45 protein-coding genes (1 of these 45 running past the window's edge) are annotated in these 57,671 nt (G+C 45.2%); 15 read left to right on the top strand and 30 right to left on the bottom strand.

Going from position 1 to position 57,671, the window contains the following annotated elements; genetic code table 11:
- A protein-coding gene (locus tag WD077_15840) for an ELWxxDGT repeat protein (GenBank protein MEX0968704.1) crosses the window boundary here: on the bottom strand, positions 1 to 2 show a 2-nt sliver of it. The gene continues 3,664 nt to the left of window position 1, outside the view; just 2 of its 3,666 coding nucleotides fall inside the window; only part of the start codon is in view: it crosses the left edge, with 2 bases visible at positions 1 to 2; its stop codon lies off the left edge, out of view.
- A gap of 493 nt (positions 3 to 495) precedes the next feature.
- Complete coding sequence (locus WD077_15835) at positions 496 to 1,263, bottom strand: class I SAM-dependent methyltransferase (protein ID MEX0968703.1); 768 nt, start codon at positions 1,261 to 1,263, stop codon at positions 496 to 498.
- Between the two features lie 281 nt (positions 1,264 to 1,544).
- On the opposite strand from WD077_15835, the gene WD077_15830 reads away from it, so the two are divergent.
- The 3 genes from WD077_15830 (at position 1,545) to WD077_15820 (ending at position 7,006) form a co-directional block, all read left to right on the top strand.
- Positions 1,545 to 4,538 (top strand): tetratricopeptide repeat protein, encoded by a 2,994-nt coding sequence (locus tag WD077_15830; protein MEX0968702.1) that lies wholly within the window; start codon positions 1,545 to 1,547, stop codon positions 4,536 to 4,538.
- A gap of 10 nt (positions 4,539 to 4,548) precedes the next feature.
- Entirely contained in the window at positions 4,549 to 6,207 is a 1,659-nt protein-coding gene (locus WD077_15825) for a hypothetical protein (GenBank protein ID MEX0968701.1), read from the top strand.
- A gap of 235 nt (positions 6,208 to 6,442) precedes the next feature.
- Entirely contained in the window at positions 6,443 to 7,006 is a 564-nt protein-coding gene (locus WD077_15820; GenBank protein MEX0968700.1) for a DUF4294 domain-containing protein, read from the top strand.
- Positions 7,007 to 7,095: 89 nt separating this feature from the next.
- On the opposite strand, the gene WD077_15815 is transcribed toward WD077_15820, so the two are convergent.
- From WD077_15815 to aat, 3 genes are all read right to left on the bottom strand, one after another.
- Complete coding sequence (locus WD077_15815; protein ID MEX0968699.1) at positions 7,096 to 8,823, bottom strand: sodium:solute symporter; 1,728 nt, start codon at positions 8,821 to 8,823, stop codon at positions 7,096 to 7,098.
- Positions 8,820 to 8,978, bottom strand: coding sequence for a hypothetical protein (locus tag WD077_15810; GenBank protein MEX0968698.1), 159 nt, complete (start codon positions 8,976 to 8,978; stop codon positions 8,820 to 8,822). The genes WD077_15815 and WD077_15810 overlap by 4 nt, the downstream gene beginning before the upstream one ends.
- 253 nt (positions 8,979 to 9,231) lie before the next feature.
- Positions 9,232 to 9,924 carry a leucyl/phenylalanyl-tRNA--protein transferase gene (gene aat, locus WD077_15805; protein ID MEX0968697.1) on the bottom strand — a complete coding sequence of 231 codons (693 nt, stop codon included), beginning with the start codon at positions 9,922 to 9,924 and terminating at the stop codon, positions 9,232 to 9,234.
- A gap of 167 nt (positions 9,925 to 10,091) precedes the next feature.
- Between aat and WD077_15800 the strand changes: the two genes are divergently transcribed.
- Positions 10,092 to 11,105: a hypothetical protein gene (locus tag WD077_15800; GenBank protein MEX0968696.1), complete on the top strand. Its 1,014-nt coding sequence runs from the start codon at positions 10,092 to 10,094 to the stop codon at positions 11,103 to 11,105.
- A 151-nt stretch (positions 11,106 to 11,256) separates the two neighbouring features.
- Here the strand turns inward: WD077_15800 and WD077_15795 are convergent, their stop codons facing one another.
- The 4 genes from WD077_15795 to WD077_15780 form a co-directional block, all read right to left on the bottom strand.
- Positions 11,257 to 13,074 (bottom strand): hypothetical protein, encoded by a 1,818-nt coding sequence (locus WD077_15795; protein ID MEX0968695.1) that lies wholly within the window; start codon positions 13,072 to 13,074, stop codon positions 11,257 to 11,259.
- A 3-nt stretch (positions 13,075 to 13,077) separates the two neighbouring features.
- A complete protein-coding gene (locus WD077_15790; protein ID MEX0968694.1) occupies positions 13,078 to 13,623 on the bottom strand; it encodes a hypothetical protein in 546 nt (181 codons plus the stop codon).
- Positions 13,624 to 13,895: 272 nt separating this feature from the next.
- Positions 13,896 to 14,276 (bottom strand): DUF983 domain-containing protein, encoded by a 381-nt coding sequence (locus tag WD077_15785; protein MEX0968693.1) that lies wholly within the window; start codon positions 14,274 to 14,276, stop codon positions 13,896 to 13,898.
- Positions 14,277 to 14,376: 100 nt separating this feature from the next.
- Entirely contained in the window at positions 14,377 to 15,285 is a 909-nt protein-coding gene (locus WD077_15780; GenBank protein ID MEX0968692.1) for a universal stress protein, read from the bottom strand.
- Positions 15,286 to 15,689: 404 nt separating this feature from the next.
- On the opposite strand from WD077_15780, the gene WD077_15775 reads away from it, so the two are divergent.
- Positions 15,690 to 16,550: a hypothetical protein gene (locus WD077_15775; protein ID MEX0968691.1), complete on the top strand. Its 861-nt coding sequence runs from the start codon at positions 15,690 to 15,692 to the stop codon at positions 16,548 to 16,550.
- Positions 16,551 to 16,722: 172 nt separating this feature from the next.
- Here the strand turns inward: WD077_15775 and WD077_15770 are convergent, their stop codons facing one another.
- Positions 16,723 to 17,493, bottom strand: coding sequence for an AMP nucleosidase (locus WD077_15770; protein MEX0968690.1), 771 nt, complete (start codon positions 17,491 to 17,493; stop codon positions 16,723 to 16,725).
- A 243-nt stretch (positions 17,494 to 17,736) separates the two neighbouring features.
- Between WD077_15770 and WD077_15765 the strand changes: the two genes are divergently transcribed.
- From WD077_15765 to WD077_15755, 3 genes are all read left to right on the top strand, one after another.
- Complete coding sequence (locus WD077_15765) at positions 17,737 to 18,402, top strand: hypothetical protein (GenBank protein MEX0968689.1); 666 nt, start codon at positions 17,737 to 17,739, stop codon at positions 18,400 to 18,402.
- A gap of 29 nt (positions 18,403 to 18,431) precedes the next feature.
- A complete protein-coding gene (locus tag WD077_15760) occupies positions 18,432 to 18,908 on the top strand; it encodes a PRC-barrel domain-containing protein (protein MEX0968688.1) in 477 nt (158 codons plus the stop codon).
- Between the two features lie 71 nt (positions 18,909 to 18,979).
- Positions 18,980 to 20,479 carry a T9SS type A sorting domain-containing protein gene (locus tag WD077_15755; GenBank protein ID MEX0968687.1) on the top strand — a complete coding sequence of 500 codons (1,500 nt, stop codon included), beginning with the start codon at positions 18,980 to 18,982 and terminating at the stop codon, positions 20,477 to 20,479.
- A 117-nt stretch (positions 20,480 to 20,596) separates the two neighbouring features.
- On the opposite strand, the gene WD077_15750 is transcribed toward WD077_15755, so the two are convergent.
- A complete protein-coding gene (locus WD077_15750; GenBank protein MEX0968686.1) occupies positions 20,597 to 21,772 on the bottom strand; it encodes a hypothetical protein in 1,176 nt (391 codons plus the stop codon).
- Between the two features lie 340 nt (positions 21,773 to 22,112).
- On the opposite strand from WD077_15750, the gene WD077_15745 reads away from it, so the two are divergent.
- Positions 22,113 to 23,813, top strand: a complete 1,701-nt coding sequence (locus tag WD077_15745; GenBank protein MEX0968685.1) for a T9SS type A sorting domain-containing protein — start codon at positions 22,113 to 22,115, stop codon at positions 23,811 to 23,813.
- Positions 23,814 to 24,193: 380 nt separating this feature from the next.
- Here the strand turns inward: WD077_15745 and dinB are convergent, their stop codons facing one another.
- Positions 24,194 to 25,420, bottom strand: a complete 1,227-nt coding sequence (gene dinB / locus WD077_15740) for a DNA polymerase IV (protein ID MEX0968684.1) — start codon at positions 25,418 to 25,420, stop codon at positions 24,194 to 24,196.
- 141 nt (positions 25,421 to 25,561) lie between these two features.
- Between dinB and yidC the strand changes: the two genes are divergently transcribed.
- Both yidC and WD077_15730 read left to right on the top strand, forming a co-directional pair.
- Positions 25,562 to 27,388: a membrane protein insertase YidC gene (gene yidC / locus WD077_15735; GenBank protein ID MEX0968683.1), complete on the top strand. Its 1,827-nt coding sequence runs from the start codon at positions 25,562 to 25,564 to the stop codon at positions 27,386 to 27,388.
- Between the two features lie 70 nt (positions 27,389 to 27,458).
- A complete protein-coding gene (locus WD077_15730; GenBank protein ID MEX0968682.1) occupies positions 27,459 to 28,895 on the top strand; it encodes an HD domain-containing protein in 1,437 nt (478 codons plus the stop codon).
- A 41-nt stretch (positions 28,896 to 28,936) separates the two neighbouring features.
- Here the strand turns inward: WD077_15730 and WD077_15725 are convergent, their stop codons facing one another.
- The 16 genes from WD077_15725 to mazG form a co-directional block, all read right to left on the bottom strand.
- Positions 28,937 to 29,518 (bottom strand): molybdenum cofactor guanylyltransferase, encoded by a 582-nt coding sequence (locus WD077_15725; GenBank protein ID MEX0968681.1) that lies wholly within the window; start codon positions 29,516 to 29,518, stop codon positions 28,937 to 28,939.
- Positions 29,519 to 30,082: 564 nt separating this feature from the next.
- Positions 30,083 to 31,075: a C45 family peptidase gene (locus tag WD077_15720; GenBank protein MEX0968680.1), complete on the bottom strand. Its 993-nt coding sequence runs from the start codon at positions 31,073 to 31,075 to the stop codon at positions 30,083 to 30,085.
- A 2-nt stretch (positions 31,076 to 31,077) separates the two neighbouring features.
- The gene (locus WD077_15715) at positions 31,078 to 32,556 is read right to left on the bottom strand and encodes a biotin carboxylase (protein ID MEX0968679.1); all 1,479 of its coding nucleotides are present in this window, start codon (positions 32,554 to 32,556) and stop codon (positions 31,078 to 31,080) included.
- Positions 32,557 to 32,580: 24 nt separating this feature from the next.
- On the bottom strand, positions 32,581 to 35,307 hold the full coding sequence (locus WD077_15710; protein ID MEX0968678.1) for an ornithine decarboxylase: 2,727 nt from the start codon (positions 35,305 to 35,307) through the stop codon (positions 32,581 to 32,583).
- Between the two features lie 2 nt (positions 35,308 to 35,309).
- Positions 35,310 to 35,750: a VOC family protein gene (locus WD077_15705; protein ID MEX0968677.1), complete on the bottom strand. Its 441-nt coding sequence runs from the start codon at positions 35,748 to 35,750 to the stop codon at positions 35,310 to 35,312.
- A 24-nt stretch (positions 35,751 to 35,774) separates the two neighbouring features.
- Positions 35,775 to 36,716, bottom strand: coding sequence for a carbon-nitrogen hydrolase family protein (locus tag WD077_15700; protein ID MEX0968676.1), 942 nt, complete (start codon positions 36,714 to 36,716; stop codon positions 35,775 to 35,777).
- A gap of 57 nt (positions 36,717 to 36,773) precedes the next feature.
- Positions 36,774 to 38,081 (bottom strand): aspartate aminotransferase family protein, encoded by a 1,308-nt coding sequence (locus tag WD077_15695; protein ID MEX0968675.1) that lies wholly within the window; start codon positions 38,079 to 38,081, stop codon positions 36,774 to 36,776.
- A 250-nt stretch (positions 38,082 to 38,331) separates the two neighbouring features.
- Positions 38,332 to 38,964, bottom strand: coding sequence for a deoxynucleoside kinase (locus WD077_15690; protein MEX0968674.1), 633 nt, complete (start codon positions 38,962 to 38,964; stop codon positions 38,332 to 38,334).
- Positions 38,965 to 38,967: 3 nt separating this feature from the next.
- Positions 38,968 to 39,453 carry a 2-amino-4-hydroxy-6-hydroxymethyldihydropteridine diphosphokinase gene (gene folK, locus WD077_15685; protein MEX0968673.1) on the bottom strand — a complete coding sequence of 162 codons (486 nt, stop codon included), beginning with the start codon at positions 39,451 to 39,453 and terminating at the stop codon, positions 38,968 to 38,970.
- On the bottom strand, positions 39,453 to 40,817 hold the full coding sequence (locus WD077_15680) for an NAD-dependent succinate-semialdehyde dehydrogenase (protein ID MEX0968672.1): 1,365 nt from the start codon (positions 40,815 to 40,817) through the stop codon (positions 39,453 to 39,455). Before WD077_15680 ends, folK begins: the two co-directional genes overlap by 1 nt.
- Before the next feature lie 210 nt (positions 40,818 to 41,027).
- On the bottom strand, positions 41,028 to 42,113 hold the full coding sequence (locus tag WD077_15675) for a hypothetical protein (protein MEX0968671.1): 1,086 nt from the start codon (positions 42,111 to 42,113) through the stop codon (positions 41,028 to 41,030).
- A 55-nt stretch (positions 42,114 to 42,168) separates the two neighbouring features.
- Positions 42,169 to 42,750 carry a hypothetical protein gene (locus tag WD077_15670; GenBank protein ID MEX0968670.1) on the bottom strand — a complete coding sequence of 194 codons (582 nt, stop codon included), beginning with the start codon at positions 42,748 to 42,750 and terminating at the stop codon, positions 42,169 to 42,171.
- A gap of 439 nt (positions 42,751 to 43,189) precedes the next feature.
- Positions 43,190 to 49,015: a gliding motility-associated C-terminal domain-containing protein gene (locus tag WD077_15665; GenBank protein ID MEX0968669.1), complete on the bottom strand. Its 5,826-nt coding sequence runs from the start codon at positions 49,013 to 49,015 to the stop codon at positions 43,190 to 43,192.
- A gap of 283 nt (positions 49,016 to 49,298) precedes the next feature.
- Positions 49,299 to 49,520 carry a DUF433 domain-containing protein gene (locus WD077_15660; GenBank protein MEX0968668.1) on the bottom strand — a complete coding sequence of 74 codons (222 nt, stop codon included), beginning with the start codon at positions 49,518 to 49,520 and terminating at the stop codon, positions 49,299 to 49,301.
- Positions 49,521 to 49,765: 245 nt separating this feature from the next.
- Positions 49,766 to 51,511 (bottom strand): gliding motility-associated C-terminal domain-containing protein, encoded by a 1,746-nt coding sequence (locus WD077_15655; GenBank protein MEX0968667.1) that lies wholly within the window; start codon positions 51,509 to 51,511, stop codon positions 49,766 to 49,768.
- 236 nt (positions 51,512 to 51,747) lie between these two features.
- Positions 51,748 to 52,557 carry a nucleoside triphosphate pyrophosphohydrolase gene (gene mazG / locus WD077_15650; GenBank protein MEX0968666.1) on the bottom strand — a complete coding sequence of 270 codons (810 nt, stop codon included), beginning with the start codon at positions 52,555 to 52,557 and terminating at the stop codon, positions 51,748 to 51,750.
- 90 nt (positions 52,558 to 52,647) lie between these two features.
- Between mazG and WD077_15645 the strand changes: the two genes are divergently transcribed.
- Positions 52,648 to 52,851, top strand: coding sequence for a membrane or secreted protein (locus WD077_15645; GenBank protein MEX0968665.1), 204 nt, complete (start codon positions 52,648 to 52,650; stop codon positions 52,849 to 52,851).
- A gap of 166 nt (positions 52,852 to 53,017) precedes the next feature.
- Here the strand turns inward: WD077_15645 and WD077_15640 are convergent, their stop codons facing one another.
- Positions 53,018 to 54,022 (bottom strand): FAD:protein FMN transferase, encoded by a 1,005-nt coding sequence (locus WD077_15640; GenBank protein ID MEX0968664.1) that lies wholly within the window; start codon positions 54,020 to 54,022, stop codon positions 53,018 to 53,020.
- Positions 54,023 to 54,134: 112 nt separating this feature from the next.
- Positions 54,135 to 54,827 (bottom strand): phosphoribosylformylglycinamidine synthase subunit PurQ, encoded by a 693-nt coding sequence (gene purQ / locus WD077_15635; GenBank protein MEX0968663.1) that lies wholly within the window; start codon positions 54,825 to 54,827, stop codon positions 54,135 to 54,137.
- A 62-nt stretch (positions 54,828 to 54,889) separates the two neighbouring features.
- Here purQ and WD077_15630 point away from each other — a divergent pair, with 62 nt between their 5' ends.
- The 3 genes from WD077_15630 to WD077_15620 all read left to right on the top strand — a co-directional run.
- Positions 54,890 to 55,558 (top strand): thiamine diphosphokinase, encoded by a 669-nt coding sequence (locus WD077_15630; protein ID MEX0968662.1) that lies wholly within the window; start codon positions 54,890 to 54,892, stop codon positions 55,556 to 55,558.
- Positions 55,559 to 55,599: 41 nt separating this feature from the next.
- Positions 55,600 to 56,562 carry an L-threonylcarbamoyladenylate synthase gene (locus WD077_15625; protein MEX0968661.1) on the top strand — a complete coding sequence of 321 codons (963 nt, stop codon included), beginning with the start codon at positions 55,600 to 55,602 and terminating at the stop codon, positions 56,560 to 56,562.
- Positions 56,563 to 56,764: 202 nt separating this feature from the next.
- The coding region (locus WD077_15620) for a C45 family peptidase (protein ID MEX0968660.1) at positions 56,765 to 57,671 on the top strand (907 nt) is incomplete at its 3' end.

Here is a 57,671-nt window from a genome sequence, read left to right as displayed (position 1 = left end):
ATAACTGTGTATTATTTTATTTATGCAAAAATACACAGGAAACCCGAAAGCATTTACTACGCTGAAGTCCGGAATCAACCTGCTGATAAATAATCAAGCTGTGAATGACCCAAAGTAATCAACACCGCGATGATTTTCGTTTTTGTTGCCTTATATCTGTTATGTACTGATCATGACAGCACCAACTCAAACTTCTACCTCTAAATACAAGGATATGGATGAATACAGCAACCCATGTTATCCCGGTTCATTTTAATTTATAAATAAAAATCACTGCTCTGAAACTTAAAGGTAATTACAATATACTTTTGATTTTCTATAAGCTCTTAATGAGCCCTTTATCAAAATTCTATAAAAATCCATTTTACAGTAAAAATTATGTTATTAGTTTTAAAATGTTCAATAAAAAGTATTGTAGGTGCTAATGGTATTTTAATGAAAAAAATGTCTAATATTTATTCTGAAAATAAGAATTAAGCGAAACGGAATTCATCCTCACGCTTCCAACACTTTGATTTTTGCGGAGATCATCATCATCATTCTGTTGTAGGCCCATTGTTTTATTTCACAGTTGTTTTTGCGGGCATAGCTGGTGATGCGGCTCTTTGTAAATAGCGCGGCCCGTGGCGTCATCACCTGGTCCATGAACATGGTGCGGCCCGTTTTATCATCAATGAACTGGCCCATCACCAGATAGGAAATTGGCTGGAAAAACAGCTTGGCTACAGGATATACGATGTCCAGCGTTTTTTTGCTCCAGTTCCAGTACGCATATCGCAGCGGCCAGGTGGCGCGGTGAACCACATAAAAATAAGGATTCCAGGCATTGTATACGTTCAGGTAAATATACCCGCCCGGTTTAGTGATGCGAACCAATTCGGTAAAAGCCTTATAGGGATCGGGCGTATGATGGATCACCCCATTACAGATCGTTAGGCCGGAAACATTATCCGGCAGATCCAGCGCCAGCACATCGCCTGTTTGAGCATTAAATCCCTGCTCCTGGAGGCGGCTGATGTTTTGAGGCGTCAGGTCAATGCCATGAATATTTTCTTTCGGAATTCCGTGGCGCATGTACATTCCGAACCAATAACCGGTAGCGCAGCCAATATCGTAAACCTTGGTTCCCTGTGGCGTTTCAGTGAGCATTTGCCTGAGCAATGATTCATACTTTTCCCGTTTATCGCCATAGCTGAATTCACCATAGCCGTACTCGTTATACATCTCCCGGGCCTGATCCGTTACATAATCGCTTTTGCTCATCCCCCTTTTCAAATTTCTGGGCGAATCTAAGAGGCATTAATGAAAAGTGCTAACGGCACCGGTGAATTTTGAAAAATTTACTATAATCCGGGATCAAAATTAGAAAGCAGAATAAAGTAACCGGAAGAAGCCCCACCATACATATTCACACTTTGTTGATAAAACGTACGGTGCGATTCTTTATCGCGGCTGTTTTTCTGTAGAACTTGCCATGTTTTTTAGCTGTACTCTGAAATAGACGCTGAAAACAACCCGTTCAGGATAAAATACGAATCTTCAAAATGTACAAAATACGCTTTCTTCTGTTTCTCCTGCTGCTGCCAGGTGCTCTGTTTGCGCAGCGAAGCATGGTGGATACAGAACCCCTGGCGCTCTTTAAAATGGGAACCGAGCTTTTCCAGAGCCAAAAATATGCGGCTGCGCAAATGCAGTTTCAGCGATTTATTGATGTCAGCGACAACCATGCGCTGAAGGGCGATGCCAGCTATTATGCGGCCGTCAGTGCAATGGAACTTGAACAGGGCGATGCCGAAACGCTCCTGCTGAATTTTCTGCGAAAGTATCCGGAGCATCCTAAAGCGCGGCTGGTCTATTATCAGCTTGGGAAATTTTACTACCGCCAGAACCGGTTCAGAGATGCCGTTCCGTGGCTTGAAAAATTGGATGTCACAGCCCTTTCAGCCGCAGAAAGGGATGAAAGCGAATTCATGCTTGCCTATACTTATTATAAGCTTAATGAAAATCAAAAGGCAAAGGAAATATTTGGCCGCCTGCGCAATTCTGACAGTCAATACAGCGGAGTAGCACATTATTATTATGGCATCATGGCGAATGAAGATGGCGACTATGAAGATGCGTTGGCCAGCTTCAGGGCCATTGATACGGATCCGCGTTTTGAAGGCGTGGTGCCGCCCTACATTCTGCAGATCTACCTCCAGTTGGAGCGCTATGACGAGGCCATTAGTTATGGCGAGGAGGCCATGCAGCGCGAACGGATCCGGAACGGTGATGATATTTATCTCTACCTGGGCGAGGCCTACTTCCGCAAAGAAAATTATGCGATGGCGGCTGAAATGTTCAACAATTATGGCAATACGGCTTTGCTGGACCGTACACAGCAGTATGAACTCGGATACGCATACCTGCAAACGGGAGATTACGAAAAATCAATTGAAGCCTTTGAGCCGATCATTGTCAGGCGCGATTCTCTTGCGCAAAATGCTGCCTACCATCTGGGGGATGCTTACGTCAAAAGCGGAAATAAACTCAAAGCCCGGAATGCATTTTATGCCGCTTCCACTTTGGAATATGATGAAGATGTGATAGAGGCGGCTACCTTTCATTTTGGCAAGCTTTCTTATGACAATAACTTTCAGCGCGAGGCCATTAATGTGCTCAGGAAGTTCATTAAGGATTATCCCCGGAGCCGCTACGCTGATGAAGCTAAAACGGTACTCGGTGATATTCTTTACAGTACCCGTAACTACAAGGAAGCGCTGAACATCATTGAGGAAATTCCGCAGCGCAATGCAAAAATGAATGAGGCATATCAGAAAATCACATATTATTATGGTTTAGATCAATTTAAAAGCAGACGCTACGAACAGGCAAAAGCACTTTTTCAAAAGTCGCTTCAGGAAACGCTCGATGAGCGAGTAAGGGCGCTTGCTTACTTCTGGCTTGGAGAATCATTTTATAAATTAAATAATTATGAACAGGCATTTAAAGAATATAAAAACTTCCTGTTTATAGGGGCTTCTAAAGAAACGCCTTACCGGGCCATTGGCTATTATAATATGGGATATTGCACATTTCAGCTTGGGCGATATGAAGAGGCGCTGCCCTATTTTGAACGCTACCTGGGGCTTGAAGCGGAAATGATGGCAAATGAGCGCTATTATGATGCGCAACTAAGGCTGGCAGATTGCCTTTTTGCCGCACGAAATTATGACGGAGCCATTGCGAATTATGACAAGATCATCAATAAAAAGACACAGGATGCAGATTATGCTTTATATCAAAAAGCAATAATCCGGGGATTGCAGAATAAGGAAGAGGAAAAGGTGCAATTGCTTACCCAACTGATCAACAGCCACACAAATTCCCTTTACATTGATGATGCATATTTTGAAATAGCCAATACCAGATTTAATCAAGGTAATTTTAACCAGGCGCTGCAGGAATTCAGGAATTTGAATCGTGATTATCCAAAAAGTCCATTCTACCGGACTTCGTTGCTAAAGATCGGGTTGATCCTTTATAATGACCAAAAGGATGAGGAAGCCATGAAATACTTCAAGCAGATAGTTGCGAATTATCCTTACTCACCGGAACGGATGGAGGCATTAAATTCAATAAAAACGATTTATACTGAACGGGGAGAATCAGAGGAATTAATTGCTTATTTAAAGGAAGTTGGAGCAAATATCACCATTTCATCTGAAGATTCTTTGCGCTATAATGCTGCCTTCAGCCTGGTGAGAAATGCAAAGTGTGATCAGGCCATACCGGCATTCGAAGAATATTTGAAGAAATTCGATGAGCCCTATTTTGCCGTAAATGCGCGGTACTATCTTGCAGATTGCCTTCGCCAGTCGGGGCTGAAGGAAAGAGCGCTGGCCAACTATCAGTTCGTAATAGACCGAAGCCCGAATTATTTTCTTGAAAATGCTACAAGGCAGGCGGCTGAGCTACAGTTTGAAATGCAGCAATATGAACAGGCTTTGAAGAATTACCGGCTGCTGGAGGAAGTGGCATCGAATAAAGCCAATACGATAACGGCACTTACGGGGCAGATGCGCAGCCAATATTATCTCGCAGATTATCCCAATACCCTGCAGGTGGCGAACCGCGTGCTGGAGCTTTCCTACGCGGGTGATGAATTAAAAAGGGAAGCAAAGTTTTATTTAGGAAATGTTTACCTGGAGCAAAATAAACTGGACCTGGCACTCGGAAATTTCGAGGATGTATTTAATGCAGATGAAGGCGAAATGGGCGCAGAGGCGATGTATAAATCAGCCTACATTGCCTATCTCACTGAAGATTACGAACTATCACAGAACATGATCCTGAAGTTACGTGAAAACTACCCGAACTATGAAATATGGCTGGCCCGTGGATTTATTCTGCTGGCAGATGTATTCGTAAAGATTGGTGATGATTTCCAGGCGAAAGCAACATTGCAAAGTATTATCAATAATTATCCGGGTGATGAAATTAAGAAAACCGCCCGTGAAAAATTAGCAGCCATTGAAGCACGTGAAAAAAGAAAATAGAATTTTCAGAATGAAATTTTTAGCAGGTAAAAAATATTTGACAACGCTGATTTGCGTTTTAATTTCGGGAATTGTGCCGGTGGCAATCCATGCCCAGGATACGTCATTGAGCGAACAGATCACGGTGGAGCGGAGGCTAAGGGTGCAGTTTCCCGAGGTGAATAAGATTGAGGTAAATGTGCTTGAAGAGGAAGAAGAGGTGAGCCAACCTACCCTAACATACAACGTAGAACCAATGCTCCTGGAAATGCCGGTATTTACCACTCCCATCCGCCCGGTCCCGGTGCGGCACGACCGCCAGCCGCTCCTTTATCGCAATTATGCTAAATTAGGTTTTGGTAATTACGGTTCTATCTATGGTGAATTCTTTTATAATACCGTGCGCTCAAAGGAAAACCTTTTGGCTATACACCTGAAACATTTCAGCGGCAAAGGCCCGGTAGATTTTTCAAATTTCAGAGAAGACCTGCTGGAACTGTATGGAAAGAAGAATTTCAAAAATCATATTCTCTCAGGGAATTTAATTTATAGTAATAATCAAAATCATTTTTATGGAATCGGAGAGGGTGATACCCTGGATTATGATAAGAAAGAACTTCGACAGGTATTCAATAATTTTGAATTTAATACCGGATTTAATAACTCAAAATCAGATTCTGAAAATATTCACTATGAATTGAATGGCCGCTATTATTTTTTTAAAGACCGGTACGATGCCAGCGAGAATAATTTATTATTTAAAGCCCTGGCTTCTGATTATTTTAATGGGAATCTTGTGAGTGCTTATGGTGCCGTGGAGCACAACATATTTGGTTTTGAACAGACCGGATCACAGACAATGTTCAAAGCTGGAGCCTCTTATAATATCAGTCAGCCGCAATATTTTGTACGCCTGGGTTTTCATACGGCTACACCGGTAGATACGGGTGGTAATGGCGCATTCGGATTTTTTCCTGACGTAGAGGCTGAGATAAAGCTTGCTGATGAGCATTTCATCGCCTTTGCAGGAATGCGTGGCGATAAGGAACTGAATACTTTCCGCGGTTTTGCACGGGAAAATCCCTTTGTAGTCTCCGGTATTTCGTTGCAACCCACCAGCAGTTTGCTGGAGCTTTTCGGTGGAGTGAAAGGTTCGCTTACCAGCCGGCTATCATTTTATGGACGCCTGGGTTATCAGTCCATTGAAAACCTTCCTTACTACCTGAACGATTCCCTCAATCCGAAGCGGTTCACGGTGGTTTATGACAGCATCAATACCACGCTTATGGAAGGAAATATCCAGGTAATGTATGAGATAACCGATGTATGGAAACTTGGCCTGCTTGCTGATTTGCGCAACTTCAGCGCAGGCTCTGAAAGCCGGCCCTGGTACCGGCCCGGAACAGAGGTAACGTTCACTACCCGTTATAATCTGCAGAACAAGATCATTTTCACCGGAGATGTATTTGTGATTGGAAAACGGTACGCCAAAAATCTGGCAAGCGAAGAGATCACCAGGCTCAACGGGTTAATTGATCTCAATGCCGGAATTAATTACAGGTTCTCTCCCGTTTTCACTGCGTTTATTGATTTCAAGAATATCCTGGGAAACAGATACGAATTATTTCATCCCTACCCCGTCCGGGGGTTTCATCTTCTTGCAGGATTAACCGTTGATTTTGGAAGGTGAACCGGAACTCCGACTTGAGCTAAAGAATCAGGATATAAAGAAACCGCAGCAGCTGAGGTGTATACCTTCCCATCTATCCATTCAAAAAATATTGAACATAACCTGCCGCTCTGCTTTTTTAGAACAATTCCCTTCAAATCCTTACGTTACGCCATGTACAAGAACTATGGATAATATTCTTAATTTCCGCTGGCACATTAATTGACTTTTTGGATAATCCACTAAAGCTACTACCATGCGATACATACTGTTGATTTTTTTAGCGGTTTTTGCTTTTCAACCCGTTTCTTCTCAGGAGGTTATGGTAGCACGTATTGGAGTAGAGGGTGACACCACCATCATGAAGCAACTCAAAGTTGTGGAGGTTCGGGAGACGATGGGCCGCAAGGCGAGGCGTCAAATGAAAAAGTATGACCGCCTCATGCGGGATATTAAGATCACAATGCCTTACGCTAAGCTTGCCGCTCAGAAGATCAAAGATATGGATGAGCACATGATGACGCTGCCAACAGAGAAGCAGCGCCAGGCTTATCTTAAAGCTGAGGAAAAGAAGCTGATGGACGAGTTTACAGACCAATTGAAGAATCTGACTGTCAGACAGGGAAAACTCCTCATAAAGCTTATTGACAGGGAAACCGGAAATACTTCCTATCATCTTATTAAAGAATACAAAAGCGGCCTGACTGCCTTCTTCTGGCAGGGCCTGGCTAAAGTATTTGGTATGAATCTGAAGGACGCTTATAATGCAGAAGAAGAGCAGCAGATCGAAACGATCATTTTCATGCTCGGATATTCCTGACCCTTGTTAATTCTTTTTAAAATCTAAAACCTCATTAGTTATTGCTGATGAGGTTTTTTTTTGGGCGAAAACTGCGCGGCCGGGATTGGTTATGATTCCGTGGCTGGAGGTTTACCAGGCAGCAGTTCCTGCAATATCATAGATAAAATGATGACGAGCGCTGGCCCCAGCAAATTGTACCACAGATAGCCCAGTTCCATAATCTCCATTCTTCCCAGGACAAATATGACGATGATGCAGGTTTGCGTAAGAAGCGCTGCAATAAAAACCGCATTTCCCTGCACCCGCTTTACGAAAAAGGCCACCAGAAATATTCCGAGGATGGTTCCATAAAAAAGAGAACCAAGAATATTTACGGCCTGTATCAGGTTCTCGAAAAGTGAAGCAAGCGTGGCGAACACAATGGCCAGGATGCCAAAAAGCAAGGTGAAACTGCGGGAAGCCCAGACATAGTGCTGATCACCAGCGTTCTGCACAAATGCGCGCTTATAGAAATCAACTGTGGTAGTGGAGGCAAGTGAAGTGAGCTCTGAAGAAGTGGAGGACATAGCTCCCGAGAAAATGACGGCCAGCAAAAGCCCTACAAGGCCAGCCGGGAGAAAATGAGTGACCCACCAGATAAATACATAATCATGGTCTTTGGGCTTGCCATCGCTCACCGTTTTATCATTTGGATCTGTACGTGAAATCAGGCCCGCTACAGCGTTTCGTATCTGGTTGCCTTCTGCCTCAAGCCTGTTGACGGATGCCGTGGCCCTGTCAACCTGCCCGGAATTTCCTGATTCCATACCTGAAACCATTACTGCGATCTCCTTCTGTTTTTCATCAAAAATTTCATCATACTGCTGTTGCAATACCTGAAATGAATCCTGCTGTTCAACTTTGTTCAAAGAAGCCTGGTTGAAAAACACCGGAGGCTGGTGAAACTGGTAAAACAGAAAAACGAGGACGCCCGTGAGCAGAATGAAGAATTGCATGGGAATCTTCACCATTCCATTAAAAAGCAGGCCCAGCCGGCTTTCGCGGACGGAGCTTCCGGAGAGATAGCGCTGCACCTGACTCTGGTCTGTGCCAAAATAACTGAGCTGCAGAAACAACCCTCCGATAAGGCCACTCCATATATTGTATCGAGATTCAGCATTAAATTCCAGCTCGATAATCTCCATCTTTCCCATCTTTCCAGCTACACGCAAAGCATCCCTCAGGCCCACACTCTGCCCGATGTAGTAAACCAGGAATCCGAAGGCGATGAACATTCCCAGGAAAATCACCGCCATTTGCTGCTTATGGGTTTGGCTCACGGCCCGCGTGCCACCACTTACGGTATATATGATCACAAGAACGCCAATAAAAATATTGGTAAAGGTGAGGCTCCATCCTAATATCTGGGAAAGTATAATGGCCGGGGCATAAATGGTGATCCCGGCTGCCAGCCCCCGCGACATCAGAAACAGAAACGCAGTGAACATCCGCATCCTCAGGTTGAAACGCGATTCCAGAAACTCATAAGCAGTATAAACTTTGAGCCGGTAATAAAGAGGAATAAAGACCACCGAAATTATGATCATCGCGATCGGCAGCCCGAAATAGAACTGAACGAAACCCATCCCTTCATTATAAGCCTGCCCCGGAGTAGAAAGAAATGTGATGGCGCTGGCCTGCGTGGCCATAACAGAAAGTCCAATAGTCCACCACCTGTCATGTTTATCGCCCAGCAAATAATCACCAATATTGCGATTGCGCCATGTTTTCCAGGTTCCATACGCCACAATGAACAGCAGCGTAAATAGCATCACCCCCCAGTCCAGTCCCGTCATGCCAGCAGGATTGTAATGAGGTAGAAGAGAATGATCTGCACGACCAGCCAAACCACCACGATGGTATAGAAACCATTCCAGCTCATACCGAACGGCAGACCTGTCGGAGTTAACTCCTGTTTACTATTATTTTGATCCTGATGAGTTTCTTTCATGCTGGCCTGCGAAAAAACGAAAATTTAGCGGAATCTTGCAGAAATGCCCGAAATATTAATACGGTTGGAGCTCGCTTTGCAGTTCGAAATATCAGATTGCAGAACCATTTTTTATAAAACATTTCAATCAGGGTAATTTCGATTATATCCTCTTTGTTTTGAATGAAATAACTAATTCCGTATCCACTAAAATTTTTGGGGCTTCCCTTTAAGAAATCTGGATTTATTTTGAAAGCTCCCCGATGCAGACCTTTTATTCAGAGAGTTTGCTCCACGTGTCTTTTTTGGTGGGCATATTAATTCCGGCCTTTAATTCATAGAGAAAGCTGTTACGGGGAATTTCTTCAGCACCCATCCGTTCAAGATGCGGAGTATAAACCTGGCAGTCAATGAATCGAAAATCCCATCGCTTCAACTGTTCAGCGAGATAAAAGAGTGCGACTTTCGAGGCATCCGGCTGCAGGTGGAACATGCTTTCGCCAGAAAAGCAGGCACCCAGAGACACACCATAAAGGCCACCTGCCAATTCCTTTTCGTACCACACCTCCACGGAATGCGCAAATCCAGCCTCATGAAGCCGGATGTAAGCCTGCTGCATTTCTTTGGTGATCCATGTACCGTCCTGGCCTGGCCGCTCCGCCTTTTTACATAGCTTTATCACGGAAGAAAAATCCTGGTCAAACGTTACCGTAAATTTTTTCTGCCGCAAAACCTGCTTCAGGCTTCTTGAGATTTTTAGCTTTGACGGGTAGAGCACAAATCGCGGATCGGGACTCCACCAAAGCACTGGCTGCCCTTCAGAAAACCAGGGAAATATGCCGTGTGAATAAGCCAGGAGCAACCGCTCCGTAGAAAGATCTCCGCCCACCGCCAGCAATCCCTCATCATCCGCCAGCCGTGGATCCGGAAATCGCAACTCATTTTTGCTTATGGCAAATACAGGCATATTTTTTATTTTACAAATTATTTAATTACTACCACTTATTTTTTATAATTATTGATAACAATCAATAGCATTGTTTATTTCCATATTTTTAATAACCCTTCCAATTGGCTACTGAATATATGCCTTTAAAAATACCATTCAGAATTGCATATTTGCCAAAGAACCAGATGGAAAACTCAACTCTGCAATCAAGCAAAGCCGTAAACAGGATCACGGTACTCTGGGCCATAACAGAATGTGGCCTGGGAGGTTTTTTCCATGCGCTGAAAACACCCTTCACCGGACTAATTGTGGGCGGGCTTGCAGTTATCTATATCAGCCTTATCGCGTGGCACTCACAGCAAAAAATGCGCGATCTGGGCCGCGCGCTCCTATTCGTGCTCGTCATTAAATTCTCCGTCAGCCCGCATTCCCCACCGGGTGCCTATCTGGCTGTGAGTATGCAGGCCGGTTTCGGAATGCTCTTTTTCGGCATCCTGCCTTCTTACCGGGTGGCTGCGGTTTTTACTGCTCTTTTCAGCATGGTCAGTTCTGCCGCTCAAAAGATCATCATTCTCACCCTGCTTTACGGAATGTCAATATGGAAAGCCATAGACCAGTTCATGATCCAGGTTACTGAAAAAATGCACTTCGTAAAAATACCGGAAGAAGTGTCCGTTTCTTTTTGGCTGGTAGTGCTTTATACCGGCACTTATGCGCTGGGCGGCATTGCCATCGGGTTGTTGGCCGGCAGTCTTCCGACAATTTTGCAGCGGGAGCAGGAGAAGCTGGAAAGCATCAGCAATCGGTTTGTATTTACAATTCCTTTAAAAACAGGAGGGAAAAAGAAAAAAAAGAATTACGGGATAACTTTAGTATTCATTTTATTAACGGCATTTGTCGTGCTGTTTGAGTATATTTATTTTTCTGCGGAGGCTGCAATTTTCCAGTTACTGCGTACTTTGCTTATTATTTTCGCATGGTTTTATTTGCTCAATCCGCTCATCAAATATTTGTTACGTAATTTTTTTGAATCGAAAAAAGAAACCTACAACGAACAGGTATCCAATGTGCAGGATATGATACCTAAAATGAGTGCTTTCGCGCGTTTTGCCTGGAAGGAAAGCAAAAATATGAATAACAAATTCCGCCTCTTAAACTTCGTGCATCTGTTTATTTACTTCGGAATTTATAAAGCGTGAATTGAAGTGTTTCACGTTCCATGTTCCGTGTTCCGTGTTCCGCGTTCAATGTTCATTGCTTCATGTGCCTTGTTCACTATTCACTACTCACTACTCACTGCTCACTATTCACTATTCACTATTCACTACTCACTACTCACTGATTAACTGCTCACTGCTCACTTAAATCACTGATCCCCATTTGTCGCATTAAAAAGGTGGCATTTAAATTTTGGGAAATACCATCTTTTAATTTGTAATCAAAATTGAGTTTATCATTTTGAATTTCAACTTCGAACCGTTTATTTGCGAGATGCGGAAATTCTGCTGCCAGGGAGCCGAGCGCAAGGTCGTGGGTAGCAATAAGGCCGTAAGCGTCCAGTTTCACCAGTTGGCGGATCAGGGCTTCCGATCCCTGGTGCTGGTCCTGGCTGTTGGTTCCTTTCAGAATTTCATCAAGAATAATGAATAGCCTCGCTCCTGTTCGCAACTGCCGGATCAGTTGCTGCAATCGCTTTAACTCTGCAAAAAAATAACTTTCATGCTTCTGCAACGAATCGCGCGTGCGCATCCCGGTAAACAGGCGGATGGGCGCAAACCTGAAACTGCGGGCGCATACAGGCGTTCCGTTCATGGCCAGCACCAGATTTACGCCCACCGTGCGGAGAAAGGTGCTTTTGCCGGCCATGTTGGCGCCAGTCACCAAGTACAACCGCTCATTTTTTCCGAAGCTGATGTTGTTATCCACACGTTCTTTTTCATGCAAAAGCGGATGGCCCAATTCCAGCGTTTCCATCAAAAAATCATCGGTAGCAGCCAGCTCCGGCAAAGCAAAACGGGGATGGTTGAAAGCAAAAGTCGCGAGGCTGCTGAGTGCATCAAAAGTCGCGATGGCCGAAATCCAATGTTCCACATGCCCGCCATGCGCCTCCTGCCATTTCCGGATAGCGCGAACATAATGCAGGTCCCACAGCAGAAAACCGTTGAGCACCAATGCTGCGATCATGTTCAACCGATTGTCCAAAGATGAGGCAAGGCGGGCCAATTGCCGGATATGTTCGCCTGCCGTTCTGCCCGCCTCCCGGAGTTGTTCCTGCTCTTTTGTAGCCAGTGCGCTTTTCCAATGCTCGCCTTCTATCAGGAACAACAGGTGGCCATATTGCTGCAGCAGGTTTACCTTACCTGACAAAGTGCTGTGGATGCGATTAATACGCTTCACCCTAAACCCGGTGATACCGAAGGGCACAAGAATAAAATAGGCCAGAAAAACGAAGAAAGATACATAGCCTGCCAGCATCAAACCCATTAAAATAAAAGTAAGCACCGGAATTGCGAAAAGTGCTGTTTTCAGAAATACATTGTCCACAACCTGCACAGGATGATTTACCCAATGCAGCAATTCCTTTTGCCAGTCCGGTTTTTCATTTTCACGCAGCGTCCGCACTCTGAAGCTTTGCCGCCAGTCAGTTTTAGCCGCTAATTCCTGCACAGCTTCCTGCCGTAGTTTTATTTCATCTATTTCTTGCAGCGGATTAGCGAGCCACCATGCCAGGAGTTCCTTTCCCCGCATGGTTCCTGTGCGGTTTATGCTTTGAAAAAGTGACCCTTCTCCAAAAATGTCCAGATCGAGCGAATAGGAATGTTCATGGCTGCTGAATTCCTCTCCCGCAGCAAAAGCGGTAAGGTCGCCTTCCAGATACGCAATTTCCTCCTTGTTGATGCGCAGACGCAATTTCAGATCGGCTTCCTGTTCCTTTAGTTTTAAATGTTTTTTTACAAGAAATATAAAAGCAATGGATGCCACAATAAATATTGATGTGCTGATCAGAATGGAAATTCGGAAGGTCAGCGCAATAAGAATAATCGCAATAATAAAAACCATGAGCCTGGCGACCACGATCGTGTTCAGTTGGTTCTTTACCTTTCCGAGAGAAGAGGTGGCGGATAGCAGTTTCTGCTCGTATACTTCTTTGGGTAAATCAGTGGCCATCAGCTAGTGTTTTTCTCTGTTTCTTTTGGTTAAATCTTTAAATAACAAATTTTTACCGGGCAGAAGAATATAGCCCAGAATAGCGCCAATACCAAAGTTTATTATATAATCGGTTAACAGCGTTTTGGCTAAAATCTCCTTTTTATCCCAGGCAAGGTGCTCAAAAAAATACAGGCTTTTTTGAAACAGCGTAATTAAAAGAGCAGTTAGTGCCACATTTAAAATAAGATGCTGAAAGGCTATTTTGGATAAATTCTTTTTAATATAAACAGATACAAAAAATACTAACCCGGAAATAATAATTAAATAATTGAGAACCAGAGTAAATATCCAACCAGTAATATTATCAAAATTTAATTCATTATTTAAAAATTCAAAAAAGAGCAGGATAAGGCCAAGCCCGATACCAAAGCTTAACCATAATGGAATATTGAGCAACCTTTCGGCTTTGCTTTTAACAGGCATTAATGTCTCCGCTGAGGCCTTATTCTCATTCAGTTCCAGGCGCAGTTCACTGAGTTCACCTTCTTCTATCGCTTCTTCATTCACTGATTTAAAATGACGGTGAACCGGCTTATAGTGCTTTTTAAATCCCCACACCAAAAGGTTAAAAATTCCGAGTGGAAAGAGGAAATTCACGATCAGTTCATCAAGGCCTGAATAGACGACCCCAAAACCCAGGAGAATGAGCAAAATACCCGTGATGAGAACAATTCGCAGCTTCGTGCGGGAGCGGTCAAAAATGGTGATCACTGCGATAAGCGGCCCGCCCAAAACAACAGCAGCCAGCACGATACCGGTCAATATTATCAGCACCCAACTCATCGCTTACGGGTTGAGGGATCATACCCTACAAAAAAGTTGAGCCATATAGCCCGCGAAATGCGGAAGATGTAAGGCGTAACTATGATCTGCAAAACGACAAGAGATACCAGGATAGCCCAAAAGGAAAAGTCCCAGACGTAATAAACAACCCCCGCCAGCGGAAGCACAATGCCCACGTTCAGGCCATAACTCACGTACATTGCGCCCCAATAAAATCCAGGCTCCAGGTCATATTTCTGTCCGCATTCCGGGCAATTTTCCGGCATTTTGAAAAGGTCATTCAGCGCATAAGGATTTGGGTTCTTAAACATTTTCCCCTGGTGGCATCGCGGGCATTTACAAAAAAGGATGCTGTAAAGACGGGTGTGCTTGAGCATTATAATTTTATAAAGGCTGTGAAAACAGGCAGGGCCAAAAAATGTCTCCCGCCAATGGAACCGGTAAAAGCTGGCTTAATCCTTCGTAAAAACCTGTAACTTAAATATTCATAATTGCATCCAGCAAACCCATGCGGTCGCCTTTCTTTTTTACGATAAGCTTAGGTACTGACAGGTTGATGCGCAGCAACTTTTCGGTGGTGGAGCCGAGGAGCATGGCCGCCACATCAGTTTTTCCCCTGGCCCCCATCACGATCATATCTGCCGGTATTTCTTCAGCCAACTGGTTAATAAGCTCATTATTATTCTCGTCTTCCATCAGGGTATAATGGATCCGTGTATCCACACCGGCAGTATCCAGTTTGCTGAGGAATTTTGCATAGTCCTTTTCTGCGTGGCCTTTCATAATTGCTGCGAATTCTTCATAAGATTTTCCGCCATAATAGTATCCGGTAGGCACAGAATAAATGTGCTGGAAATGAATGACAACATTATGATTCAGATTGCGGGCAAGCAATAATGCTTCTTCAGTCGCTTCTAATGAATTGTCAGAGAAATCGGTTGGCACCAGGATGTGGTTGAGTTGCGGCCTGGCGGTATCCGGAATAAAAATAATAGAGCCGGGTACTTTGCGCGCCAGCCGCTGAGGCAACATCCCGCTGCCCCTTGTTTCGTGCTTGCGGCCCACCATCACCAGATCAATTTTCTTGTCCTTATAATATTTCAGCGTAGCAGTAAAAGGATTCCCTTCCCGCACCTCAAAGGACAATTCTATGTCCTTATCGGTAAACCTATGGGCATACTCCTTTTGCATGGTGGTTTCAATTTCTTCATCCACCGGCAGCAATTCATTACCAGCATCCTCCGAAATTTCAGGCTTTTCAAGAAGGTGAAGAAAATAGATTTTTTCGGGTTTGAGCAAGCCACTGATAAAGTTCACATAGTTCACCAGGGTCTCATCAAGTTCGGTTCTGTCAAGGGCTACAAGCCAGCGTTTGAGTTGGATCATCGTGTCACGTTTCTGTTTATGAGGCCAAAGATAATTGTGATTTGACATTTTGGAAACAGGAAAAATAATTTCACCCGTTTTCAGCGCTTTATTTACCAAATGTAAAACTGACTTTTAGCCGGATAATCCCGCACCAGAGAATAATGGAGTTCTGAAAATTCTCGCCTCTGCGGCTTTGCCTGAAATAATTTGTCTCGCCAAGACGCTAAGCATTCATTCTCTTTGCGCCTCTGCGGCTTTGCGTGAAATAATTTGTCTCGCCAAGTCGCTAAGACGCCAAGCATTCATTCTCTTTGCGCGGGGCGGAATCCCGGAGCTACAGGGCAAAAGCCAGCGCTACAAGTTAGTTATCCAAAATTTATAATAAAAGAATCGCTTGCTGCATTTAATCTTAAAAAAAAGTTATGAAAAAAGCAATGAGTTTTCTGAAAAATGCGGGCCTGGTCATTTGCCTGCTGTGTGTAACTATTGAATTATCTGCCACCAAACTTACCGATGCCCTGAAAAACGGTACAGTTACGCTTAAAGCCAATGCGCATGAAGGCAAAAACATCAACCTGATCCTGATGAACCTGCAGGCGGCCACCCAGGAAATAGAGATTGAGCCCGGAACTATCCTCACATCCGGAGATGCGGGCGTGCAACAGGCGATGCTGGTACAGAGAAAGGTAGTGGAACTGCCACCAAATGGCACTTTAGCAACCAGCGCTTATGGAATGTGCATTAACGCCAAACGAAGCGGTTTCTTTGGTCAGGACCTGAACTGGCATGCAGAAGCGGAGGATAAACTGAAGGAAGTCGCAACATTTGTCGCTGCTCACCAATTGTTCGATGAAACCGGCCAGAAGGCTGTTTGGGTAGTTTCAGACAACCATGATCTTTCCGGCATTCACCATGAAGATGCGGATGTCATGCTGAACACCCGCCAGTATCTTTCAGCACTTACAGGAAAGCCGGTGCCCTGGTATGTAAAGCATTATGCCTCCGCTGAATTTGAATCCTGTTCAGGTCCGGTATTCAGTGACGAAGTGGCAAGCATCGAAGGAAATATGGAATTTTACCTGCGTACCAATGGTGCCCTCACCTTTGGCATTTACAATGAGCGGGGCGATCTGGTACAGCTTTTCTTCAGTGGAAGGGGCACAAATCCTGGTGAATATAGCTGTGACTTTACCCTTGAAGCCACCAACCTCAAAAAAGGGAAATACTATGCCCGCGTCTGGAATGACGGAAACCTGGTAAAGCAGAGAGAAATTGAAATTTAGGTTTTAAATGGCAGGCCACAAATTCAGGTTTTAAATCCTGAATGAGAAGGACATTGAGCCACAAAGGATAATTGTTTTTTTAATTGGAAGTGCGTGGAAGTTGGCATTTCCGTTTAATCAAAAAATTCTGGTGCGCTGAGTGTCCTTCGTTTTATTAGTGCCACCTTATTTCCTAAAAACGCAGATGCCTCACGGTGGCGCCATTATTTATCAACTGCTTCAGCGAATCAATGCCGATTTTCAAGTGCTGCTCCGCGTAGAGTTGCGTCACCTTCAGGTCACTTTTTGCAGTTTTTACACCTTCCGGTTCCATCGGCTGGTCGCTTACCAGCAGCAGCGCACCGGTGGGAATTTTATTAAAGAATCCTACGATGAAGATGGTGGCGGTTTCCATATCTATGGCGTAGGCTCTGATCTTTCGAAGATAGTTCTTAAACTTGGTATCGTGCTCCCACACCCTGCGGTTGGTGGTGTATACAGTACCGGTCCAGTAGTCCACGCCATAATCGCGGATGGTGGTGGAGGTGGCTTTTTGGAGCGCAAAAGCAGGCAGCGCAGGCACCTCTGGCGGGAAGTAGTCGTTAGAAGTTCCTTCGCCCCGGATGGCGGCAATGGGCAGCAGCATATCACCAATTTTATTACGGCTTTTTAATCCGCCACATTTGCCCAGGAATAATACGGCTTTGGGTTTAATGGCAGACAGCAGATCCATGATGGTGGCGGCAGTAGGGCTCCCCATTCCAAAATTCATGATGGTAATTCCGCCCGCTGTAGCACTTTGGATAGGCTTATCCAGTCCAATCACTTCCGTTTGGTTCCATTCTGCAAACCTGCGAACGTATAGCGTAAAGTTTGTGAGCAAAATGTATTGGCCGAATGAGTCAAGGTCCTGCCCGGTATATCTTGGCAGCCAGTTTTTTACAATCTCTTCTTTTGTGTCCATAGGTCATATTTAATTTAATAACTGCAAACTAAAAGTGTAAACCAAGGATATGTTTAAAAACCAAGCTTTTCTCCCGGTAATGTAATCGCCCATATTTCCTCAAAATCGGGCCGTGAAAAGAATGTATTTACATTCAACCACTCAGCAAAAAGTTTTTCCATATTTGAGAACAATTATTTGATGATACTTATTTATAAGCTGAATAGTTCGCATTTTTAAAGATTAAATAAAAAAACAGAACTCATGGCAGAGATCAGCATTCAGGAAAAAGAACGTAAACCGATATGGCCCTGGTTTGTGGTGCTCATTATCTTAATTTTTGTAGCCCTTGCCATCTATTGGTTTTCTATGCATGACGAAGACAGAAATGAGGATGAGGGTGTAGCTGCTATTACTGAAGAACCAATGGTTGCTGATACCAGTTCTTTTCCACTGGTGCCGCTTCCCGTAAGTACATTTTTCTCGTTTGCTCACGACTCCGTTCCGGCAGAAAGTCACGATGAGGGTGATGGTGAAATGGGCGTTCATCATGAGTTTACGGGCAAAGGACTTCGTTATCTCGCCAACGCTATTGATGCAGTGATGCGATCTACGGATCTGCAGGATGTGGAAGCCATCAGGAAAATGCAGGAAATTAATGATGCGTCAGATCGCCTTCAGCAGGATTGGGAATCGCTGAATCATGCTGACACTTTGCAAGCAGCTTTCAAAAAAGCCAATGATGTGCTGCGGAAATTGCAACAAACCGAATTTTCATTTCTCGAAAGTCAGGTTACAGAACTGGAGCAAATCGTCTCAGAATTTAAACCGGGAAAAATGACGCTGGAGCAGCGAACACTGGTAAAACGATATTTCCGGACATCGTCAGAAATATTGCAGCAAATGGCCCGGTCAATAGATGAACAGTAAAAAGAATTAAATTAAAAACTCAGAATACTATGAAAGACTCAGAATTGCACGAACATAATCTTTTTCGCCTGCGTACGCTAACTGATTATGAAGTAGCGGAAAATGATCCGGATGTGCGTGACTGGCCCCTTATAGATGAGAATGGAAATGAATTCGGAAACATAGAGGAACTAATCGTAGATCCTAAATTAATGAAGGTGCGCTATCTGGATGTAAAAATTGATGAGGCACATGCCGGAGAATCATTTGGGAAAAACATGCTGATACCGGTGGGGCTTGCGGTAATCCATGAAGATGAGGATAAGGTGGAGGTACCGGAAATTTCACGGGAATTGCTGCTGCGCGCCCCCCGATATGGTGAACCGGGCGCAAAAATAAACCGTAACTATGAGCTTGAGATTAGACGCCACTTCGAGCCTGGAACCACCCAAGCCCCTGCCCAGACAACAGAATTCTACAGCCATCGCCATTTTGAAGAGGATCGCTTCTACAGGAACAGACGGTAGGTGGAGTAACCCACAAGGCAGGTTTCTTTGAAAGAAGCAGTAACTTTCAGCGATAAAAAAAAGACCACGCCATGAAACTGCGAAACCTGCTTTTTCTGATTCTGCTGCTACCAGCAATTACTTCAAAGGCCGACTGGTTCCCTTTTCCACTCTACCAGTATTCTTATTATAAGACTCCAGACTATTATAAATCTGATATTGCCCTATATGTAATAAATGTAGACACCATGATTGGTGACAGCGGCAATACTACCTATAAGTTCCGGCAGAATTTACCATTTCCAGGGGTATCGAATTGTAACACAATCTCCAAGCTTTCTTTGGATATAAGATTTTTTCACCCCTTTAGTTATATCAAATATCATTATTTGGATTCGATAATTGTACAGCAGGATACTTTTTGGCTACACCTCCACGATGAGTACGTATCAATGCTCTTTAAACCCTGGTCAGACTCAGGAGACTCCTGGATTTCTGAGATCAGGTATAGGGGCAGTCTCATCAGGAAAATAAGATTTACCTGCAAAGGCATCTTTCCTGAGTCAATTTTGTCAGTTCCGGACAGCGTAAAGGTTTTTGAAATAGAGGTGTTGAATGAGAATGATCAACCCATTTCTTCCCCGCTGAATGCTGCTACTTTTAAGCTCAGCAAAAGTTTTGGATTTAGCCAATTCATATCATATTCAAATCTTGTTGCAGACAAGGTTGAATACATGAATCTGGTTGGTTTTGAGAATGATAGCATACAAGCGGGTTTTACAGCGTTGGATTTTTCTGATTTTATTACATTGAAACCGGGGGACTTGCTTTTCTGGAGATACGAACGTCATATAGTAGATCCTACTCAGTATGAGCATAGCTTCACCTATTACAAGGATTCAATAACGCAAGTAACCAAAGATTCATTGGCAATCAAGGTATTTTTTAAAAGGATATATAATGATAAAGAATTTAAAATGGATTCAGTTATTTATAAAAGAAATACATACGAGCCACTTTTACAGGCACCTGATCACTGGTTTATAGACGATAGTTTTTACTGGCTATTACTTACTAAAACATATTGGTATTATGATACCAGCCAGATTAAAAATCAAATTATTGAATATAAGAAGGAAGGTTACATTATTTCATCTCCACCTTGTCATTTTGGACAGGTTACTGATACTGATGACTATTTTACGTTCAGTACGAATCTTGGTACCACAGAGACAATAATTTTCGGCCATGCCGCCAAATTTCACACAACCCTGATAGGGTCTGTGATTGATGGTAAACACAATGGACATACCGGGTTGTCTGAAAATTATCCTCCAGCCGCACCTAATCCACTGAGAATATACCCAAACCCGGCAACAGAACGGTTGACGCTCGAAAACCTGCCTGTACATGATGGGCCTTGCCATGTGGAATTATACAATACTCGGGGTCAACTGATATTGCAAAAAACGGTAAATTCAAATTCTGCGGAACTGGATTTATTGTTTTTAGAGAGGGGTGTTTATTTATTAAAAATAAACAGCGCGAACAATATTCACGTGGAAAAAGTAGTGGTGCAACGAAGTCGTTAAGATTTAATAGCAATAGTGTAACGCCATCTTTTTTGATGAGCGTATTTTATTGGTTGCATATTTTGCCAGGCGAAAGCCCAGCCGCTACAACTAATCCGTTGAAACGGTAGTCGGTCCTCACTGCGGCTGTACGTTTGTGTTTTTACTAAAAACATAACTGACACCTGCGCCAATTGCCAGATAAGGATTTTCATCGTATAAGATCATGCCTGCTTCCAGATTACCTTCTAATCGCCAAACGGACAATCCAGGACCGCCAGTAAAGCCAAAAATGGATTGGAAACGATTATCAGCCACGGCACCGCCACCATAAACGCCTGCCCGCAAAAAACCATATTTAAATAGCTGAAGATTTGCATCGAGACCGGTACTAAGGTTATAGCCGACTTCATCAGACGGGCCTAATATTGTACCCGCCTTGAAGTATGGAATTACAGAAAAGGTGGCGTAGCTCCTGCGATAATATTTTATTCCCGACATCAGAATCCCTACCTCATGATCAGTACCCAATCCTACGTATCCGCCCACTGCGTGATACTTCGGAAGCCGTGACGATTCAATTCGTTCCTTCACTGGTCTTGTTGGCTGCCATTTTCCAGGTAGCAGCGTATAATGTACCCCGGCTCCCACCTTGTAGTAGGAAGGCCAGGACAGATCAGTTCTGGGCATATAGTTCAGGACGTCCTGTGTGAGCACCAGCCGCCCCGCCATATACAGTTGCCAGCGTTCGATATTGTAGTTCAGGCTTGCGCCCAAATGCAGCGTTTGCTCCAGATGATGCGTAGTTTCACCGTCCTTCACCTCACCGGTAGTATGGCGGGCGGCATCGAAATGATAATAATGCGTGGATTTATAGTACAATGCTGAAATACCGGCTAAGGCATGTACGCCAAATTTTTGATTGCGGGTTTTCAACACCCGGTATCCTATCTCAAATGGAAGAGAAAACCCCATCGTGCGGCTATTCACCATAAGATCATATTGATCGGTTGAATAATCCACAAAGAGGGTATCCGAACTTTTCGTAATAATAGTGGATGCAAAGGTTTCAGGATGGGATTGAACATGGCGGGTATAGCTGCTGCTGCCATAATTGCTGCCAAGCTGCAGGCTGAGATTGCGCTGCGGATACCATTGTGCATGAATGCCCAATCCCATGGCAGGAGGCTCATGTCCAGGAAGGTCGTTGAAGTAAACCAGACTCCCCTCGCCCCCAACCCTCACCTGGCCCATGGCGGTGGTAGAGGACGCGAGGGAAAGCAATACACAAAAGAAGCAGGTTAAGAAATTCATAGTTTGATATCATTTAAGGATAATCAAAAATATAAATTAAAAATGAATTGAAAGCTTCAAATGGTTTTCACCGAAAATGGGTGTTCTGCTTTATCCCTTACCCCTTAGAATTGGTATCTCACTCACTCAGCCGGTAAAACCAGGAGACCATTTGTGACCCTGATTTAAGTACAACATATAAACTATATTGCTAAAATTGAACTTTTTGCGGGGGGAGGGGGGTTATGCTGATAACTTTTGTAAACCAATAACAAACTTCCGAGGATTAATAAAAGCTATTATTTTATAAGTAAAATAACTTATTTATTCCTCTTCGACAAATCTATAAATTTTAAATACCATGAGAATATTTACTTTTTCTTTAATTGTTTCCTCATTATTTATTGCAGGCTTTTTTCAAGCCAATGCAAAGGTTACTCAATACTTTTCCACAGGGGGAGAGGAGAATGTGCAAATGATAAGCACTGACGCTGATGGAAACCGATATTTGATTGTGAGATTTAAGGATACGCTATATGTAAGTAACCAGACAACACCCATTTTAAATCCTGAACCAGGATGGAATGCACTCGCTTTAATTAAGGAAAGCAAATCAGAACAGCTCCTGTGGAGTAAGGTTATCCCGTTTGAAGAAGTTCCATTATTTACGTCTCTTCAAATCGGCAGCAACAGCAATATTTATTTGACCTCTGGTCTCAGAAATCAAATGAAATTTGCAGGCAAGACATGGAGTAACCCTTTCTCTTCTTTTGCAGCTACCGTATTGCTGCGTTTTGATGCTAATGGAAATCTGGTTTGGGATCAGTTTTATTCATCGGATGGCGGAAACGCTTTCTTAAGGGCAGTTGTGGAAGATGACGATTTATACCTGGCCGGCCATTTTAATGGCGACTCCTTAAAATGGGAAAACCATTCCCTGGCATCCGGATCAGGTATTGGTACAGGGGTAATTTTCAGGTATGACGAAATGAACAATGAACTTTGGCGCACAACCCTGAACAGTGATACCATTAAATACTTAAACCCCGCTTTTGTACGAAACAACAACCTCACTTTTTCAGCGACTTTTTCCGGAAATCAGTTATTAATTAATAATCAACCAGGTACCGGACTTAATATAACCGGCAATGCAGAGCATCCTACAGTTGCATCGGTAAATGTAAATAGCGGAGAATATGTGAGTGGCTGGACGGCCACTGGTGGCAGAGGGATGTGGGGCCGTGCCGGTGATTTCGGGCAAGTGCTTCCTCACCCTTCTGGCGGTACTTTATTGTCAGGAGTATTTATGGATGACATTACCATTGCCGGGACGACTATTAATATTTATAATAAGTTTTATGGCGAGCAGCACATGGTTTTTCTTGACGAAAACAACGATGTAGTGTGGAAACGTTCTTTTGCTGATTCGGTTAATTTCATTCCTGTCAGAGCCGATATAGGCTCTGACGGCACCATTTATCTGGGTGGTAATTTCGCTAAAAGGTTACAAACATCCGGCATACAAGAAACTACCCTTGCCGAAGACGCATTCGTATTGGCATTGGATGAAAGCAATAACATTCTTGGCTTCAAAAGAACATTTACCAACTTCTTCATTGTTGCGAGTATAGATGTAAACACGATTGAAGCTAAGGAAGACGGTGGAGTGGCAGTAGGAGGGCAGTTTAACAATATTACTCATTTCGGCACGGATTCCTTAATTAACCATGGATATCAGGATGGCTTTTTGTGGGAATTAACAATGGGAGAGCTTACTGCTATTCAGGATTATGATGCAACAGCCCATTTTTCTAAAACCACTATTAACGTATATAACGTATATCCCAATCCCACAACGGATAGGCTGAACGTTAGAGGCCTATCGCCAAATGAAAGCTATCAGGTCAAGGTTTTTTCGATTACCGGAGCTTTAGTAATGGATCAAAACCTATCCCATGCGAATAGCATCATTTCATGTTCTGATATTCCAAAAGGAACATATTTCCTTCGGCTCATCAATGACCGGGGTGATATGAATCACATCGCATTTGTGAAATTATAACGATTGGTAGTTTATTCTCCATCATCCGGAGCAGTTTGGCAGTACAATCTCCCCGTTAAACGATTGTGTTCTTCTTTATAGAAAGCAGTACAAGCGCTACCCAATCCCGGAGCAAAACCCTCGAAGGGTTCCGAAACCCTTCGAGGGTTGGGAGAGAAGGGTTAAACATCCCAGATGACTTCGCCAGGCGGTAGCCTGATGTTGCAGTTAAACCGTTGAAACGGTTGTGGGTGGGCATTTTTTATACCCCCGGTTGAAACCGGGGGCTATTGATCAAAATGTTGGAAACCAAAAAGTATGGATCGCAAAAAAAGCCAGGCGGAAGATTCTTCATATCTATTGATCTATTTGATCAGGCGGCAGGTGGAAGTCTGGCGTTCCTACTGCCTACGGTGCGCCATTATTACCGGGGGCATTCCATTAAAGGGATTTGCACGGCCCAGGCCGCGGGAGTCCATTCCTACGGCACGTTTCACCGCATTCAGGCCAAAGCGGTTGCGCATTTTGTCCATGGCCTGATACAGGTTTATAAGCTCGGGATTATCTTCAAAGAGCTGCATCTGGTAGCCTCCCCCTGTCAGGTGGCTGAACTTTAGCCCCACCAGCCGCACCAGCAGGCGCTTGTTGTAAAGTTTCTCAAAAAGCTCTTTTGTATAATCTATTACATGATGATCGCAGGAAGTGTAGGGAATGCGTTTTTGTAACGTATAGGTGTTGAAGTCGGAATACCGGAGTTTTACCGTAACGCAGGCGGTGAGCTTGTTTCCCTGACGTAGCTGGTAAGCCAGGTTTTCGGCCATCGCTATCAGCAGGTTGCGGAGCTTGGTTACGTCCGTGGTATCGTGTTCAAAAGTGCGCTCCAGCGAAATTGATTTCCGCTCCTGATATGGCTCTACGGGGGCATTGTCAATGGCATTGGCTTTTTTCCATATTGCCACGCCATTCTTGCCCATCGCCTTTTCCATCAATTCTACGGGCATTTCCTGCAAGGTGTGTATTTTCTTCACGCCCATGCGACCCAGGAGCAACGCGGTCTTTTCTCCTATCATGGGGATTTTTCCTACCGGCAACGGTGAGAGAAATGGTTTTTCCAGGCCCCGTTCCACCTGTATTTCATTATTCGGCTTGGCCTCGCCTGTCGCCACTTTTGCCACCGTTTTATTTATTGACAGGCCAAAGGATATTGGCAGCCCCGTTTCTTTTATGATCTTCTTTCGCAGGGCCGATGACAATTTATAGCAGCCAAAGAAGCGGTCCATCCCACTTAGGTCCAGGTAAAATTCATCAATGGAGGTTTTCTCGAAGAGGGGCACCTCCTGCTTAATGATTTCCGTAATAATATCAGAATACTTGCTGTAGCGGCCCGAATCTCCTTTCAGCACTATGGCGTCCGGGCAAAGCTGCAGGGCGGTGCGCATGGGCATGGCCGAGTGTATGCCGAATGTCCGCGCCTCATAACTGCACGAGGCCACCACGCCCCGGCTGCCGGTGCCACCCACGAGTACGGGCTTTCCATTGAGCCTGCTGTCCATAAGCCGCTCCACCGACACAAAGAATGAGTCGAGGTCCATGTGGACGATTGTACGATTATTTGAGGCTGATCCCATGTTTTCGATTTTCGGGAGTAACTATTTTTTGTGGTGGGGAAAGATAAGCAGAGATGCTTAAAACAACCCAAATGCAGAAAGGGATATTAAACGGCAAAACTACCCAATATTTCTACCTTTGCACCCGCCAAAACGGAACCGATGGATAGAAACAGCATAATCGGGATTGTCCTGATTTTCGTAATACTTATAGTCTTTTCCTACCTAAATGCACCTGACCCTTCTCAGGATGCGCTGGCGCCACGCGAAACCGATACGGAGCAAGTGGTGCCACAGAAAGCGGAAGATGAAGCTCAGCAAATAGAAAAAGCAAAGGAGGAAACCAAACCCATCCTTCCGGGGGATTTTGCAGCATTTTCTGAAGGAGAAGAGGGGGAAGTAACGCTCGAAAATGAACACCTCATAATGAGGGTTTCCCGCAAAGGGGGGACGCCTTCCTTCGTTCAGTTGAAGAACTATAGTACTTTCGATTCTATGCCGCTGGTGCTTTTCAGCGGGCGTAATGACTGGCAATTCGGCTATCTCTTCCGTACTCATGATCAGCAGGTAAATACCTCCGACCTTTATTTTGATACAGAAGATGCAGACATCCGGGTAACCGGAAATGATTCTGCCAGCCTTACCATGCGGCTTGATATGGGCGGAGGGCAGCGAATAGAGCAAACATACACGCTCCACGGTAACAGCTATATGCTTGGCTACGATGTAAAGTTTATTGGTTTTGATAATGTTATTCCGCGCAGCCAGCAATCCATGCAAATCCTCTGGCATGCAAACCTCCTGCGCCAGGAAAGAACAGCAAAGGAAGAGCGAATACATACCAGCGTGCATTATAAACTGGCCGAAGAGGGCGCTGATTATCTGTCAGAAACCAGCGATGAATCAGAAGAATTTCAGGAGAAACTGACCTGGATTGGTTTTAAGCAAAAATTCTTTACACAAACCCTGATCTCTGAAGATCACTTTGCAGGCGGGAAGATTTCCACCCAAACGGATGAAACCTCTGACACAGTAAAAACCCTGGATGCAGTGCTGAACCTGCCACTGTCTCACTCCGGCAATGAGCATTACAACATGGCCCTGTACTTCGGGCCGGTGCATTATGAAACGTTGAAGCAATATGCCAGTATTGACCTCCACAAGCAGGTTTTCCTCGGCTGGCCCGTATTCCGCGAGGTGAACCGTTTTCTGGTAATTCCGCTCTTTAATGCCCTAAATGATTATATCGCCAGTTTTGGAATTATTATCCTGATCCTGACGCTGATTATCAAGCTCGTCCTCTCCCCGCTCACCTACAAGAGCTACCTCTCTTCAGCAAAAATGCGGTTGCTCAAACCTGAACTGGACGAGATTAAAAAGAAAACTGGCGGGGACATGGCCAAGCAACAATCAGCACAAATGACCTTGTACCGGAAGGCAGGCGTAAGTCCTTTTGGCGGATGCCTGCCCGCTATCCTGCAGATGCCCATCCTCATCGCGATGTACAGCTTCTTCCCCTCTTCCATTGAATTAAGGCAAGAGCCCTTTTTGTGGGCTTCAGATCTTTCTACCTACGATTCTATAATGGACCTGCCCTTCGATATTCCTTTTTATGGTTCCCACATTAGCCTTTTCACATTGCTCATGGCCATTGCCACTTTCTTTTATGGAATTATAAACAGGCAAATGCAGCCTTCAATGGGAAGTGATGGCCCAATGGCGGCTCAAATGAAAATGATGGTGTATCTCCCACCTTTCATGATGCTATTTTTCCTCAACAGTTATGCTTCAGCCCTCAGTTATTACTACCTGCTCTTCAATCTTTTTTCTATAGGCCAGTTCTATCTTTTCCAGCTTGTAATTGATGAGAAAAAGCTTCATGCTCAAATTGAAGAAAAAAAGAAACGCCCGGTTACAAAATCCAAATGGCAGGCTCGGTTAGAACAAATGGCTAAAGAGCAGCAAAAAAAGCAGGCTGCAAAAAAATAAGGATTTCAGCCCTTTGAGTTATTGTTTTAAATTAAAAATAATAACCCTTTAAAAAAAGGAAAATATCAAATTGCCGGCTCCCGATTTTAAATATTTAAAACACATCATTGAGAAACCTGAATTCAGGTTGATTGGTGAGGAAGCCGGGACAATGGGCGTGGAAGTATACCTGGTGGGCGGCTATGTGCGCGATGTCCTGATCGGAAGAAGAAGTAAGGATGCAGACCTGGTGGTAGTGGGCGATGGAATTGCTTTCGCAAAGCACATGGCCAGGGTCATGGGCTTCGCGGATAAAATCACGGTTTTCAAGAATTTCCAGACCGCACATCTTAAAACGAAAGAGATGGAACTGGAATTTGTAGGTGCCCGGAAAGAATCTTATTCGCGCCACACGCGCAACCCACAGGTGCAGCAGGGAACGCTGGAAGATGATCTGAGCAGGCGCGATTTCACCATCAATACCCTGGCAATCAGCGTCAATAAAAACGACTACGGAAATCTGGTGGATCTTTTTAAGGGATGGGATGATCTGAAAAAAGGCATTATCAAAACCCCGCTGGCGCCCGGAACTACCTTCTCTGACGATCCGCTGCGGATGATGCGCGCCATCCGTTTTGCCGCACAACTGCAGTTTCGTATTCAGCCTCAAACGCTTAACGCTATTGCTGAGCACCGGGAGCGCATCAGTATCATTACCCAGGAACGGATTACTGATGAACTGAACAAGATCATGGCTTCCTCCCATCCTTCCGTGGGGTTTAAGCTACTGATGAAAACGGGATTGCTGCATCTCATCTTTCCTGAACTGGTGGCACTCCATGGCGTGGAAACCATCAACGGCCACTCACACAAGGACAATTTCTTTCATACCCTGCAGGTGCTGGATAACCTGGCCGGAATGAGCGATAACCTCTGGCTGCGCTGGGCGGCTTTGCTCCACGATATTGGCAAGCCCTCCTCCAAACGGTTTGAAGAAGAAGGAGGATGGACTTTTCACGGCCATGAAGTAATTGGCGAGCGGATGATCCCCAAACTATTTCGCAAGCTGAAACTGCCGCTCAATGATAAAATGAAATACGTGCAGAAGATTGTCGCACTGCATCTGCGCCCCATAGCCCTGGCACAGGAAGAAGTCAGCGACTCAGCCCTGCGCAGGCTCCTGGTAGAAGCCGGTGACGATATTGAAGATCTCTTCCTGCTTTGCCGTGCAGACATTACCTCAAAGAACGAGGAGAAGGTGGAGCGGTATCTTGCCCGCTTCGACAAAGTATGGGAAAGACTGGAGGTGGTGGAAAAAAAAGACCAGATGCGCAACTGGAAACCGCCCATTACCGGTGAAATAGTGATGGAAACTTTCGGAATTAAACCGGGTCCTGAAGTGGGCAAAATAAAACACCAGGTACGTGAGGCCATCCTCAGCGGGGATATTCCAAATAAGTATGACGCTGCTTTTGAATATATGCTAAAAGCCGGAAAGGACATGGGCCTGAAAAAGGTTAAAAGCTGAAAGACTTCCCGGCTGCCTGTTTACGCGAAAAAGAAAGGCCATTACATTTTTTTAGCTTTCAGATATTCTTCATTTGTATTTGCATTAAATATCAACCGGTGCGCCACCTCCACCGTTTTATGAGGATTGGCTTTCAGCACCTTTTGCAATGAATATTCTTTGGTCTCAATCGCGCTGAGCAAATGAGGAAGTGCGTTTTCATTCCACACTGCGATGAGCGGTTCAGGATGGCCAGCGCCCGGAGCTTTTGCGCAGCAGGCTATGAACTGTTCATCATTCGCAGTGATCAATGCTTCTGGCAGTGCATCATCATAAAAGGGCAGGTCACAACTCACAAAAAATGCAGAAGCTGTCCGCAGTCGTTGCATCGAACCGGCTATTCCGGCCATTGGCCCAATACCATCCCACGGGTCAATAATAAGATTTTCTATGCCTTCAAAAATTCTTGTTTGATCCTGCCGGCATGAGATCCAAACCTGACCAAACTGCCGGGAAAGCCGGCTGTGCATTACCTGCCATTGCGCTCCCTTTCCATAGTCAAGCAAATTTTTATCAGCGCCCATACGGCTGCTTTTCCCCCCGGAAAGCAAAATGGCCGGCATTGAATATTTAGGTTTGGGCATTATTGAAAATTAACTTTTTTGAATTAAAATACAAGGTAAAAGTAGTATTATGTGCAACAGTTTTAAAATCTAAAAAAGAAATGCTAAAATACCTGAAATTTTATATCGCCATCTATTTAATTGTAATAGGGGTTTTTTATCATTCCATTGTTCTAAAAGCGCTGGCAGGAACGGAATCATAGCGTGTAGGCAGTATAATATCAAGTGCTTTGATTGCTGCACTAATTATTACTTTTTTTATTAAAGCTAAATCTCAAAGGGTGCATAAGAAAGTGTTGAAGAATGGGGATACTATATAAGTGTTTTATGGGTTTTGCTGTCTCAAGGGGGCATAATAATCTATTTCTTTAAAAGGATTGTAAAGAATATTAAGAATTAGATTTGTTATATTTTTTAAACTTCTTCACCTGACGTGTGCTATTACTGGCCATCCCGCCCCACGGTCATGCAGGTTGTAATAAACGGAGGCGAGACGCCTCGGAATAGCTCACGCTCGCGGGACGCCAAGCGAGAGCAATTGAAATGGAAAAACTTGAAGTCGCAAATTGTGACTTCAAGTTGGGGTCACTTCAAAAACTCCTTCGTTTGATATTTTCTCAGGTTCACAACTTCGCGGTGCTCGTTAAATGCGTGGAGAGACTGGCTGATATATTTGGTTGGCCAGAGGATCCGCGTGCTGCGTTCTTCTACGTTATAGGCGGCAGTGTAAAGCGTTACAAAAGATTGCTTCGCCTGGTTGTGATACAGAGGCAGATTGAAAAACCTGCGGATCACTTCTTCTTTATCGAGATGGGGCAATACCAGCAGGGCTTCCAGGAATTCTTTCCGTTCCAGGGTACCTGTAAGGGCGGCATATTCCATCCACTCCACTACTTCCTGATGGTTGGTAGCTACCCACGAATCGGACAGAAGGGGCCTGCGGTCGGGAGAGAGGAAGAGGGTTGAAAAAGAACCGTGCGTATCTACCATAGTAATATTATAGGCCATGTGGACAGGAACACGCAGAAACAGCCGTTGAGCCTCCGGGACGGTAGCGCAGGTTTCCAGGGCATAGCGCACCACCAGCGGAATACCAAAGCCTTTCCCGGTGACATTGCGGCCACCAAAAGTGAGCGACACAGCCAGGCCATCTTCGTTAATCCCATCGAGCAGGCCCCAGTTGCAGTCAGAAACGCCCATCACATGTTTCAACCAATTGGTTTTGAGCATTACGCCCTCGAATAGCCGGGGATCATAGTCATAGTTGCGGATAATCCCATAAGGCGGTTTGGTCCAGGCCAGTTGTGTGCATCCGCTCATAAATGGCGGAGGGCTGTAGAGGCTGAGGTAGCGGGAAGCTATATCTCCGCCACCGGCCAGGGAACAAAGTTGTTCGTACACCGGCAGCAACTCAGGCATGTGCTCTTTGAGTTGGTTATAACAGGTTAGATAGCCGGGCCGGGACAAGAGCCCTTCCTGCGCGTACCATTTTTTATAAAAAGGCCATGATCTGTCAAAAAGGGATTTCCATTTTTCTCCGGGCTGGTCTTCCCGGACGCAATTCATTGATACGAGCATGGCTACATCATTTTGAAGCCGCCTATTTCAGCCACCCTTTCCTGCACATAAGGATCGTTGCCGGGAATTTTGGATTTGTACAATGATTTAATCGCGTGTATCCAGCTCTGGGCGCGGTCGCGCAGTTGGAAATCGTCAGTCATCAGGCGGCCGCGCATTACCAGGATTCCTATGTCTGCTCCTTCATAAAAATAATCGCCCACGCGGGTAATGCGCAGGAAGAAGGCTTCCCGCTCACTTTCCACTGCTCTCCGGTGGGTATCCATCCGGTCGAAGTAGATGCAGCCGTTTTCATCCATGCGGTAAATCCCGGATCGCGGAGCCTGGGTTACATATTCCACCGTATCCTCCGTATGCTTGATCACAAGCTGGCCCCAGGAGTCTATATTAATATCGCTGAACCAGCGCGTATTAATGGCGTCTACATCCAGCTCGTAGGGCTGATTCATATATTCGAGCAAATGAAAGATAAACAACGGTGCATCAGCCAGTGCAAACACGGCATGGTTGGTAATGGAACTGGCACCGGTTACCCGCGGATTAAGCTCTCCCAGGTATATTTCATCTGTTCCTTCTTCAATCAGGAAGTCCAGTTCGAAATAGCCTTTGTAGCCTTCCTTGCGAAGCTGATTGCCGAACAACTGCGTGTATTCGCGGGCTTTTGTCCGGATCGTTTCATTGAATGCCTGTGGGAAAATTTCGTTGCCGCACCAGCCGCCCTTATAGGGTGTCAGCTCTTTAAAACCAACCAGCTCCGTCATCAGCGGGGCCACTATGGTTCCGTGCTGCGTTACGCAGGCTTCAATGGCTGAACCAAAGCAGCTTATCCGCTTCATCACCTTTACTTCACTTTCGCTTTCTATTTCATCCTTATACTTATTGTATTCCTCCTCATCAGAGATAAAAAAAGTAGTATGGCCGGAGTCACCAAACGGTGTCTGGATCACGAGATCGGTACCCAGATGTTTGGACACCTCGCCCAGGTGTTCGTAGCTATCTACTTTGGTAAGCACATTTGGTACACATGGCACACCTGCTTTTTCAGCGATGCGGTTGGTATTTACCTTATTATCCATGTGGGTACGCATTTCTGCTGAAGGAAACGCCACCTCCAGCCCCAGGCTTTTTGCCAGCTCTTCTGTGTGGTCATTAAACATGAGGAAAAGCGCTTTTCCTTTATCGCCCCTTTTGCGGATATAATCAACTACTTCTTTATGCTCCAGCAGGTAATTGTTAATGTCTTCAATGCTTTGAAATTCCTCATGGGGTAATTCTTCCTTGGGTGAAAAAACATTCGGATGCTTACCATCAAAACACTCTATGTAGCAGATGAACTTAAACCCTTTCACCCATTCATCGGCTCCCAACAGGTTGAAGTTGGTAGCGCTGATGAAGTAAATCGGAATTTCATTGGTATAAAAAAACCTGCGGATGTCTGAGATTCCTTTGAGTGTCGGGATGTTACGCGTATTATTGGTCATGGGTTAATATTTTGAAATGAATAATTAACTGTTATTGATGTTGGCGGCTGGAGACATCATGGCGGTTGTGGTGGTTTTCTTTCTGTTCAGCACCTTGTCAGAGAATATTCTTAAACCCATTTCAGGCCTGTAGCCATGTATTTCTTTTACATCAAGTTTAATAAAGAATTCAAGGATACCGGTGCTCAATACCTGCCCTGGCACCAGGATGGGGAAACCGGGAGGATAGGGAATAACGAAGGAGGCAGCCACAATTTCGCGGCCCTCTTTCAGCGCTTTCTGGCAATGCTGCAGTTTTATATGGCGGCAGTTTTCATCATCATACGATAAAAAGTAGGCCTCGCGTAAATTACCTCCCGGAACTCCCGGCAGCGCCTGGAAGGAATGATGAAAATGGCTGAAGTCCGGAAGTGGCGGGCATTCTTCAATCAATGAATGAATCTTCTTTTCTTCCAAACGTTTTTCCTCCCCTGAGAAAGCTTTGAACCTTTCGTCAAGCTGACTGGAAATTTTTAGCAGCACACTGAGCAGGTAAGCTACCGAACTCCGGGTAGTACCAATATTCGTCATAAAAAGCACCGTATTACGCGAGGTCTTATTGATCTGAATTCCAAACTGATCCATGAGATACTTATTTTTAAAAGTATCGCCATCCACGCCTGTTCGGCCGATGTGCAGATTTATTTTGGTAGGATCCAGCACGAACTCATCGTTTTTCCAGGCTTCTTCCATACGAAACCACCCTGTTTTGGGATTGAAATATTCGGTGATTTTTGAATGGCGGAACTGTGCCGGGATCAGATCCTGCACGGTGAGCACTTCGAAATATTTATTGAGCTTGGGATGCGTACTGATCTTTGATCGCAGGATCATGGCCGTTTCAATGCTCTTCTCCACCATTTCATACCCCTCGAACTGCACTTGCCTACGGCCAATGTCCAGCGAACCGAGGATCTGGTAATTGGGCGAAGTGGAGGTATGGGTTTTATAAGCCTCCAGGAAAGAGTCTTCGGTCTTCCGTTTAAACTCCTCATCCCAAATGTGGATCATTGAGCCTTGCCGCAACGATGAAAGTGTTTTATGCGTAGACTGCGTGGCATAAACCCGCAGACACACTTTGTCAGGATCAGGCATTCCGCTTTTGTCATCTGCGTTCTCGTAGGCCTTTCGATATGCCTGGCTCTTGTATTTCTCACTGAGCACGCGGGCAGCATACATGGCCGTGCGTTGCTTGTAAACCGGGGTAAAAGCGGCAAAAGCGAACCAGGCTTCATCCCATAAAAAAATGATATCCGGTTTGATGGTCAGTATCTCCTCCATCACTTTTTGCGTGTTATATACCACCCCATCAAAAGTGCAGTTGGTGAGCAACAGCATGCGCACCTTTTCCAGTCGTCCTGCTTTTTTCAGTGCCAGGAGCTTGTTCTTGATATGTTCAAGTGGAACAGCGCCATACATTGAATATTCTTTTACCGGATAGCTGTCAAGGTAAACAGGATAAGCACCTGAGAGCACCAGCGCATAGTGATGTGATTTATGGCAGTCGCGGTCAATCAGCACCAGGTCCTCAGGTTGTGCAAGCGCCTGTACCACAATTTTATTGGCAGTAGAGGTACCGTTGGTGACGAAGAAAGTATTCTTGGCGCCATACGCATTTGACGCCATCTCCTGTGCCTTTTTGAGGGGCCCTGTAGGTTGCAGCAAAGAATCGAGGCCACCGGTAGTCGCTGAGGTCTCAGCCAGGAAAAGGTTGCGTCCATAGAATTCGCCAAAATCACGGATCCAGTGGGATTTGAAAACCGAGTTGCCACGGCTGATCGGCATGGCATGGAACACGCCTGTTGGCTTTTGGCTGTAATCCACCAGCGCGGAAAAGAACGGGGTGTGATAACGTGCTTTAATTCCCTGCTGAATACTGAGATGGATCTCCTGCAGATCTTCGGTGCGATAAAAGATCCGGTTAAAGCCTTGCAGCGTATCATCCTGCAGATCCTGAACCCGGGTGTCAGTAACGTAGTAGACGTCAAGCTCCTGCCTGAATCTCTTTACCAGCTTTCCTAATATGGGCCCGTAATCTGATTGAACCTCTTCATCTATATCCAATCCTTTAATGCTGTTGATAAACGGCCTCAGCAGGCTGAGTGAGTTCTTTGACCGGAATGGAATGCCATAACGCACTACCACAGCCTGTATATTCCTGTTGAAGAGGAGGGCGATCAGGGCATCCTGGAAGGAGGAGGTAACTACGGTATCAAAAGTGAAATCTTCTTTATGACTCCGCAAGTCTTTGAATTCCTGCTTGAGGTTTTCACGCCCTTCACGGTCAATATCATCCACAAACAGCACCTCAAAATATTTTTGCTGTAAATTTTCTTCCGGATCCTTACTTTCTATATCGTTACGGCTTTCATGGTCCGTCATCATCGGTTTTGAACTGTACCTGTAAACCTCACTGGTCAGATTGCGCAATATTTCATTCACCCCGCGAGAGAGGGCATTGTAATCAGCTTTCTTGTAAAAGTGGTTGAGGCGTTCGATTATTTCAATTCCGGGGAAAGCCCAGTACTGCTCCAGGATCTTCAGGGTTTTGAGGCTGCTTTCCACTTGCCGTTCCGCGTCAGGTTCATCATTCCCCCCACTGTTCTTTAGCTTGAGCGCTGATTTTTTCAGTTGTTGCCAGGTGCTTGAGCGCAATTGGGCTACATTAAAATATTCCTGATTAAACCCTTTGTTTTTGATTCGCCTGGTCATAGTTATGGTTTTGCGTGCAGCGCCAGTTTATTGCCTTCTGTATCTACAAATAAGGCAAAATGCCCGGCCGTTTCATTTATCAGTGTCTTCTCCATTAACACGCTGCCCCCGGCTTCTTTAATTCTTTGCAGCATGCCATCCATATCCTTTCCTGCATTAAGGTAGATCAATGGGCCTTTGTCTCCGGGTACACTTCCTGTCCCGCTAATTATCGCACCTCCAATTCCTGTGGAAGAAGGGAAAAAAGCCATTGTAAGGCCGTTCATCTCTGAAGTTTCCATTTTGAACTGATAGATGAAACTATAGAATTTGCAGGCCCGGTCAAAGTTATTGGCCGGAATTTCAAACCATGTAATGAAATCTTTATATTCAGGTATGCTGTCGGAACCGCTGAGTTGAGCGCTATGGGGTACCGATTGTTTTTTAGGTGTGTATTTGCTCATCAGGCAATTGGCTGGTTAATTAAATTAAAATCCTTTATTCCTCAGATCTTCGGGCATTATTCGTGTGCCGCTTTCATCCATAGCTGAAGGTTCCTGCATTATCTTTTTGATTTGAGCCAGCCTGGTAGGTTTTTCCAGTTCGCCCAGCTTTTGGAGTTCCGGATACTCCTTTCCCCTTTCATAAATATCAAAGTGGATCTTGCGGTCGCGGAAACTCTTCAGCGGCTGGCCCAGGCGGAGCAGACCGTGCTCGCGGCTGCGTTTCACCCGCTCCATGTCTATTTCTATGGGGATCTGTTCCGGGCCTGTGCCCGCCTGGTAAATTACCCGGCCATCCGGTCCGCAAATGATGGAGCGGCCCGTGCCTCCATCGCCCAGGCCATTAATATCGAAAACATAACATTGATTGGTTGCTGCCGTAGCCTGCACCAGCGCCAGTTCCACATCGCGGTCAATTGTGCCGGTGAGTGTGGGGTGCAGGATCACATCACAGCCGTTTACCGCCAGCGTCCGGGAGGTTTCAGGGAACCACATGTCATAGCAGATGGTCAGTCCGAAACGGCCTACCTCCGGCACATCGAAAAAGAAAAACTCAGTGCCTCCGGTTACGCCCACTTCATAAGGATAAAAAGGGAACATTTTGTCGTAGCGGCCCACTATTTCACCTTCCGGATTGATGACCGTTGCCGTATTGTAGATCCTCTCATGGCGGTTTTGGAACATGCTGCCCGGAATCAACCAGATCTTGTTTTTGCGGGCCAGCTCTCTGAATTCATCTTCCACCTCATTAGGAAAAGGCTTAGCATGATATAGCAACGGCCCGAAGGCGCACAATTCGCTCAGCAAGACCATTTGCACCCAGGGATATACTGAGACGGTAACCTCAATATTATGTTTCATCAGCGCCACATTGCTATGGCTGGCTGAAACGGGCATTTGAATTCCTGCAATGGAAAATGGTTTCATTTATTTTTTAATAAAATTTCTTGGTAAATAAAATAATTATAAAACTAAAAGAGGACATCAGCCTAAAATTTTATCCAGTTCCTCTTCCACTATATCGAGTCCTTTATGGAGTTGTTCATCCGTTATTACCAAAGGACTCAATACCCGGATCACATTCTTATGCGTTCCTGCACTTATCAGGATCAGACCTCGTTCAGCACATGCCAGCAGAAGCTTGTAGCAGGTCTCATGGTCCGGCTTTCGTGGATCGCCATCTTTCACGAATTCCATCGCCATCATAGCACCCAAACCGCGCACATCGCCAATTTCAGGATGTTTGCGTTGCATCGGTTCAAATCGTTCACGTACAATTTCTCCCACTTCGGTTCCACGCTGGTTCAGGTCGTTGTCTTCCATCAGTTTCAGGGTAGCGAGCGCTGCGGCACATGAAACGGGATTGCCGATGTATGTGCCTCCGATAGTGCTTGGTTTGGCAGCATCCATTACCTCAGCCCTGCCCAGTACAGCGGCTATTGGCATCCCCGATCCCAGTGATTTGGCCCAGGTAGAAATATCAGGCATTACCCCGAAGTGCATATAAGACGCCCACTTGCCCGTACGGCAGAAACCTGTTTGTACTTCATCAAAAATGAGCATGATTCCATATTCATCGCAGAATTTCCGCAGTCCATGCAGGTAACCGGCCGGAGCTATGTTAAAGCCGCCTTCGCCCTGGACAATTTCCATAATAACGGCAGCCACATTGTTCGGGTCTACCATATTGCGCATGGATTCATGCATCCGCTTCAGCTCCTGATCCACGAATTTTTCTTCCGTCAGGCCGTTTCCGTAGCGGTAATAGTTTGGGAATGGCAGCCGGTAAACTTCAGGTGCAAAAGGCCCGCAGTCAAGCTTATAGTCCACTTTTGAAGTAAGCGTCATGGCCATCATGGTGCGGCCATGAAAAGCTCCGGTAAAGGAAATGATAGCCTGCCGGCCTGTTGCCTGTCGCGCAATTTTTATGGCATTCTCCACCGCCTCGGCTCCGGTACTCACCAGCATGGCTTTGGTATGATCGCCATGTGGCAGCAGTTGTGTAAGCTTTTCGCAGAGCGCTATGTAGGGTTCGTAGGTTACTACATTGAAACTGGTGTGAATGAATTTCTTAGCCTGCTCATAGATGGCTTCCACCACCGCGTCAGGAGAATGGCCGGCATTCACCACGCCAATGCCCCCGGCAAAGTCAATCAGTTCACGCCCGTCACTATCAATAATAATCGCTCCCTTCGCTGATGCAGCAGTAGCCGTATTAAACACGCCTACTCCATTGGCCACAACAGCCTTTCTTCTTTCAAGCAATTCTTCGCTTTTGGTTTTTGTTAACATGTTGTTAATCAAATTAATATATGAATAAAATTTAGATCCCGAAATTGACTTTACGATAAATGATATTTTAGCGGACTATTAAAAATCATTTAACTCAAAACCGTTAAAGGAAAAGCCTGTTTATGGGATCTTGCGCAAAGTTAAATTTATTCCCAGGTGGAAATTCGATGGTTTGAAAAATCCGTAAATGGCTTTGGAAGGAACCAGACGCTGAAGGGCAAATGCCTGATTTCTCTTGACGCTGCGTATTTTACAGCTTTATCCTGGTTATTCCTTCGGAGAAATCCTGCTGGAGTAACCCTTCTATTGCGTGGAAGTTTTTGCCATCCGCCACAAAATCTATTTCCGTGACGTCAGCAAGGATCACTTTGTGGTTGGGCAGGCTCTTGAGATAGTTGAGATAACTATGCTGCAGATCTTCCAGATACGAATCAGGTATGCCGGTCTCGAAATGGCGGCCGCGTTTGCGGATATTCTGCTGCAAGTTTTCTACGGTATTGTAAAGGTAGATGATGAGATCAGGGCGGGGAAGCTGGCCATGCAAGGACTCGAAAAGCTTTTTGAATAGCTGGTAATGATCGCCTGATAGATTGATCTGTGCAAATACCAGCGACTTGTCGAAGAGATAATCAGAGAAATGAATCTGGCCGAACAAATCCTTTCCCGGCAACATCACCTGTAATTGGCGGAATCGCTCAACCAGAAAGCTCACTTCCAGCGGAAAGGCATAACGCTCGCGGTTCTGATAGAATTTCTCAAGAAAAGTATTTTCCGAGAATTCCTCCAGGATGAGGGTCCCCTTCCTCTGCTCTGAAAGCCGTGTGGCAAGGCTCGTTTTTCCTGCACCTATGCATCCCTCAATGGCTATATAACTGTATTGCATCCTCTAAGGCTGATATATCTCAGCGGCTAATTTATCACGGCTTTCGTCAACAAGCTGGCTTACCGTTTTTTTCAGCACCGGATGGAGGTAGCCGGGCATCACTTCACGAAGCGGAACGAGGGTGAAATTACGCTCATGCAAATGAGGATGCGGGATAACGAGGTGCGCTTCGTTCAGCACAAGATCATCATAAAACAGAATATCAATATCAATGGAGCGCTCCCGCCAGCGCGTGGTCCGGCTGCGGCCCATCTGCTTTTCGATCAGCAGCAATTCCTTCATCAGTTCCTGCGGAGGCAAGGACGTTTCCACCACCAGCACCTGGTTGAGAAATGATGGCTGGTTGCGGTATCCCCAGGCGGCTGTTTCGTACACCGAAGATTGAAGAACAATTTGTCCTGCCTGCCTGGCAATGCGCTGTTCCGCCTGCCTGATATTCGCCATCCGGTCCCCTAAGTTGGTGCCGAGCAAGAGCGTGGCTTTACCCATCAGGCCACATATACTGTCTTGATATTCACAAACTCATGAATACCTACGTGCGAAAGTTCCCGTCCATAGCCGGATTCTTTGATGCCCCCAAAAGGCAGCCTCGGGTCAGACTTGGTCATGTCATTAATGAAAACGCTGCCGGAATTGAGGCGATGGCTCATCTTCAAAGCTTTCTCTATATCGCGGGTCCAGAGCGATCCACCGAGGCCATACTTATGATCGTTGGCAATGCGAATGGCCTCATCATCATCTGCCACTACAAAAACGATGGCGACCGGTCCAAATAGCTCATCTTCATAGGCCGGGCTGTCTTCCGGAATATCCGTGAGGATGGATGGCAAATAGTAAGCACCTTCCCGGTCAGCAGGTTTGCCGCCCAGCAGCACCTTCGCCCCTTTCCGTACGGATTCATTCACCTGCTTTTCCAGCTCTTCCATCAGATCTTTCCGGGCCATCGGACCTATCTCAGTGCTTTCATCCATGGGATCACCTATTTTCAGCGCTTCCATTTTTCTTTTGAATCCATCCAGAAACTTATCTGCAATGTCTTTATGCAGAATGAAACGCTTGGCCGCGATGCAGCTTTGGCCTGCATTCATTGTGCGGGCGTTTACTCCCGTGGCAATAGCTTTCTCAATGTCTGCATCTGCCAGCACAATGAAGGCATCGCTGCCACCCAATTCCAGCACATGCTTCTTGATATGCTCACCCGCTTTTGCTGCTATATGGCTTCCGGCTCTGTTGCTGCCAGTCAGGGTTACGCCCTGCACGTACTTGTTGGCAATGACCGTATCACTCTGTTCGTGAGAAATATAGAGGTTCTGGAAAACACCTTCCGGAAAACCTGCGGCTGTAAACATCTCCTCAAGGGCCCCGGCACATTGGGGAACATTCTCAGCATGTTTCAGCAGCGCAGTATTGCCAGCCATTAATGCCGGAGCCGCAAAACGGAATACCTGCCAGTAAGGAAAGTTCCAGGGCATCACGGCATAGATTACACCTAGCGGATCATATTGGATCATGCTCTTGCTGGCATTGGATTCCACCTCCTGCCGCGACAGGAATTTTTCTGCATTGTCAGCATAATACTTACAAACCAAAGCGCACTTATCCACTTCTGCCCGCGCCTGCTTTATGGGTTTTCCCATTTCCTCCACCATGATCCTGGCATAGTGCGTTGATTTTTCCTGCAGCAAGGCCGCCAGCTTTCTCATCAAGACGCTACGTTCATGGAAGCTGGTGTGTCGCCAACTTACATAAGCAACATGCGCTTTGTTTATCTTCTCCTTCAGCGCCTCGTCCGTGAGCCGGTCGTAGCTTTTTATTTCTTTAAAATTTGCTGGGTTGATTGATTTATAGGCCATTTGTGACGATATGTTTTATGTTAAAATTTTTAAACAATAACTGCTCTGTTACTAATGAAATAAAATTGAATTCCTTAGGTTTAAAAATTCGGGTTTTTTAGAAAGGCTGATCATTTTAAAAAAATACCTGGCGAGAAACAGACATCATGAAGGATCCGAAATTCCCACTGTCAGAGTTTTAGGATCAAACTTTTAAATGGTAATAAAATATTACTGGTAAGTACGGCCATTATAGTAAAAGCTGGCTTTTCGTTGCGAGGTGAGATAAACTACCACATCTCCATATACGTGGTATTCTGAGAATTGCGCAAAACCCATATCCTTCCGTTCGCCCCGGTAAATAATGCGCAGTCGACCATCATCACCAGCATAGGCCACATTTCTGTAGTCGGCAGCGATTTTAGCCGGTACTGCATTTTCCAGCGCCAGCCTATGGCCGTTGTAATACATTCTGAAAGTAGTAAGATCAGCAAAAAGCAGGACGCGGTCGGTTACCTCCACCCATGTTGGTGGTAGCGGGCTCAGGTCTTTAATTGAGCCATTATCAAATACCTTGAATTCTTCATTATCGGTAAGGTAGGCCACCAGTCCGTTTCCGGCCCAAACCTGCCGTGGGCGATAGTTGTCCAGCACCGTTATTTCACCTTTGTAAAATACTTTGAAGCTCAGGTCATATTCATCAAACCAAGCCACCACATCCGTTCCTGGAAAATATTCCTGCGGGCCGGATGAGGCCGAGAGCGTATGGATCTGACCACGGTAAAAAACCTTAAAAGCAGAGTTGGCATCCACAAAAGCCACGAGGTTACCGCCCGGCTCAAAATTCTTGACTGCGGCCAGGTCGGCCCGGTCATCAAGTCCATGGTCGCGGCCATTATAATATACCCTGAAGGAGAAGATGTTGCGGTCAAAATAAGTGATAAGACTGTCGGTTGCCACAGGGTCTCTTCCGTCCGTGGTAAGTAGTTTTTTCTCTCCTTTGTCAAATACATAGAATTGCTGCCGGAACTGGTAAAAAAGCAGGGCATCTGTAACGGTAAAGTCTCTTACAAAATCCTCGGCAAGCGTGGTGGTTTCGCCATCGTAGTATACTTTCAGGCGGCCTGTATTGTCGAGGTAACCGATGCTGTTGCCTCCCACCTGATACGACTGCACGGGCAGGTGCTCCAGAGAGATTTTGGTTCCTTTATTAAAGGCGATAAAATGATCGCGGTAATCCACGTAGGCGGCAAGATGCTGAGCGTGCAGGTGAGTGCAACAGGCAAGGGCAATGGTCAGCAGGATAAAAGGTCGCAAAAGCAAGTTAGAATTTAGGTTGGGCAAAAGTAAACGGAGAAATGGGATTCTTGTTTCAGGAGGGATTCCGGGTGGCAAGCCTGCGGTTCAGAATGGCCTCTACCTTATGAAAAAAAACGGAGGGGCTGAAAGTGCGCCACGGCATTTCGTCCAGTTCCCCACCAAAATTAAAATAATAGTCGAGGTTGCTTTCCCGCAACTCCTGAAGCACATGCGGCTGGAAATTGATGGCAGCGATCCAACCATCCTCAATGTCCTGAAACCATTCTTCGTAATAGTCATCACCATTGTAATGAAAGTTGAGAACGTTTTCGCCTAGCAGTATAAATTTATCAATGCCCTCTTCCAGCAGCAAATCAATGATCTCCCGCTTCAGCAGTTGCACATCAAACGAAATGCAGTCATTCCATTCCCCGATAAACTCAATGATAGCGTAACCTTGCTCATAGTTCACAAACAGCAGTTTCAGGTATAGCGTCTCAGAACCGAACTCATCCCATTGCGGATGAATAAGGTGATCATAAACGGCATTGGAGAAATATATCTCGCTGTACTCCTTTCTGAAGAATGGAGAATGCTCGTCCTCCTCAGCCGTATAAAGGTGTCGCCAATTAAAGTATGGCTCAATATCATGCATTGCTGGCGATATATTGTTTAAGTTCAAAAAAATTATGCTCCATGAATCACCTTTCTATTTGGTCAGATGTCGTGCCTGATTTTATCATGGCACAAATCTAATAACAATATATGGCAGGGAGGGTGTTTATCCGCAGCCGGGAGCGAGAGTATAAGGACAAAAAATAACGGCAAGTTGATTTTGTTATAATTTTATAATGTTATTTTAAATTAATAGCAGAAATACTTAAATGTTCTTATGAGGATTGGCAACGACATAATTCGTTTTCTGCGATGCTACCTATGGTTTTCACTCTTGACATTTTTTTATAAGATACATATCTTGACTTATTTATTTATTAAGAATTTTATCCTGTTCGTAGTATATATTTATCAAAATAATTAAAAGATTAATTCCTTCAATGTGCTACGTGAATATTAAGAATATTTTGGATTACTTTCTACCGCAGCACCTGAATCGTTCCCTTTAGGAGGTGGCGGTTGTCTTCATCATCTATCGCCTGGAGAATATACGGATAGGCGCCCTCCATTACCAGTTCCCCGCGATAGGTCCCGTCCCAATGGTGGGTTTCATCTCCTTCAAATAGCAGTTGGCCCCAGCGGTTGAAGATTTTGAGGTCATAGCTTTGGAAGCCGGTTCCTTGCGGAATGAATCGGTCGTTAAAGTTATCACTGTTTGGGCTGAAAGCATTTGGTAAATACAAATTGTAAGTAGGGAATATTGTGAGCGATTTTTCCGATGTATCGCTGCAACCGAAATTGGTCATCGCAATTAACCTAACCAAATGAGTTCCGGTATCCGAAATGGCGATGGTTGGCTCAATTTCATTATAGGTGCCAAATGAGGAAATCTCCCACGTATAGGAATTAGCTTCCGTACTTTGATTAATGAACCGGACGGTTTTATTATTCCAGGTTGGCCTTGATGGATCCCAACTAAAATTGGCAACCGGCAAGGGATATACTTCTATGGGATTTAGAAAATAACTGCGAGCGCAACCACCATCGCCTTTAGCTTCTAATTCAAATAAATAATTTCCATTGTTTAGGATAAGCGTGTATTCCTCTGTAACAAAAGAATCTGTGAGGGTTCCATTAAGTTTCAGCGAATACCGGTAATTCGTGGTGTTCTCTTTTGAAATATTAATTTCCAATTGCAAAGGCTCACATCCTGCGGTATCCGATTGCGTTATTGAAATTTGTGGCAACGGGTAAATTATAATGCTGTCTCTTGCTTCGGGGTTCGTGCAATTATCAGTGAGCACGGCAAAAACATTCAAAGTCCGGTCTGGGCTTAGGTTTATTGTATTCCCGGTTCCACGGGCATTTCCACTGTCATCAAACCAGTTTATCAGGTGTTGGTGTGGTTTTCCACCGGATGCATTAGCGCTTAACGTAATTTCAGGATCAGCGCAAGGTTTGTCTGCTGTAATGTCAAGCATCAGGGGTTCAGTAATTATGAATTGGAAACTATCCAGGGCAGCGGGAGTTGAGCAGTTGTCCTCTATAATTACCTCCAGGGTTTGTGTACCGGGGCTTCCGCCATTGCTCAGAAAATCATCAAAATTGAAATCAAACAGACTGTCCTGCGAAACCGGAGCGCCATTCAGATACCACTGGAAAAGGTAGTTGGAGGTATCTCCACCGGAAAATGCGGACCCGAAAATCCAATCATTGCCGTGACACAAGGTATCGGGAGTGGTGAGTTGTATATCCAACGGAGGCAGAATATCAATCAGGATATTTACCGAATCCTTCTCACCGGTGCAGCCATCATTCATTTCGAGGGTAACTATTACCGAACTTTTCCCTGCCTGTATGAGACTATCGTACAGCAGGTCAGAAAAGAGTGTGATGTCAGGGCTGGCGGAGTATGGCTGGCCATCCAGTTTCCAGGTGTAGGTATATGCCATTCCAATTCCGCCCATACCGGCAGATTGCAGCGTTAACGATTCGCCATAGCAGAGCACCGTATCGCCCAGCGTATTGCTCTGGTTCTGAATCATGGCCATCAACGGTGGGTTTACGCGCCAGGTAAAGGTAGCGGTATCAGCCTGGGGCATACAGCCGTCAGTTAGCACGGCCTGATACATTTTGCTTTCTACCTGCTTATCGTTCCCGCTGTGTTCGGCATCGAACATTAAGGTGAAGCCCGAATCCAGCAGTGTACCTGACTCATCAAACCATTGCACTTTGTAATCCATGCCCGAACCACCACTGGTGCTGGTCATGAAGTCAATAGAAGTGCCGTGGCAAAGCAGTGTGTCATCCGGTAGAACCGTCAGTTCCAGTGGCGAAAAATATTCTAAGTTGTGGATTGTGAGCACCGTGTCAGTGTTGCAGCCATCTTTCAGGCTCACGGCCAGTACTTCCCCATTGCTTTGCGGATTGGTCGAGGCAAAGAATGTCACCGTATCAGAAACCCGCTGTGGGTCGGTGCTAATGTCGGTCCAGTTCCCTTGCTTTTCATGGAACCAGTTGAACATATAATCCTGCTGCAAACCTCCGGTGGCCGTGGCTTTCAGAACAACAGGCTTTCCGGGACACACCAGCGTATCGCCAGTTATGGTAACCTCCAGCGGTGCCGGGATGTGCATCAAAACAGAATCGTAGACCGTGGTACAAATATCCCCGAACTGTAGTTTCAGGTTCAAGCTGAGCGGGCCGGTGCCTGAGGGGTTAAACTGACCGTAGAGATTATCGGCATTAAAAGTAGCGGTGTCATTGGTTTTCAGTAAAATACCCTCTACAAACCACTTGTAATCAATTCCTGTGTTGTCAGGAAAAGTATCGGCACTGTTCAAAAAGATCAGTTCCCTGCCGGGGCAAAAGATGGTATCGCTGAGGTTTACGCCCCCGGTTGCTATTTCAGCGGAAATTTGCTCGAATACCCGGATGGTAAAAGTGGATGAATCTTTTTCGGCCTGGCAATGGTCATCCAGCACCACCTTGTATTGCAGCATCTGCGTTACCGGGCCTGTTTTGAGGCTGTCGCCAACCTGGGCCGGGCTGTTTGGCAAAAGGTGCCATGTGTAATTATAATCGCCATTTCCATTGCTTCCTGTGGGGTGAACGGTCAATTCAGCACCACTGCAAACCGTGGTATCAGTAAAAGGCAAGCCCAGGCTCAACGGTAAATGTGAGCGTACCCGGATTTTCACTGTATCCGGTTGCTCGTTGCACCCATCATCAAGTAGGGCGAGAAATACCGTTCCACCAGTATCTCCGGCTGCAATGTTAAGCGATAGGGAATCCGAATAAGTTGTGGGATTGTGCGTTGCCAGCAGGTTGGTATCTGGTCCATCTATTTCAAAGTATGTCACTGCGTAAGCGGAAGAATCTCCACCATTGAGATTTACCTTGAAATAAAAAGGTGTATTGCGGCAAACAATCGTATCGCTGATTGCAGATGTGATTTCAACCTTGCCGGGTATTGTTACCAGAACCGAATCGGAAATGGAGAAGCAGGCATCGGTATAGTGTAGCCTGAGCCACTGCGACAAAGTGCCATTATTCGTGGCAAAAGCCTGATAAATTGAATCTGCATGAACCTGAAAACCGGAACCGGTTGATAGCAGAGAATCACCGGCAAACCATTGATACTGCAACATGACGTTATTTCCAGGGCTGTTGCGGTTTATTAAATTCAGGCTTTGGCCGGGGCAGAGAAGCGTATCATTAAAAGCAGCCGAAGCCGTTCCCAGTTGTATTTGCAGGGAATCAAAAAGATGGATGTCTACTTGTGCCGAATCATCTTCCATCATGCAGTTATCAGTAAAAGTAGCGGTGATGATCGTTGCGTGCTGCACGTTTGGCGCGGAGTAAACCAGGCTGTCAATCTGAATATAGGTGGCTGTGCTATGCCAGTTTACTTTATATGTGCTATTTCTACCTCCGGTTAATGCGGGAATTATCTGCACTGCTGCACCTTTGCATAGCGTGGTATCCAGCAACGGAAGCTCAATTTTCAGCGGCTCATAAGTCCTTACCCTGATGTAGGCTGTGTCCTCGTTCATCGAACAACTGTCATTCAGTACGGCCATATACACGGTTCCTGCAGTATCGCCTGAAGGGGCAGTTACGGAGAGCGTATCAAAGGTGCCGGTAGGGGTGGAATTCCTAGCGAGCACTGGCGAACTGCCACCGAGTTTGTACCAGCGGACATGATATCCAGCAGTATCACCCAGGCTCAGGTTTACCTTCAGCAATGTCGGTGTGTTGTTGCATACACTGGAATCTGTGAATTCGGATTCAATCTTCGGATCATCTCGCACCAAAATGCTTTTGAATGCGGTATCTGCCTCCCCGCAACCGGAGGTATCAGAAATTACAATACGGTATGTGGTAGTGGAATCAGGCCAAATCAGGGGCTGTCTCAGCGTACTATCATTCATCCGGTAGGCGGGGCTCCATTCCCATTGGGTTCCGCCATAGGTATTGAGCATAAAGGTATCGCCCCGGCAAATGGTCTCCGTGCCTCCGGGATCAGCATTGTCGCGAGAGTAGACCAACAGCCGCAGCGTATCAAGGCGGTAAAAACTCTGCACCTGCGGGATGGTGGAGCGGATGCGGATGCGGTATTTATCGCTGCTGGCTACCTGGAACAAGGGCAGAACACCCACAACCGTTCCGCTGTCTTTGCTTTTAATGCGCCCCAATTCGCGCTCGCCACCCGTAAAATTGCCAAATTCATCGCTTATCTCCGCCACAAAATAGTTGCTGTCTCCATAATTGCCGTGAATGGTATAGGGAACTTCGATGGTATCACCTGCGCAATAGGGGCCGCTGCTTACCTCTCCACGAAAAATGCCGTAATCGAAGGTTTTTCCGATGAAGCCGTCATAACTATGAGTTGAAGCTGCAGAATAATTACCAAACGTTATTGTATCGTTTAACCAGCTTCCTGAAAAATAGAGATTTGAAAAATCGTCTGTACCCATGGCAATAAATGGCTGTCGAGTAGTTCTGAAACCCCATAATATATTTCCAAGTTTATCAAATTTTAACTGCATACCGTCTGAGTATGGTGATGAGCTAGGTGAATATATCTGCCCGTCATACCCAATGGGGTAATTCCTTGCAGAATAAGACAGATAAACAAACTCACCTTCATATTGAGTGATAGACCCTTCGCGATTATGTGTACGAATCCCAAACGAATGGTATGTAGTATCTTCAATTTTAACCCAAACAAGATCTCCGTTTATTTTGTACCGGGCAAAATAACGATAAACCCCATTAACCGGTGTCTTTTTCCAGATATTTCCAAAAAGTACTGAATCTCCTTTGATTTCACCAGAAATGTAAACTGTATTACTATCATGTACTGCCACATCATGGATAGCACTTTGGTTTTCGGATGAGGTTATGTGAAACCAATTTTGGTCATTTCCGTTTTGGTCAAGTATAAAAACAGCCCCTGTAGATCTATGTGGGGGTGATATGGTAGAACCACCGAAGGTAAATGAATTATTATACCAATAACTTCCAACATATACATTCCCATGTAAATCAGCATCAATATCCGTAATTGAAAAATAATTGAGAAAAGGAAACACCCTTGCCCACTCATATTTTTTTCCTGAGCCTGAAAACTTTAATACCATAGGATAAGGGCCTCCTGAAGTTGTGCCGATTGTTTGAGTGCCACTTGTGTCATAGACTGTAGCAGGGGTACTATAATTTAATGATATGTATAGGTTGTCCTGATCATCACAAAATATTTTTCTGGCGCTACCACAGATATAAACACAACTGATATTGAATTGAGCCTGGACCAACACTCTCCCTTCCAGTAAATTTCCTGATGTATCGAATTCAGCAAGAAAGGTTACATATGAGCTTCCGGGAGTTCCCGGATGTGCAATTGTATCATTACCAATTATCACATCATAATTTGAAGCAAAAACAAAGAGAAAATTGCCGCTGCTGTTAAAGGCTGAACCTAATGGAAGTAAAGCCGGGCTTGTACCGCTACTGTGTCCAATATTCTCAGCAACTTTATACCATAGTACGTTGCCCGCTGAATCCTGTTTTAATATCAGCCCTCTATAGTAAATACCTGTTCTTGTAATATTGATGCTGTCGAAGGTGATCTGTTGAAAAAACTGGAATGAAGCATATTGGTTGCCTGCTGCATCTACAGATAAGGAAATAGGGCGTTGAATATGTTGCCCCTGGAAAAACTTCACCCAAGAAAAATCCTGGGCCGATGCAGGCAGGGCAAGCAGGAAGCAGCAGATGATAAATGAGAAGGAATACTTCATTCTATTGGTCATTAGAACCAGCAATTTACGACAATTACCTATACGGGATACGGAATAAAATGTTTATAATACACAAGACTGTCATTCCTCAATTTACATCAACATTCTCAAATTCCCTGGAGCTAAGGAACTCGTGAATGGCATCAAGATTCAGTAATCTTCGGCATTCAGCAGCCCAACAAATTTCAAATGAGTGATTTCAGGCACTGTGCAGGCTTGCTGGTAGCGAACTGTCCGAAAAGTAATATTCTGATCAAGTAAAAAGCTTCATCAACAGGCGTATCTAAGCAACCCTGATATTGTGCTCCCTGTCCGCTGCATAGGCAAGACAAGCGTTAATATCCTCTGCTGTCAGTTCAGGAAAATCCTCGATAATGTCCTCTTTCGTCATACCTTTTGAGAGCCATGCCAGCACATCGTAAACGGTTATTCTGGTGTCTCTCACACATGGTCTGCCGAAACGCTTAGCACGATTTATTTTTACCAGGTCTTTATATAATTTCATAGCAGTAAACTTATATTCTTCTCTTCTCCAAATATAGCAATATTGCTTCCCGAACAGTTCAACCTGTAGTCTAAACCGGTATTTTTAGGAATAACAAGATCCGATAGCGAAACGTAATGCGTCAGTCGCCAGACTACCCCTTTCCAATACACTTCGCTTTTGCCTCGTTCCAATAGGCAACCAGAATTTCTATTGGCAGCAGTCGAAAAACGGGGATTGAAATTCTACGTGAAAGGATTAAAAGGTTAGTCGGCTATGGAAATCGTACCTTTTCTTTCCACCTTTTCTCCAGCGGAATTTTTACCACTATAGAAATATAATAACACTCCCGACACCGGATTTCCCTTGTAATAGCCATCCCAGGGGCCTGTTCCTTCATACAGCTTCATTCCATTCCGATTATATATTTTAATATGCTCGTCCCGTACTCCGTTAGAATACCAGTAAAAGATGTCATTAATTCCATCGTTGTTTGGAGAAAAAGCATTAGGTATAAAAATCCTTTCATTGACGCTGATTTGAGATCTTTGATAAATCATAATCATATCTGGATTAATATGATTCTGGCCTATACCATACTTATAGTTTAAATAGAAGCCATTGCTTTCCTGTTCAAAAAAATGATCACTAAAAGTGTGGTTATATTTCCAAAACCATCCTTGAAATTCAGAGATGATGCTTACAGGCCTGAAATTTTGGTCAATTTCTAACAAATACCAATCATCAAGTTCCATATTTTGGCTTCGCAAGTAATTTTTTATTGGAGAATTAAGAGTATCCTTGTTTAAGGAACTATAGGCTACGATATAATTTTGATTATCCAAAATTCCGAGAAAGTTGATACGCTCAGTCATTGATGAGGCATCTATTTGCCTGATGTGATTATCCGCAGTTATTTCAACTATTGCATAAGGAGCTTCCTTTATACTGAGCGGATTATTATCAAACTTAACGGAGTTATACACATCCGGCCATCTTTTCCCTCCAGTCATATTAGATAATATCGAATCGTTCGAAGCAATAAAAGTTACACTATTCCTATTTGGATTCCAGAGATATGAAATTTCATAGTTGTTTAAGGTTGAAAAAATGTGAAACCAATTTATGTTACCATTGGAAATACTCAAAGAACCAATCACATATCTTATATCATAATTATGTTCAGGATCAACTAATAATGTATCATTCAGGTACACACCGCTACTGTCCGAACTCAGATTAACGATAAAATAAATTTGGCCGGAAACAGGCGATCCTATAAAACGTATGGAATGGTTTAAATCATATCCCGGAAAATGCACACCTTGATAATTATGAGAAAATATTTGTATCCAACGCAAATCCAGATCATTGGTGAAAGATGCAACAAAACTATTGTTGTAGAAGCTCCCTCCATTGGTGCCCTCGTACTCCTTTCCATTCAGTGTCATTTTCCTCACATATCCACCACAAAAAACAGGGCCTTCTAATGTCATTCTAAAATCATGAAAAACTAAGTTTCCGACTGGTTGTAAGTCCAGCAAAACCCCCTCCTGGGACAATTTCAAAAATGCCGTTGTAAATTCCGATGATTCAATGGATTGACCGAGTATTTGGATTTGACCCTGGAAAACAATTGCAGCATAGATATAACCATTAAAAACTTTTATGTCTGCTTTTTTAATGGTGTCAGCCCAACCTGCTATGTGCCATGCCATTTCTTTGCTTCCGATTTTATAACTGCTCAAAATGATACCATTCCTCTCTAATGTATTCAAAGAAATATGAGTACCCTTCAGGATTACTTCTGAAGTATCTGAAACAGCAATTTGATAGAGCGTATTTGCTTCAATGGCAAAGCCACCAATTCCCAAGTCAAACGCGTGGTTGTAATAATTAGGCGTGTTTTTCTTCAAACAATCAATGGCAAAAGTGTCAGTGGGGGCTAAGTGAGCTTGGCCGTATAAAAAGGCAGGCAAAAGTAGCAAGGCAGTATATAATAGAAGCTTCACTTACGAGAAAATTAGATTAACTCATTAAGACAAATCTATTTAAAGAAATTCATAATCCACTCTGTTTCTAAAAATTTTTCTGAGGAGATTACTGGAATTTTTTTGGGTTGGTATTCCTACCTTCTCGGCAACTTATTTCCAAATTAATCTACCTTGTCTGTCAAGGGCTGTGGCCTTATTCCATCTCAAACTGTCTACAAACGTTTAGAGTAACTCATCGCATACAGTCCATGACCTTAGCCCTTCCCAATCCCCTTCTCCTTCGCCTCATCCCAATAGGCGTCCATCTGTTCCAGCGTCATCTCCTGTAGCTTTTCGCCATTGCTGGTGGCGCGCTCTTCCAGGTAGTTGAAGCGGTCGAGGAACTTGCGGTTGGTACGCTCCAGCGCGTTGTCAGGATTTATTCCGAGAAAGCGGGCGTAATTGATGAGGCTGAACATCAGGTCCCCAAATTCTTCCTCCAGCGCCTGCGGGTCATTGGCTGCTTGTACCTGCTCCTCCAGTTCGTGGAATTCCTCCAGGGTTTTTGCATACGCCCCACTGCGGTCAGGCCAGTCGAAGCCGATGCCTTGCGCCTTTTCCTGTAGCCGCATCGCTTTCACCATAGAAGGGAGGGAGCGGGGCACGCCTGCCAGCACTGATTTCTGGCCCTCCTGCTGTTTTATCTGCTCCCAGTTGCTTTTCACCTGCTCCTCCGTTTCGACTTTCACATCACCATAAATATGGGGATGCCGTTTTACCAGCTTGTCAACCAAAGCATGGCAAACGTCTGCTATATCATACTTTCCTTCCTCCGAGGCAATGCGGGCATAGAAGACAATATGCAGTAGCACGTCTCCAAGCTCCTTTTTTATCTCCTCAGCGTTTCCGCCCATAATGGAATCAGCCAGTTCAAAAGTTTCCTCAATAGTGAGTGGCCTGAGCGTTTCCATGGTCTGCTTTTTATCCCAGGGGCACTGTTCCCGCAGCTCGTCCATGGTTTGCAGCAGGCGCTGGAAAGCTTCAAGTTTTTCTTTGGTAGAATGTAAATGGGGTGAAGAATTCATTTATTGATTTTAAATGGCGGACAATGCCACCCGTGGAATAGACTTTGTTCCCAGCAGGGCCGCAACTATCTTTGCACAAAGTTCCGAATTATGTGGGTAACCATCCTGATTTCAGCCGCTGTAATGGCACTTATCTTCGCGCTCATCGCCATTCGCATCATCGTTAAGAAAGACGGTGAATTTCGCGGTACATGCGCCACTAATAACCCAATGCTTCGCGCCCGCGGAGTTGATTGCCAGGTTTGCCACGGTGACGAAGAGGTTTGCGCCACTACCCGTCAGGCAAAGGCCTAAATTTCATTTTTCTTTTTTCAATTCCCTCACTTCCATGTCATTCCTGCGAAGGCAGGAATCTCCTACGCTGGGAGAGTGCCCTAAGCTGGGGTAAAGGTTCAGTACGCTGGCTGGGGATTCCGGACATTTCGTGAAAAACGAAATTCCGGAATGACAATGCTTTCCGCTACTCCAACATATCGAACTGATCCTTCAAATCCTCCGAAAGAAAAGTTTCCAGTGTTTTATCCTCATTCTCAAAAATCAAAAATACCTGCACTTCTTGTTGCCGTTCCGCGTATTGCAGTGCTTTTTCTTTTCCCATCACCATGAAAGCCGTTGCGTAAGCATCAGCCGTCATGCAGTCGGGTGCGATTACACTTGCACTCAGTAGATTGTGCTCCACAGACCAGCCCGTTTCAGGGTTGATGGTGTGGGAATAGCGCCTGCCGTCTTTCTCATAAAACTGCTGATAATTGCCGGAAGTAGCCAATGCCTGGTCTGCTAAACTGGCCACCGCTTCGCCAGCCGAGGTTTGGTCGGCCTTGTCTGCCGGTCTCAGAATTTTGATGGTCCACCATTGTCCGTGGCTGTTGCGTCCCCTCGCCATTACTTCGCCTCCTATTTCCACCATAAAATTGCTGATGCCGTTGCTTTCCAAATAAGCGGCAACGGCATCTACGCCATAACCTTTGGCAATGGCGCTAAAATCAAGCATTACCTCCGGTTGCAGTTTGATAGCGCTGTCACCTTTTATCTGGACCTTTTCATACCCCACAAAGGCCATCAGTGAATCAATCATGGCAGAATCCACATTGTCTTGTTTCTTAAAACCAAATCCCCAGGCATTGACCAGTGGGGCAACGGTAGGATCAAACGCGCCTCCTGTATTTGCGGCCACTTCAAGTGCTTTCGCAAAAACGGTCTTGAAATGCTGGTCCATCAAAATTCCCCGGCTGCTTTGATTAAACTGGCTGATAAGGGATGTCGGAATGTAGGTGGACATTGACTGGTTCACGACTTTCAGCACCGAATCAACGCCTGATTGCAGGTCGCGATTGAGCGAATCGCGGTAGGTTACGTGATACGTAGTGCCCATTGTTTCCCCCGCAATGGAGACGTACTTTGCTTCGGGCTGGCATCCCCAGAAGCACACACATAGAAGAAGAAAGAAGAGTTTCACGCTTTGCATTGTGCTGTTTTTAAATCAGGTTGCAAAGATCAAAACCTTTTGATTAGATTTTTTGGAACAGAAATGAAGTGAAAAGGAATCCGCAGTTCCCGTTCAAGCAAAGAGATGGCCTTTACTGCTTCACCAGGTTCAGCAACGATTCGAAGATCAGCCTGCCGTCCGTATTTCCCAGTGCTTCGTCAGCCGCGCGTTCCGGGTGGGGCATCATGCCGAATATATTCCGGCCCTTGTTGGTAATCCCGGCAATGTTATTCAGCGAGCCATTGCTGTTGCTCTTTTCGCTTATGGTTCCGGCTGCATCGCAGTAGCGGAAAACCACCTGGTCGTTATCTTCAATTTCCTTCAGCGAATCTTCTTTGGCGAAGAATCGGCCCTCAGCGTGGGCAATAGGAATGTTTAGCGGCCTTTCGGGATCCAGATTCCGAGTCAGCAGTGAATTTTTAGTGGCAGGCGCTATCCAGGTATTTTTGCAAATAAACTTCTGTTCCTTGTTTCGGAGCAGCACGCCCGGCAGCAGGTGTGCCTCGCACAGCACCTGAAAGCCATTGCATATCCCCATTACGTAGCCGCCCTTGTTGGCATACGCTATCACATTTTCCATAATAGGAGAGAACCGGGCTACCGCACCGCACCGCAAATAATCGCCATAAGAAAAGCCGCCAGGCAGAATGATGAATTCTGAACCCTGAAGATCATGGTCTTTGTGCCATAGCTCGGCTACTTCAAGTCCGAGAATATTGCGCAGCACATAAATAATATCATGGTCGCAATTGGAGCCGGGGAAAATAACTACACCAAATTTCATGGGGCAAAGGTATTCCATGTATCGAAATAAGGTGCTAACCTTGCGGCAAACGAAAAGCTGATATGTCATCACATCATGTTGTGCGCGACAACCAGGAATTTGCGCTGATAATAGCCGATGGCGAGCCTTGCGATATGGCGCTGATGGACGAGCTTTATGCATGGTCGCCTTATGTGGTGGTGCTGGATGGCGCCTACCCCAGCATCCAAGCCCTGAATTTGAATGCAGATGTTTGGTTGGGCGATTTTGACGCGATAGCACCTGATGGTGAGTTGCCAAAAGCTGATAACGTGGAGGTGGTCAGACGCTGGGATCAGAATAAAACGGACTTTGAGAAAGGCATTGAATATTGCATTGAAAAAGGATTTACCGATATTAAAATAATCTGGGCTACCGGCTGGCGTCCGGACCATACGCTTGCCAACATTACAAATCTGGTAAAGTATCGTCACCAGGCTACGCTCACCATTCTGGATAATTTTGCACGGATATATCCATTGCCCAATGCTTTTGAGAAATGGTATCCGAAAGGAAAAGTGCTTTCCCTGTTTCCGATTGGCGAGGCATCAGGTATTGTAACCCAGGGTTTGAAATATGAATTAAATAATGAAAATCTAAAACTGGCTGACAGGATTGGCTCCAGTAACGAGGCTGCAATGGATGGTTTTGTCAGGATTAGTTATAAAACCGGGGATTTAGTAATGATGGAAATTGTAGGCATAGATGGTTGAAAACTGTTATTTCAGTTAAACACAATTTGTTAAAAAAGGAGATGCAAACGGAAATAGGAACTGATCTAGAAAAGGTAGCAGAACTGCTACAGTGGGGGCAGATCGTGGCAATTCCTACGGAGTCGGTGTATGGCCTTGCCGCAAATGCGCTGGACCAGGAAGCGGTAATCAAGGTTTTTCAGGCTAAGGAGCGGCCATTCTTCGATCCGCTGATCATCCACACCCATTCCATCGAGAAAATGAAGAAATGGGTGACTGAGGTGCCGGAGGTAGCGCTAAAGCTTGCAAAGAAGTTTTCTCCCGGCCCCATCACCTTTGTTTTGCCAAAGAAAAAGGTGATCCCGAATTTGGTTACCAGCGGATTGCCTACAGTGGCCGTGCGCATACCCAACCACCCGCTTACCTTGGAACTGCTGCGAAAGCTTGATTATCCATTGGCAGCGCCCAGTGCCAATCTATTTGGCTACGTAAGCCCAACCTCGGTCGCGCATGTTCTGGATCAGCTTGGCGGAAAAATTCCTTATGTGCTGGATGGCGGCCCTTGCAAAGTAGGCATTGAATCCACCATTATCAGTTTCACAGACGAAAAACCTGTGGTGCTGCGTGTTGGGGGTATTTCAATTGAAGATATAGAAAAGATTGCTGGCAGCGTGGAAGTAAATCTGCATTCCTCCTCCAATCCTGCTGCGCCCGGCCAGTTAGATTCCCATTATAAACCGTGCAAGAAAGTGATCCTGGTGCCTGAAGGAGCAGAAGTAAATCAGGAGGAGCCGGGGAAGACGGGTGTAATTGCTTTTAGAAAAGAATGGGAAAGTGTGCCGAAAGCCAATCAGCAAATATTGTCGGCAAAAGGAAACCTGGCCGAAGCAGCAAGAAATATTTTCGCTGCACTCAGATTGCTGGACAGGGAGGGAATCGAAATTATGTATGCCGAAGAACTTCCGGAAGAGGGTTTGGGCCGTGCAATAAACGACCGCCTCAGGAGGGCAGCATCAAAAAGGTGAGCAACCAGCTTCAGAATGTTTGGGTTTAAAAAAATCCATGGGAAATGGTTTTCCTAACCCCTGATATTTTTTGTACTTATTCAATAAACTCTCCCCGGTTTTAATTGTATTATATCCCTTGTTTCCTTGACCCCAGGCATCAAGCGGAAATTTCTAAAAATCAAAGGCAGCCTGGATTTCACTCCCATTGTATAACCCTATTATGTTAGAACTTCATTTCAGATCCATATCAGAAACCAAGCCCGGAAAGAAATGGCTGCGGCTGTTTAATACTCATTGGCCGGCCTATAAAGCCTGGTTCCAGTCAAAAGGAGCAGATCATAAGCCTGACCTGGCTACTTCGCAGGCGGCACTACAGCAATATATGCCGGAGATGGTTGGGCTTTATGAACAATTGCTGGAGCTATCGGGAGGTGATGCACTTGCCGCACGGTTTCTTACGGGCTACCGGCCGCCTGCCTATATTACCGGTTGTTCACAGGCTGTATGGCTCAATCAGCCTCAGCTCGTCCGCAATTACGATTACCATCCCCACCTTAGCGAAGGAACGCTTCTTCACAGCGCATGGAGCGGCAAACAGGTTATTGCTACTGGCGACTGCCTTTGGGGTGTGGTGGACGGAATGAACGATGACGGACTGGTTGCATCACTCACATTTGGGGGACGTAAAGTGGTGGGCAACGGCTTCGGGATTCCCTTTATCCTGCGCTATGTGCTGGAGTTTTGTAGTGATGTACAAGAAGCCACGGAGGTGTTGCAACGAGTGCCCTCTCACATGGCCTACAACGTGATGGTGCTGGATAAAACCGGTGCGTATAAAATGATACAACTGGCTCCAGACAAAAAACCGGTAGTGACGGATGCAAAGGTTTCAACCAATCATCAGGGTGAAGTGGATTGGCCGGAACATGCGCAATTCTCACAAACATTGCTTCGTGAAAAACATCTGAAAGAGAGCCTTTCCAGGCAAGGGCAGGATGCCGAGGGCCTGGCTGGCGAATTTCTACAGCAGCCGCTCTTCAATACCCGGTATAATGATGGGTTCGGCACAATATATACCGCAGTGTACCGTCCGGCAGAGGGACGGATGGAGCTGCGATGGCAGGAAA

The sequence above is a fragment of the Bacteroidia bacterium genome, from assembly GCA_040880525.1.
GTDB lineage: Bacteria > Bacteroidota > Bacteroidia > CAILMK01 > JBBDIG01 > JBBDIG01.
The sequence above is the reverse complement of the archived record's forward strand: the minus strand, read 5'-3'. Positions and strand labels throughout refer to the sequence as shown.

Bases quoted from the DNA above. Each gene is read 5' to 3' on its own strand.
- WD077_15700 (MEX0968676.1), bottom strand. From the start codon at position 36,716: ATGAAACCATTTTCCATTGCAGGAATTCAAATGCCCGTTTCAGCCAGC.
- folK (MEX0968673.1), bottom strand. From the start codon at position 39,453: ATGGGTAAAGCCACGCTCTTGCTCGGCACCAACTTAGGGGACCGGATG.
- WD077_15720 (MEX0968680.1), bottom strand. From the start codon at position 31,075: ATGCTCGTATCAATGAATTGCGTCCGGGAAGACCAGCCCGGAGAAAAA.
- WD077_15760 (MEX0968688.1), top strand. From the start codon at position 18,432: ATGAAAGACTCAGAATTGCACGAACATAATCTTTTTCGCCTGCGTACG.
- aat (MEX0968697.1), bottom strand. From the start codon at position 9,924: ATGCCTGTATTTGCCATAAGCAAAAATGAGTTGCGATTTCCGGATCCA.
- WD077_15820 (MEX0968700.1), top strand. From the start codon at position 6,443: ATGCGATACATACTGTTGATTTTTTTAGCGGTTTTTGCTTTTCAACCC.
- WD077_15645 (MEX0968665.1), top strand. From the start codon at position 52,648: ATGTGGGTAACCATCCTGATTTCAGCCGCTGTAATGGCACTTATCTTC.
- WD077_15725 (MEX0968681.1), bottom strand. From the start codon at position 29,518: ATGCCCAAACCTAAATATTCAATGCCGGCCATTTTGCTTTCCGGGGGG.
- purQ (MEX0968663.1), bottom strand. From the start codon at position 54,827: ATGAAATTTGGTGTAGTTATTTTCCCCGGCTCCAATTGCGACCATGAT.
- WD077_15695 (MEX0968675.1), bottom strand. From the start codon at position 38,081: ATGTTAACAAAAACCAAAAGCGAAGAATTGCTTGAAAGAAGAAAGGCT.
- WD077_15665 (MEX0968669.1), bottom strand. From the start codon at position 49,015: ATGAAGTATTCCTTCTCATTTATCATCTGCTGCTTCCTGCTTGCCCTG.
- WD077_15750 (MEX0968686.1), bottom strand. From the start codon at position 21,772: ATGAATTTCTTAACCTGCTTCTTTTGTGTATTGCTTTCCCTCGCGTCC.
- yidC (MEX0968683.1), top strand. From the start codon at position 25,562: ATGGATAGAAACAGCATAATCGGGATTGTCCTGATTTTCGTAATACTT.
- WD077_15830 (MEX0968702.1), top strand. From the start codon at position 1,545: ATGTACAAAATACGCTTTCTTCTGTTTCTCCTGCTGCTGCCAGGTGCT.
- WD077_15795 (MEX0968695.1), bottom strand. From the start codon at position 13,074: ATGGCCACTGATTTACCCAAAGAAGTATACGAGCAGAAACTGCTATCC.
- WD077_15835 (MEX0968703.1), bottom strand. From the start codon at position 1,263: ATGAGCAAAAGCGATTATGTAACGGATCAGGCCCGGGAGATGTATAAC.
- WD077_15660 (MEX0968668.1), bottom strand. From the start codon at position 49,520: ATGAAATTATATAAAGACCTGGTAAAAATAAATCGTGCTAAGCGTTTC.
- WD077_15755 (MEX0968687.1), top strand. From the start codon at position 18,980: ATGAAACTGCGAAACCTGCTTTTTCTGATTCTGCTGCTACCAGCAATT.
- WD077_15715 (MEX0968679.1), bottom strand. From the start codon at position 32,556: ATGACCAATAATACGCGTAACATCCCGACACTCAAAGGAATCTCAGAC.
- WD077_15810 (MEX0968698.1), bottom strand. From the start codon at position 8,978: ATGAAAGAAACTCATCAGGATCAAAATAATAGTAAACAGGAGTTAACT.
- WD077_15770 (MEX0968690.1), bottom strand. From the start codon at position 17,493: ATGGACACAAAAGAAGAGATTGTAAAAAACTGGCTGCCAAGATATACC.
- WD077_15785 (MEX0968693.1), bottom strand. From the start codon at position 14,276: ATGCTCAAGCACACCCGTCTTTACAGCATCCTTTTTTGTAAATGCCCG.
- dinB (MEX0968684.1), bottom strand. From the start codon at position 25,420: ATGGGATCAGCCTCAAATAATCGTACAATCGTCCACATGGACCTCGAC.
- WD077_15775 (MEX0968691.1), top strand. From the start codon at position 15,690: ATGAAAAAAGCAATGAGTTTTCTGAAAAATGCGGGCCTGGTCATTTGC.
- WD077_15670 (MEX0968670.1), bottom strand. From the start codon at position 42,750: ATGCATGATATTGAGCCATACTTTAATTGGCGACACCTTTATACGGCT.
- WD077_15640 (MEX0968664.1), bottom strand. From the start codon at position 54,022: ATGCAAAGCGTGAAACTCTTCTTTCTTCTTCTATGTGTGTGCTTCTGG.
- mazG (MEX0968666.1), bottom strand. From the start codon at position 52,557: ATGAATTCTTCACCCCATTTACATTCTACCAAAGAAAAACTTGAAGCT.
- WD077_15815 (MEX0968699.1), bottom strand. From the start codon at position 8,823: ATGACGGGACTGGACTGGGGGGTGATGCTATTTACGCTGCTGTTCATT.
- WD077_15710 (MEX0968678.1), bottom strand. From the start codon at position 35,307: ATGACCAGGCGAATCAAAAACAAAGGGTTTAATCAGGAATATTTTAAT.
- WD077_15680 (MEX0968672.1), bottom strand. From the start codon at position 40,817: ATGGCCTATAAATCAATCAACCCAGCAAATTTTAAAGAAATAAAAAGC.
- WD077_15630 (MEX0968662.1), top strand. From the start codon at position 54,890: ATGTCATCACATCATGTTGTGCGCGACAACCAGGAATTTGCGCTGATA.
- WD077_15825 (MEX0968701.1), top strand. From the start codon at position 4,549: ATGAAATTTTTAGCAGGTAAAAAATATTTGACAACGCTGATTTGCGTT.
- WD077_15625 (MEX0968661.1), top strand. From the start codon at position 55,600: ATGCAAACGGAAATAGGAACTGATCTAGAAAAGGTAGCAGAACTGCTA.
- WD077_15765 (MEX0968689.1), top strand. From the start codon at position 17,737: ATGGCAGAGATCAGCATTCAGGAAAAAGAACGTAAACCGATATGGCCC.
- WD077_15745 (MEX0968685.1), top strand. From the start codon at position 22,113: ATGAGAATATTTACTTTTTCTTTAATTGTTTCCTCATTATTTATTGCA.
- WD077_15800 (MEX0968696.1), top strand. From the start codon at position 10,092: ATGGAAAACTCAACTCTGCAATCAAGCAAAGCCGTAAACAGGATCACG.
- WD077_15690 (MEX0968674.1), bottom strand. From the start codon at position 38,964: ATGCAATACAGTTATATAGCCATTGAGGGATGCATAGGTGCAGGAAAA.
- WD077_15705 (MEX0968677.1), bottom strand. From the start codon at position 35,750: ATGAGCAAATACACACCTAAAAAACAATCGGTACCCCATAGCGCTCAA.
- WD077_15780 (MEX0968692.1), bottom strand. From the start codon at position 15,285: ATGATCCAACTCAAACGCTGGCTTGTAGCCCTTGACAGAACCGAACTT.